The following is a 55,746-nucleotide window of genomic DNA, read 5'->3' as shown; positions in this document are numbered from 1 at the left end:
ACGTCGTCGACGTGCACGAAGTCGCGCCGCTGGCGGCCGTCCTCGAAGACGCGCGGCGCCTCGCCACGGGCGAGTGCCGACCGGAACAGCGAGGCGACCCCGGCGTACGGGGTGTTCGCGGGCATGCCCGGACCGTAGACGTTGTGGTAGCGGAGCGCGATCGCCCGACCACCGGTCGCTCGCGACCACGAGGACGCGAGGTGCTCCTGCGCCACCTTCGTCTGCGCGTAGACGTTGCGCGGGTCGAGCGCTGCCGACTCGTCGATCAGCCCAGGCAGGAGCGGCTTGCCGTCCGGTCCGATCGGGTCGAACTCCCCGGCGTCGAGGTCGGCGCGACGACGGGCCGGCGGGCGCACGGGCTCGCCGGACGCCGTCGTGTAGGCGCCTTCGCCGTAGACGACCATCGAGCTGGCGACCACGAGGCGGCCGATGCCGTGGCGGTCCATGCCGGCGAGGACGTGGGCGGTGCCGGCGTCGTTCGACGAGACGTAGTCGGGGGCGTCCTGGAAGTCGACGCCCAGTCCGACCTTGGCGGCCTGGTGGCAGACCACGTCGACCCCGTCGAGGGCGGCGTCGAGGCTGATCCGGTCGCGGACGTCGCCGTGCACGAACTCGATGCCCTGCTGCTGGTGCGCGGTGACGATCTCCGCGGGGTCGCCGTGGACGTCGTCGCGGAGGGAGTCGAGCACGCGCACCTCGTGGCCGTCGGCCAGGGCACGGCGGACGATCGCGGACCCGATGAAGCCGGCGCCGCCGGTGACGAGCAGGCGGGTCACGCGGAGGCCTCCGTGGTCGCTGCTGCGGGGCGTGCGCTCGTCATCGCGCTCGCGCTCGCCGCGGCCGGGACGAGCTCCCGGGGGGTGTAGTCGTCCGGGATCGCCGCGACGATCGAACCGATCGCACGGACGATCACCTCGTTCGCCCGGGCCAGGCGCTCCATCACCATGCCGTGGGTGACCGGTGCCTCGCCGGTTCCGGCGGTGGCCTGCGCTTCTGCCTCGGCCTCGGACGGGGCCAGGCCAGCGTCGGCGTCGGTCACGAACGAGAGGTTCACCGTCCCGATGCCGAGCTCGGCCGCGAGGGGGACCTCGGGCGTCATCGTCATGTTGATCGTGTGGCCGCCGGCCTCGCGCATCCAGATGGACTCCGCACGCGTCGAGAACCGCGGCCCCTGGATCACCACGCACGTGCCCGTCGGGCGGAACGGTACGTCGAGGCGCTCGATCGCACCGATCGCGACGCGTCGCAGCGCAGGGTCGAACGGGTCCGCGAAGGACAGGTGCTGCACGGCGTCCTCGAAGAACGTGTCCGCTCGGCCCCATGTCCGGTCGATGAGCTGGTCGGTGACGACGAACGTCCCGGGGGCGTAGTCGGGGTGCAGGCCACCGACCGCGCTGGACGACACCACGGCACGGACGCCGAGCGAGCGCAGTGCCCACAGGTTCGCCCGGTGGTTGATGCGGTGCGGCGCCACGGAGTGCTCGCGGCCGTGCCGGGTGAGGAACGCCACCCGCTTGCCGGACATGGTCCCGATGCTGATCGGGCTCGACGTGGCGCCGAACGGGGTGTCGACGTCGACCTCGTCCGCGGTGCCGGGCTCGAACAGCTCGTAGAGTCCCGAACCGCCGATCACCCCGATGCCCACACGCGTCTCGTCCACAGCTCCGGTCGTGGTCACGTCGTTCTCCACAGGTCCTCCGAATGGTCCTCGGCGCGTTCTGCGCGCTCGTTACGCTACTGGGACCGCCCTCGGTCGAACCGGGAGCGGGCACACATCTCACCTGTTCGGAGGCGCACGTGCGAACGATCGGTCAGCACCGCGACGAGATCGCCGCCCTGGTCGCGCCGGTCCTGTCCGGCAGGCGTACGTCCGTCCCGGAGGCGCGGGACGTCGACGACCTCGCCACCGGTGCCGGCAGCGGGCGGGGGTACCGCGTGCTGGCACGTGCGGTCGTCGCACCCGTGCCGCTCCCACCGTTCGACAACAGCCAGATGGACGGCTTCGCCGTCCGCGCCGCCGACGCCGGTCGTGGGCTGCGGGTGGTCGAGCCCGTCCCCGCGGGGGTCGTCCCCGCTCCGCTGGACCCCGGGACCGCGGCGCCCATCATGACCGGAGCGCGGATCCCGGACGGCGCCGACGCGGTCTTCCCGGTCGAGGCGACGGGACCCGGCTCCTTCCCGGCCGTGCTGTCCCTGACCGAGGTCACGGTGCCGGACGACCTCGCCGCGGGGACGTTCGTGCGCGGGACCGGCACGGACCTCGCGCGCGGCGGCGGACTCGCACCGGCCGGCACCGCCGTGACGCCCGCACTGCTCGGCACGCTGGCGTCCGCCGGGGTCACCGCGGTCGACCTCGTGCGGCGGCTGCGGGTGCTCGTCGTCTCCACCGGGTCGGAGCTCCGCGGCGCCGGTGACGCCACGATCGGCGACGCGAACGGCATCGCCCTGCGGGCCGCCCTCGCCCAGGTCGGGGTCGAGACGCGGGCGGTCCGCGTGCCGGACGACGTCCCCGCGTTCACGGGTGCCCTCGACGAGGCGGTGGGGGACTGGGCCGACCTCGTCCTCACCACCGGCGGGATCAGCGCCGGCGCGTACGAGGTCGTGCGGCAGGCCCTCGAACCGCGTGGCCTCGTGGTCACCCCGGTCGCCGTGCAGCCCGGCGGCCCCCAGGCGTCCGGCACGGTCGAGCTCGCGGGCCGGGACGTGCCGGTGGTCTCGTTCCCGGGCAACCCCGTCTCGGCGCTCGTCTCGTTCGAGCTGTTCCTCCGGCCGCTCCTCGCCGAAGACGCCGGCCTGCCCGACGACCGGCCGGCGCAGGAGCTCCCCGCAGCCGAGTCGGCGACCTCGCCGTCCACCAAGCACCAGGTCCGCCGCGGCCGGGTCGAGGGCGGCCGCGTGCACTTCGTGGGCGGCCCGAGCTCCCACCTGCTCGCGCACTACGCCGCGGCCACGCACCTCGTCCACGTCCCGGTCGGCACCACCACCGTCGAACCCGGCGACCCCCTGACCGTCTGGAGCCTCCGTTGACCGGTGAACCGATGCCCGACCCGACCCCGCCCGGCGGTGACCTGTCGCACGTCCGCGCCGACGGCACCGCGCACATGGTCGACGTCTCCGAGAAGGACGTCACCGCACGCTCCGCCACCGCCACGGCGACGCTCGTCACCCGTCCCGACGTGGTCGCTCGCATCCTCGACGGGTCGCTCCCCAAGGGCGAGGTGATCGGCACCGCCCGGATCGCCGCGATCATGGCCGTGAAGAAGACCTCCGACCTGGTCCCGCTCTGCCACCCACTGCCGATCGCCGGGGTCGAGGTCGACATCACCGGGGCACAGGACCGCGTCATCGTCGAGGTGTCCGTGCGCACGACCTCACGGACGGGCGTCGAGATGGAAGCCCTCACCGGCGCGAGCATCGCGGCACTGACCGTGTACGACATGGTGAAGGCCGTCGACCGCGCGGCCGTGATCACGGACGTCCGGGTGCTCGAGAAGCACGGCGGGCGCTCCGGGGACTGGAGCAACCGATGACCTCGCAGCCGACACGGGGACGAGCGGCCGTGGTGGTGGTGTCCACCCAGGCCTCCGTCGACCCGGCCCTCGACCGGACCGGCCCCGTCATCGCGGGCTGGCTCCGCGAACGCGCCTTCACCGTGACGGAGCCGATCATCGTCCCCGACGGCGGCCCGATCGCCGAGACGGTGTCGGCCGAGCTCCTGTCGGACGCCCGGGTCGTCATCACCACGGGCGGCACCGGCGTCACCCCGACCGACCGCACGCCCGAGGCGATCGCGCCGCTCATCGACCTCGAGCTGCCCGGCCTCGCCGAGGAGATCCGCCGCCGTGGGCTCGCCGGCGCCGGCCCCACCGCGCTGCTGAGCCGGGGCGTCGCGGGGATCGCCGGTGGCACCCTGATCGTCGCGCTCCCCGGCTCGCGCGGTGGTGTCGCCGACGGGCTCGCGGTCCTCGACGGCCTGCTCGACCACGTCCTCGCCCAGGTCTCGGGCGAGGGCCACGCACCGCGGAGCGCCTCGTGAACGGCCCCGCCGACGCCCCCGAGCGCGTCGTCCTCGCCGACGTCGTCGACCGGTCCATCACCGTCGACGAGGTCGCCGCCGTCGTCGCCACCGACCAGGACGGCGCGGTCGTCACCTTCGCCGGAGTCGTCCGCGACCACGACGACGGCAAGGGGGTGACCGCCCTCGAGTACGAACGGCACCCGAGCGCCGGCGAGGTCATCGCCGAGGTGGCCCGGACGATCGCCGCCGCCCACCCCGAGGTCCGCATCGCGGTGCTGCACCGCGTCGGCGCGCTCGGCATCGGGGACGTGGCGCTCGCCGCAGCCGTGTCGTCGCCGCACCGTGCCGAGGCCTTCGCTGCCTGCGGGGCCCTCGTCGACCTCGTGAAGGAGCAGGTGCCCATCTGGAAGCACCAGCGGTTCACCGACGGTTCCGACGAGTGGGTCGCCGCCCTCTGATCCAACCCTGTGGGACTCCGCAGCTGACCGTTGCCGGATCGCAACCGCGCCACGCGTTCGGGGCGTAGCGCTGGTTCCGAGCGGATCCATAGAATCCGGGACCATGAGCGTGCTGCTGTACGGGGCCGGTGTGGTCCTGCTGGTCTTCGCCTTGATCGACATCCTCACCAAGGGCGACGACCAGGTCCGTGGACTCCCGAAGTTCGCGTGGGTGCTCCTCGTGGTCCTCGTGCCCGTGGTCGGCAGCATCGTGTGGTTCGCCGTCGGGCACGACTGGGCCCCCGGTGACCGGAACCACGGACGGTACATCGAGCCGAACCGCCACGAGGACCGGTACGCCACGCTCGGTGACGCGCGCAGCGCCCACGGTGACAAGCGCGTGAGTGGCACGGAGCAGGAACTCGCCGAGCTCGAGCGCGAGATCGAGTACTGGGAGGCCCAGGCGCGCCTCAAGCGGGCGAAGGAAGCCGCGGGCGAGAGCGACGTCGCGCCGTCGAGCTGACGAGCGCGTCCGGTCGGCGTCGCACGGTCCGGCGGCCGGTGCGTGGTGCGTCGGCCGGTGCGCGGTCCGGCGGCCGGTGCGAGGAGCGTCGGCCGGTGCGTGGTCCGGCGGGCGGTGCGTCGGCCGGTGCGAGGTGCGTCGGCCGGTGCGTGGTGCGTCGGCCGGTGCGTGGTGCGTCGGCCGGTGCGTGGTGCGTCGGCCGGTGCGTGGTGCGTCGGCCGGTGCGAGGTTAACCGCTTCGTGCGGTGTTACAAGCTCGCACCGAGCGGGCAGCGCCGCACCCGGTAGACAACGCTGCACGGTGCGCATCGGGCGGTGCCGCCTTCCGAGCCGGAACGGTGCGCTCCTGGCCGCGCCGCGCGCGACGCGGGCCGGTGTGGGGGAGGTGGGGTGCGCCTCCTGGGCGTCGCACGGTGCGAGGTGCGTCGGCCGGTGCGAGGTTGACCGCTTCGTGCGGCGTTACAAGCTCGCACCGAGCGGGCAGCGCCGCACCCGCTGAGCAACCCCGCACCGTGCGCGCCCGCGCTGCACCGCCACCCCAGCACCGCCGCCCCGGCCCCACAGATCCCGCTGAGCAACCCCGCACCGTGCGCGCCCGCGCTGCACCGCCACCCCGCACCGACCACCCCGCACCATGCGTGCCCGCGCTGCCCCGCCACCCCGCACCGTGCGTGCCCGCGCTCCCTCACCGCCCCCGCACCGACCACCCCGCTGCGCCGCCTACCCTTGACGGGTGGCTCATCTCCTCGGCGCCGAGAACCTCCATCTCGAGTTCCCCACCAAGGTCGTCTTCGACAACGTCACCCTCGGCATCGACGAGGGTGACCGCATCGGCGTCGTCGGCCGGAACGGCGACGGCAAGTCGACCCTCCTCGCCCTGCTGGCCCAGCGCCTCGAGCCGGACGGCGGCCGCGTCACGCACCGCCGCGGGCTGACCGTCGGCTACCTCGACCAGCGCGACATCCTGCCGGCGGGGGAGACCGTCGGCACCGTCGTCGTCGGCGACCTGGCCGAGCACGAGTGGGCGGGCGACCCGAAGATCCGCGACATCATCGGCGGCCTCGTGTCGGACATCCCGTGGGACGTCTCGGTGGACGAGCTGAGCGGTGGGCAGCGGCGTCGCGTGGCGCTCGCGCGGCTGCTGGTCGGCGACTGGGACGTGCTGTTCCTCGACGAGCCGACGAACCACCTCGACGTCGAGGGCATCCAGTGGCTCGCGGAGCACATCAACCGCCGGTGGTCGGCGAACCAGGGCGGCATGGTGGTCGTGACGCACGACCGCTGGTTCCTCGACGCCGTGTCGACCGACACGTGGGAGGTCCACGACGGCGTCGTCGACCCCTTCGAGGGCGGCTACGCGGCGTACATCCTGCAGCGCGTCGAGCGCGACCGGCAGGCCGCCGCGAGCGAGCAGCGCCGGCAGAACCTCGCCCGCAAGGAGCTCGCGTGGCTCCGCCGCGGCGCCCCGGCCCGTACGAGCAAGCCGAAGTTCCGCATCGACGCGGCGAACGCCCTCATCGACGACGTGCCGCCGATCCGCGACACGGTCGCCCTCGCGAAGACGGCCACCGCGCGCCTCGGCAAGGACGTCGTCGACCTGCTCGACGTCAGCGTCTCGTTCGACGGCACCGAGATCCTGGACCGCATCGAGTGGCGGATCGCACCGGGGGAGCGCACCGGCATCCTCGGTCCGAACGGTGCCGGCAAGTCGACCCTGCTGAGTCTCGTGTCCGGACGGCTCCAGCCCACGAACGGCCGCGTGAAGACGGGCAAGACCGTGCAGGTCGCGGTGCTCGACCAGCAGCTCGCCGACCTCGCGCAGTTCGCCGACGACCGTGTGCGCGAGGTCGTCGCCCGCAAGAAGACGAGCTACGTCGCCGACGGCAAGGAGATGACGCCGTCCCAGCTGCTCGAACGCCTCGGCTTCACGTCGGCGCAGCTGTCGACGCCGGTCAAGGACCTGAGCGGTGGGCAGAAGCGCCGCCTGCAGCTCATGCTCATCCTGCTCGACGAGCCGAACGTGCTCATCCTCGACGAGCCCACCAACGACCTCGACACCGACATGCTCGCCGCCATGGAGGACCTGCTCGACACCTGGCCGGGCACACTGCTGGTCGTCTCCCACGACCGGTACCTGCTCGAGCGCGTCACGGACCAGCAGTACGCCGTCCTCGGCGGCCACCTGCGGCACCTGCCGGGTGGCGTCGACGAGTACATGCGACTCCGTGCAGCCGGCACCGGTGGCGGGACCGCCTCTGCGGCTGCCGCCGCGTCAGCCGGGAGGCCCGACACCGCAGGCGGGACCGGCTCGGCCGGTCCCGTGGCCGGGTCCACGGCGTCGACCGGTCCCGGCGCGTCCGCTGCGGCCGCCTCCAGCCTGTCCGGCGCAGAGCGGCGGACCGCCGAGAAGGAGATGTCGGCGCTCGACCGGAAGATCGCGAAGGTCGGGGACGACCGGAAGAAGCTGCTCGACCAGTTCGCGACGCACGACCAGGCGGACTACGCGGGCCTCGGGGAGCTCCAGGCGAAGCTGGCGGCGCACGAGGCCGAGATCGAGCAGCTCGAGGAGCGCTGGCTCGAGGTCGCGGAGCAGCTCGGGGTCTGAGACGGTCTACTCGGCCGGCTGTGCCTCCGACGGTGCACCGCCGCCGGGGTTCGCGACGACCTCCCACAGGTGGCCGTCCGGGTCCTGGAAGAAGCCGGACCACATCCCCCACGGGCGCGTGTACGGCGGCGCGAGCATCGTGGCGCCGGCGGCCCGGGCCCGGTCGAGGAACGCCTCGGCGTCGGCCTGGCTCTCGACGAAGTGCCCGATCGTCGCCGCGGGGCCGTCGGCGAGGTCGACACCCGAGTCCTTCACCATGTCGTCGCGGCCGTAGACGCTGACGATGAGCCCGTCGTCGAGGGTGAACATCGCCGTCGTGCCGCCCGCCTCGGTCTCGGTCGACGGGTACTCGGTGCCGATGATCCCGCTGCCCTCGATGCCGAGCAGTGCGCGGTAGAACGCCGCCGATCGTGCGACGTCGGCGACGGCCAGGGTGATCGCGTGCATGGGCCGGAGACTACGCCCGGTCTCGCCGCGGGGACGGCTCAGTCCCCGAGGCCCAGGATGAGCCGACGGAGCAGTCCGGCGAGCTGGTCCTGCTCGTCGTCGGAGACCCCGGCCAGGATGTCCCGCTCGGCCGTCAGCAGGTCGGCGATCGCTGCGTCCACGGCGACCCGGCCCTTCGCCGTCAACGAGACGAGGATGCCCCGGCCGTCCTTCGGGTCCGTGCGCCGGCCGACCAGCCCGCGCGCCGCGAGCCGGTCCACCCGGTTCGTCATGGTGCCGCTCGACACCAGCGTCTGCTGCAGCAGTGACTTCGGGCTCAGTTCGTACGGCTCGCCCGCCCGCCGCAGCGCCGAGAGGACGTCGAACTCCCACGGCTCCATGGCACCGGCGTCGAACGCGGCACGTCGGGCACGGTCGAGGTGCCGCGCGAGCCGGTCCACGCGGGACAGGACCTCGAGCGGACCGAAGTCCAGGTCGGCGCGCTCGCGACCCCACGCCGCGACGATGCGGTCGACCTCGTCCTCATGCGGCATCTGACCATCTTGGCGGAAGCCGGGGCTGCACGACCAGTCGCCGCGTCATGGGAGGATGGTCTGGCGCCTCCGTGCGCGTTCCGCCTTGGTGTAATGGCAGCACGACGGCCTTTGGTGCCGTTAGGTCCGGGTTCGAATCCTGGAGGCGGAGCTCGGGGGTGATCCGAGTTTTCGGCGTTCGGGTTGAGACTTTTCACGGCTGGGGAGCTCGGCGGCCCCGGAAGTCGGGTTGGGCGCCCCGGGGATGAACTGCGAGACGTCGAACGCGACTGCACCCCTAGGCCGAAGGTGCTCTGCGCCAACGGCAGAACCCCGGCCCGAAGAACGGGCAGGGGGTACCGCGGCCGGGGCGACCGTCAGGAGGTTCGATGTTCAGTTCGGAGCGAGCAGTGCTCTATGCGATGAGTCTGAGTTGCTCTATCTCCGCAAGTCGGTTGAACGGGTTTCGGCGATCGTGCTCTTCGACCGTGAGGCTGTCGAGGCCGGGCTCGAAGAGCGCGGCGCTCGAGCGGTTCATGCGGTTCATTCCCCGGAGAGCGAGGCGGGCCTTGAGCCAGTCGGTCATGCGGGAGATGTTGGCGCTCGCTGCTGCCATGGCGCCGGCCATCTCGACGATCCAGGGGCCACGCATGCGTCGCTTCATGGGAACTCCGAGCGCCTCGCGGTCCGCGTCCTTGAGACACGAATTACCGTTCTCGACGTTGTTGCGCTTGCCGAACCAGGCGCGCCACACGTCGGACTTGTACTCGTACTCCTGACCGTACTTGAGGTGGTTCTGGTTCTTGACGCCGTTCTTGTCGCTGAGAACCCCGGGGACTTTCACGGTCTTGCCTGGGATGACAACGTCGATCCAGGTGTCGGACTCTGCGTCGTAGACCTTCGGGTCGGTGAACTCCGGGTAGGAGTACTGGCGCGCGCCGGTGGCGTCGTAACCGCTACGGGGGATGAGCCGGTAGCGGGAACGCTCCTTACGGCGCTGACGGAGAAGCGCGTGAGCTTCGTCTCGAAGCTTGGAGCGCTACTCTGAGTGTTCTCATAGGATCACTGTTCAGGGGGCGGAGGGCTCCCAACAGATGATCGAGGGGGAGACAGTGTCTCGAGCGGGAAGAACTGTGGGCATGGCAGGAGTGGGGCTGCTGTCTGCTGCTGCGATGCTGGGGACGTCGGCGGTGGCGCACGCTGACGAACGGCCCACGGATGCATTGGCCGTTATCGCCTCTGTCGCGCCGGAGGTCCTCGACGCGGCCGCTGACACGTCCGAGTCCGGGAGTGAGGCTGCAACCTTCGCCGCGGGCGATGTTGAAGTCAGCGTCCCAACGGACGCTGCTGATGGAGCTGCGCTCCGCACCAGCGACCGCGAGTTGACGGTGTCGCTGCCCTTCGCGGACCAGGCAGCAGACGCGGTCGTTGCGAGTACCGGGGTGGCGACCTTCGACAATAACAACTCGTCAACCACGACTTCGGTGGTGCGGGAGGACGGCAGTTTGCAGATCCTGACCGTCATCGAAGACGCTGCAGCGCCGACCCGGTACGACTACGACTTGTCCGTGCCGGCAGGTGGAGCCATCACGGTCCGCGATGATGGCGTGGTCCTCATCACTGACGAGACGGGCGAGTTCGCCGGCACCGTTACACCCGCGTGGGCGAAGGATGCGACCGGGGAGCCGGTGGCAACCCGGTACGAGGTGCACGGGAACACGTTGACGCAGGTGGTTGAGCACGACGCGGCTACGCAGTACCCGGTGGTGGCCGATCCGTGGCTCGGGATCACCTTGTTCAAGAGCTTCAAGCGTGACACCTACCACGGGGACTACCGCTACAGCGCTTGGGTCACCGGGCCCGGCGCGATCGTTCTCAGCGGTGGCGGTGGCGTCGGAGGCTACGCGGCAGGCCAGGCTGTGTTCCGCGGTTCCGGGTGGGACGAGTGGAAGAAGAAGTGGCCCGCAATCACGAACAAGGCCACCCTGCAGCAGCAGTACAACTGCCACGTCGCTGCAAGCGTCTACGGGTTGCCGTTCACTCAGGACTACAACCTCGAACGGTACCGGGCGAACCGCGCGAACTGGGTCTCCGGCGTCGCATCGCACCGCTGCAACTGGTAGCCACCGAACATCCTTTTCGACGGGAGACTGAGCATATGAAGAAGTTCGTCATCGGATCCGCTATCGCCGCCGGTCTTGGCGTGCTGATCACCATTGGGTTCCTCATCGCAATGGGCGTCGACTACCGCATGCAGGAAAACAGTGGTATCGAGCCGGGATACACACCGGACGTCATCGTCGGCGGGTTCGAAGCTGGCCTGTGGTTGTTCGGGATCGGCCTCGCCGCCTTCATCGTCAGCAGCATCGTCGCGATCATCCAGCGTCGAAACGAGCGTGCCTCCTCATCAGCACCATCGCACTGACGGAGTGTCGCAAGCAGCACAGCGCCCCGGTCGGAAACGGCCGGGGCGCTGTCGTGTCCGCAGGCCGGCCTGTCTCGGCCAACGATCGGCTACCGAACGAGCGCTTGCGCTGGTGGGTTAGCGCTTGTCCTGATTGCGGAGGCTCCACACACCGAGATACAGCGACCAGGGCATCATCACGACCAGCGGCAGCCAGGAGCCGATCCGGCCAGTGTTGATGATCAGGTTCAGGAGCCCCAGGGCAAGCATGAGCGCGGCAGCGACCAGCTCGCCCGGCACCTCGGTGCCCACGTGGCGACGACCGCGAGCGGATCGAACGCCGAGTGGCTCCGCTCGATCGGCGCGGACGAGGTCATCGACTACCGGACGGAGGACTTCGCCGAGCGCCTGTCCGACTTCGACGTCGTGGTCGACACCGTCGGCGGGAAGAACCTCGAGCGTTCCCTCACGGTCCTCCGTCGTGGCGGCACCGCCGTCAGCATCGTCGGACCGCCCGACCCGACCTTCGCCGCGGCCGCCGGGCTGAACCCGGTGCTCCGGACGGTGATCGGCGTCATCAGCGCTGCGATCCGACGACGGGCGCGACGACTCGGAGTCGACTACTCGTTCCTCTTCATGCGCGCATCCGGTCCGCAGCTGTCGGAGATCGCCGACCTCGTCGACGCCGGCATCATCCGTCCGGTCGTGGGCCGGGTCTTCCCCTTCGCCGAGACCCCTGCGGCGGTCGAGGCAGCCCGTCGCGGTGGCACCCGCGGCAAGGTCGTCGTCTCCATCGTCGAGTGAGGATCGGAGCCGACCGTCGACCCGCCCGACACGCAGGTCACGGACCGGTCGGCGTCGGATCTCCCGGCACGTCGGAACCGCTCCATCCGGACCGGAGCTTCTCGATCTCGGGGATGACCCCGAGGAGACGGTGCTCCGTCGCGGTCCGGTCGGCGATCTCGAGGTGGACTCCGGCGTCGCCGGAGCGCCCGGTGAGGTGCAACGCGTGGGCGAGCTCGAGGTGTGCGCGAGCGAGGCCGTCGGGGAACTGCGCCGCCGTCGCCTCCTCGATCACCCCGGGCATGGTCTCGAGCGCGTACGCCGGCTGCCCGTCGCGGTTGAGGACCTTCGCGAGGAGGGCCCTCGTGTTCACGCCGGTCACGAGGACGAGGTTCGGCGGGACCGAACCGCTGCGGCGTTCGAGGAGCCCGAGGACGTCCTCGTAGTGCCGGGCCGCGCCGGCGAGGTCGCCGGTGTGCATCAGGAAGTTGGCGATCATCGCGAGCACCTGGGTGGTGCCCTCCTCGTCGCCGGCGCGCGTGAGGTGCTCCATGGCGCGGCTCGCCTCGCGCAGCGCGGCGTCGTGGTCGAGGAGGCGTCCGTGCGCCCAGGCGAGGTAGAACGACGCCCATCCCCGTTCCTTGTCGTCGTCGGTCCGGTCCGCCGCGGCGACGGCGCGTCGGGCGTCGCGCAGGGCGGCGTCGAACTCGCCCTGGGTGAGGTGGAGCCACGCGGCGTAGCCCCGGTGCACGGCGACGTCCCGGTCGGTACCGGATCGCTCGGCGGCGTCGGCCGACGTGAGGAACAGGATCCGCCAGAGGTCCCACGCGGGCCAGGTGTCGGAGAACCAGTGCAGGGCTTCGGCGACGTCGAGCACGAGCCGGTCCTCGCCGAGCGCGAAGGCCTGGGTCGCCGCGCTCGCCCACTGCGGGCCCTCGATGCGCAACCACGTTCGAGCCTGTTCGGCGGAGTCGAAGTGGCGTCCGGGGGCGGCGGGATCCGGCTCGCGGTCGGGTTCGAACCACAGTCCGGCGTTCTGCGCGGTGGCGAGCACCCAGTGCCGGAGCGCCCGCCGCTGCCGTGCGGTGGCCGGCTCGTCGCGTCGCGAGAGTGCCGCGGCGAACAGCCGGACGAGGTCGTGGAGCTGGTAGCGGTTCCCGCCGCGGGCCTCGACCAGTCCGAGGTCGGTGAGCTCGTCGAGGCGCTCGGCGGTCTCGTCGACGTCGGCGGCCTCGTCGACGTCGGCGGACGCTGCCGCTGCGGCGAGGTCCGCGTCGAACGTGGCGCCGTCGATGAGCGCGAGGCTGCGGAACAGGTGCTGTGACGCGGCATCGGTGTGGCCGTAGGAGAGCGTCAGGGCCGGCTCGACGGCGAGGTCGCCGGCGACCAGCGCGCGGAGGGGATCGCGCCGCGCGGTCATCGTGTCGAGGAAGTCCCGGACGGTCGAGCGGGGCTGCGCGGCGACGCGGTTCGCGGCGATCCGGAGCGCCAACGGGAGGTCACCGCACGCGCTGGCGAGGGCATCCGCATCGGCGTCGGTGCGTTGCGACGCGGGCACGATCCGACCGATCAGCTGCACGCTCTCGGCGCGGTCGAGCGGTTCGAGGGTGACACGGTGCACGTTCACGAGGCCGGCGAGGCTGCGGCGGGACGTGACGACGACCACGGTGTTCGTCGCGGCGAGCACGGGACGGACCTGCTCCTCGTTCGCAGCGTTGTCCAGGACCACGGCGATCCGCTCCCGAGCCGTGATGCGTCGCCACTCGGTGATGGCCGCGTCGAGTGTCGCGATGTCGCGGATCTCCGACGTCTGCGCAATGAGCGACTGGAGCACGTCGAGGGGCGACAGGGGGAGCGAGTGCATGCCGTTCAGGTCGACGAAGGCGCGCTTGCCGGTGTCGTACCCGTGCCGGCTCAGCGCCTCGAGGGCGAGGGTCGTCTTGCCGACACCGGCGGGCCCGCAGATGACGAGGATCGGCGCAGCGAGGTCAGTGGCGGGACGACCGAGGAACTCGGCGACAGCTCGCATCACGTCGGGTCGACCGGTGAAGTCCGTCACCAGTGCGGGCGCGAGCATCGCGGAGCGGAGCGAGCCGTCAGCCGCGATGCGCGGCGCGCGCGCCAGACGGAGCATCGCCTGCTGCTCGTGTTCGGGGAGCCCGAGCGCGTCGATGAGGGCGGTGAGGGTCCGTCGTTGTGGCGCCGCGCTGATGCCACGCTCGATGTTGCTGATGGTCCGGTCGCTGATCCCGGACGCGTGCGCGAGCGCTTCGAGCGTGAGGCCCGCCGTGAGTCGGTGGCGTCGGAACCGCACACCGAGCGGGTCAGTCATCGGGATCTGTGTCGACGCGGGGTTTCTTCATGCTTTCTTCCTGGTGTCGGGTCCCCGGGTTGCCGTTCCATGAGGTGCAACACCATGGTGCCTGACCGTCCGATCAGAAGCGAGCGGACCGCACCATCGGGGAGGGGACCACACCATGCCATCGCCCACCATCATCCTCGTGCACGGCGCCTTCGCCGACGCCGCCAGCTGGGCCCCGGTCACCCGGGAGCTCCTCGACCGCGGCCACACCGTCATCGTGCCGCCGGTCTACAACCGCAGCCTCGCCGATGACGCCGCCTCCATCCGCGCCGTCGCCGAGGCGGTCGACGGTCCCGTGGTCCTCGCCGGGCACTCCTACGGCGGGGCGGTCGTCACGGTGGCGGGTGCCGCCGAGAACGTCGTCGGACTCGTCTTCGTCGCCGGGTACGTCCTCGAGGAGGGCGAGAGCCTCGGACAGCTGCAGGGCGGCTTCCCGGATTCCGACCTCGCCGCGAACCTCGTGTACACGCCCTACCCGATCGCCGGGGCGGACGACGGCACCGACGTGTCCGTGAAGATCGACGCGTTCCCGCCGGTCTTCGCCGAGGGCGTCGATCCGGGAACCGCGGCGGTCCTCGCGGTGTCGCAGCGCCCGCTGAGCGGTGCGGCGTTCGGCGAACCGGCATCGGTCGCCGCCTGGAAGACCACGCCGGGGTGGGGCATCGTCTCGGCGGACGACCACACGATCAACCCCGACGTCGAACGGTTCGGCTACGAGCGCGCCGGCCTCCGCGGCGTCGTCGAGCTGCCCGCTCCGCACCTGGTGATGCACACCCACCCGGCGGACGTCGCCGACGTCATCGAGACCGCCGTCCGCGAGACCGCCGGCGAACGCGACTGACGACCGAGCACCCACACACCACCACGATCGAACACAGGGAGACGACCATGGGATACGTGACCACCGACGACGGTGCAGAGATCTACTTCAAGGACTGGGGGGACCCCGACGCGCAGCCGATCGTGTTCCACCACGGCTGGCCGCTGTCCTCGGACGACTGGGACGCGCAGATGCTGTACTTCCTGGCCGAGGGCTACCGCGTCATCGCCAGCGACCGTCGGGGCCATGGCCGCTCGTCGCAGATCGGGACCGGGCACGACATGGACCACTACGCGAGCGACGTCTCCGCCGTGGTCGAACACCTCGACCTGCACGACGCGATCCACATCGGCCACTCCACCGGCGGTGGTCAGGTCGCCCGCTACGTCGCCCGGTACGGCCAGCCGCAGGGCCGGGTCGCCAAGGCCGTCCTCGTCGCGGCGGTGCCGCCGCTCATGGTCAAGACCGAGGCAAACCCCGACGGCACCGACATCTCGGTCTTCGACGGGTTCCGCGAGGCGCTCGCCGCCAACCGTGCCGAGTTCTTCCAGGCCGTCGCCTCCGGTCCGTTCTACGGCTTCAACCGCGACGGCGTCACGCCGTCCGAGCCGGTGATCGCCAACTGGTGGCGTCAGGGCATGACGGGCAGCGCCCTCGCGCACCTCGAGGGCATCAAGGCCTTCTCGGAGACCGACCAGACCGAGGACCTGCGCGCCATCACCGTTCCCGTCCTCGTCCTGCAGGGCGACGACGACCAGGTCGTGCCGTACGAAGACGCCTCGCTCAAGCAGGCGGAGCTCCTCAGCGACGCGACGCTCAAGATCTACGAGGGGTACCCGCACGGCATGCTGACGACCCACGCCGACGTCGTCAACCCGGACATCCTCGCGTTCCTCCGGAGCTGAGCCCACCGACGCTGCGGACGCAGCGTACGGGACGCCAGGCGCGGTGCGGGTGAGCCGATCGGCTCACCCGCAGCGCGCCTCCCGTCCCAGACGCGGCGACGGGGCGCACCGGCGACTACGTTCGGGCAGGTGAACGACGAGCGACGCAGGGAACTGGGCGACAGCGACGCCCCGGTCGAGGACGAGATCCACGAGTCGTTCACCGCGATCGTCGAGGAGGGTGCCGAGCGGCTCCAGCGCACCACACGGGTGGTGCTCACGACGGGCTTCGCCGGCGGCCTCGAGATCGGGCTTGGTGTCATGGGCTACCTCGCGGTGCTGCACGAGACCGACAGCCACCTGCTCGCCGGTCTCGCGTTCAGCGTCGGACTCATCGCCCTCTACCTCGCGCACAGCGAGCTCTTCACCGAGAACTTCCTGCTGCCCATCACGGCGTTGATCGCTCGCGAGGGCACGGTCGGACAGCTGGTCCGGCTGTGGGTCGGCACCCTGCTCAGCAACCTCGCCGGTGGGTGGCTGTTCATGTGGCTCGTCGTCCAGGCGTTCCCGCAGTGGCACACGGTGCTCGAGGAGTCCGCCCGGCACTACGTCGACGCGCCGTTCGGCCTGCAGACCGCCGTGCTCGCGGTGATCGGCGGCAGCACGATCACCCTCGTGACACGGATGCAGCAGGGGACGGACTCCGATCCGGCCAAGATCGTCGCCGCCGTCGTCGGTGGCTTCCTGCTCTCGGGGCTGCAGCTCTTCCACTCGATCCTCGACTCGCTGCTCGTGTTCGGGGCGATCCAGGCCGGGTCGTCCATCACGTACGGTCAGTGGCTCGCGTGGTTCGGGTACACGCTCCTGTTCAACGTGATCGGCGGCGTGGTCCTGGTGACCGCGCTGCGGCTCGTGCGCACGGCGGACCTCCTGCAGCGTCGACGTCACGACGGCACCGGCACCGGCACCGCGAGCTGACAGCGGGATCGCACGCCGAGCCGTCAGGACGACGGTTCGGCCGCACGCCGAGCCGTCAGGACGACGGTTCGGCGGCCCGTGGGATCGGCAGGGCGATCTCGACGTCCGGGTCGCCCTCGCGCGCGGCTCGGATCATGGAGTTGGCCGTCGCGGCGAGCGGGACCGCGAAGAACCCGCCGGCGATCCCGCCGACCGTGGTGCCGGCGATCACGGCGACGAGCACCGCGAGCGGGTGGACCGCGACGACCGAGCCGGTCAGGAACGGGTGCAGGACCTGCCCTTCGAGCTGCTGCACCAGGACGACGATGCCGAGCATCACCAGGGCGACGACCCAGCCCTTGAAGAGCAGCGCGAGCAGGACCGCCACCGCTCCGGCCGCGAACGCCCCGACCACCGGGATGAACGCGCCGACGAACACGACGACGCCGATCGGTCCGGCGAGCGGCACGCCCAGGAGGAACGCGCCGAGGGCGATCCCGATCGCATCGGTCGCGGCGATGACGACCTGCACCCGGATGAAGTGCGTGAGCGTCGTCCAACCGGCCTCGCTCGCCACGTGCAGACGGTGCTGTGCTCGCCGCGGGAACAGCGACACGATCCAGTCCCACATGTGCCGGCCACCGGTGAGGGCGAAGATCGTGACGAACGTCACGATGAACAGGCCCTCACCGAGGTGCAACAGGGTGGCGCCGGCGACCGCGATGCCCTGCTGCAGTTCGGCGCTGTGCTGCTCGATGAACGTCCTCGCGTCGGTCGAGATCGTGTCGAGGTCGACCGACGGCAGTCCGAACGGCGGGTGCCGCAGCAGGTCCTGGACCGTACCGATCAGCGCGACGCTCCGCCGCTCGAGGTCGGGCAGTTGCTCGTTGACCCGCCACACGACGAGGAAGACCAGGAACGCGATCCCGGCGACGAGGGTCAGCAACGCGGCCGTGATCGCGAGCCACTTCGGGACGCCGTGCCGTTGCAGGAGCGCACTGAAGGGGACCAGCAGTGCCGCGACGACGAGCCCGATGAGCAGCGGGACGACGACGTTGGCGAGCGTGAACGCGACGTACCCGGCGAGTCCGATGGCGGCCGCGATGACGAGGAGCCGACCGGCGAAGACCGCCCCGGCGCGGAGGCCGGACGACGTCGGGCCGTCGGTGGTGGAGGGTGTGGTCATGCGCGGTCTCTCGCTCGGGGGTCGTGGGCAGTGCCATGATCCGCCGGGGCTGCTGGACGCGGTCCAACCCGATCAGCGCCGGTCGCCCGTGCGCCCTCGGCTCGGCAGCCGTCGCGGGACGAGTGCGATGTTCCCGAACCGCCCCGGGTCCTGGAACGCCTCCTGCGCGGCGACGATGTCGTCCAGTGGGAACGTCGCGGCGAGCAGTGGCCGGATCTCGTCGTGCTCGACGGCGGAGACGACCTGTGGGAACACGCCGTCGTCCCAGGTCGTCGTGCCGATCAGCCGGAGGTCGTCGAGGTACAGCCTCCGCAGATCGAGCTCGACCACGGGGCCGGCGATCGCACCGGAGGTGACGTAGGTGCCGCCGGGGACGAGCCGGCCGAGGACGTCGCCGAACCCGGGGCCCGCGACGTTGTCGACCGCGACGTCGACCCGCTCGCCGTCCATCGCCTCGGCGAGGTCGACGTTCCGGTCGATCACCTCGGTGACGCCGAGCGCACGCAGCCGGTCGTGCTTCGCCGGGCTCGCGACCGCGATGACCCGCGCACCCCGACGGAGCGCCAGCTGGACCGCGGCGGAGCCGACACCGCCGGAGGCTCCGGTCACCAGGACCCGTGTCCCCGCGCCGACGCCGCTCCGTTCGAGCATGTTCTCGGCGGTGCCGGAGGAACACGGGATCGTGGCGAGCTCGGCGTCCGACCACCCGGATGTCACGGGGAACACCTCGCTGACGGGCACCGCCACGTACTCGGCGAAGGCGCCGTCGCGGTCGGAACCCAGCCATCGAACCACCCCGTCCGTCAGGCCGGTCATGCAGGACCGGACGAGGACCCGTTGCCCGAGCAGCTGCTCGGATCCGGCCGACCCCGCTTCGACCACGGTGCCGCAGCAGTCGGCGCCCTGGATCAGCGGGAACGGCGAGGGTCCGGCGTAGCCACCGGACCCTCCGTCCGCGAGCGGTGCCGCGCTGCCGGTGCCGTCGCGGACCGAGGAGCTGTACCAGCCGATCCGGGTGTTGATGTCGGTGTTGTTCACACCGGCGGCGGCCACGCGGACCAGGACGTCGCCCGGTCCGACGGCCGGCACGGGAACGCGTCGATGCTCGAGCCGTTCGACGCCGCCGATCCCCGTGGTGACCACCGCCGTCATCATCCGGGTGTGCGTTGCGTCCGTCATCAGGCCGGTCCGAGCCGGGTGTCGTAGCGGACGAAGACCACGGTTCGTCCGTCGACCTCGCCCGTGTACTCGCCGACGTGCCCCGCCACACGTCCTCGCAGGTCCGTCGCCGACGCGCTGTGGAGCGCTGCGGAGGCCCTCGCGGTCACGTCCGCCGAGGACGCGCCCGCCAGTGCGGGGACGTCGGACCCGACGGGGAGACGGACGAGCGCTGCCGCGTACGACCCGTCCCGGGACGCCGAGGACCGGATGCGGACCGTCCCGTCGGGGAAGTGCACGCCGGTGCGCTGTTCGACCGTCGACAGTGGGGTGGCCCGGCAGAGGCCGATCCGTGCGCATTCACCGAGCGGACCCGGCCGGTTGGCGTGCCACGTGATCGCGGCGACTCCGGAGGCGACGACCGCGAACAGCAGCGCGACGAGTGCGACCAGCGCCAAGAGCTGCGTCGGAGCGGAGAGGGTGCGGCCGGTCGCACGCGTGGACGGGAGCGCCGCGATGCCCGGACGTGGTCGGTGCACCGCCGCGTCGAGCCGCGGCCCGACCGCGTCGGTGGCACGGACCGGGTCGGGTGCCGCCGGCGGGTGCTCCCCGTCGAACGGGGTCACGGTGAGGGACGGGTCGTCGCGGAACCGCCCGGAGACGACGGCACGGGCGCGAGCTTCCATCTCGGTCACCGCTTCGAGATCGAGCCGGTCGGATCCCTGTCTGATGCGGAAGGTCGGCATCCCTCCAGCCTGCCCGGTCCCCGGGCGGCACGGGCGCCCGTCGGCCGGACCGTTGCGCGATCGGAATGCCGCGCCGTCCGCGGAGACGGACGGGAGGCGCGGTGCCAGCCGGTACCGCGCCTCCAGTCCGCCTGTGGTCGCGTCAGCGACCGCCCGTCGCGTCCTCGTCCTCGCGCGCGGTCGCGACGTCGAGTCGGGGATCGAGCGCCGGATCCGGGGAGACCGCCTCGGTGTGGATCGGCGGGTCCGGCTCGAGCGCGACGTCCGGACGGGCCTGGCGATCGGACCGCCCGCGTTCATCCGACGAGCGAGCGGGTCGCAGCCGGTGGCGCAGCGCCTGCCACGGTCGGCCGATCCCGGTGTGGACGCCGCGGTCGGCGGGGCCGTCGACCTCGAGGCCGTAGTACTCGCCCACGCGTTCGAGCAGGAGCGCCCGTTCGGCGCGGTCGTACGCGCGTCGTTCGCGGGTGAAGGCGATGACCGTGGACCAGCAGGTGAGCAGGAGGACGATGCTGAACGGCAGCGCCGTGGTGATCGCGGCCGTCTTCAGGGCGTTGAGCCCTCCGGTCAGCAGCAGGGCGACGGCGAGCAGTGCCGAGACGCCGGCGAAGAAGACCCGGAGCCAGTTCTTCGGCTCGATGTCACCGCCGGACGCGATCATCGCCATCACGAGCGAACCCGAGTCCGACGAGGTCACGAAGAAGACGCCGATGAGCAGGATCGCGCCGAAGGTCAGGACGGTGCCTGCAGGCAGGTCGCTGAGCAGGGTGAAGAGCGACCCCTCGACGTCGACCGACCCGTCGGCCCCGATCAGACCGCCGCCGTTCATCTGCCGGTGGATGGCCGCGCCACCGAGCACGGCGAACCACAGCATCGTCAGCGCGGTCGGGACGAGCAGGACACCGAAGACGAACTGCCGCACGGTGCGGCCCTTCGAGATGCGGGCGATGAAGATGCCCACGAACGGCGCCCAGGACATCCACCAGCCCCAGTAGAACGTGGTCCAGGCCGCCTGCCACGCCTCACCGGCAGCGCCCTGCTGCGCGCTCACCGTGAACGAGAGCCCGACGAGGTCCTGCAGGTACGCGCCGATCGACTGGACGAAGTCGCGCAGGAGGTACTGCGTCGGCCCCACGATGAGGATGAAGAGCAGCAGCGCCGCCGCGAGCAGGAGGTTGAAGTTCGACAGGATCTTCATCCCCTTCGTCACGCCCGTGACGAGGGAGACGATCGTCAGGGCGGTGATCACTGCGATGATGGCGAGCTGGCTGATGGTGCTGCTCTCGGCGATCCCGGCGCTCTCGAGTCCGGCACCGATCTGGATCACGCCGAGCCCGAGCGACGTCGCGACGCCGAACAGGGTGCCGACCAGAGCGATGACGTCGATGAGGTTGCCCCATCCGCCCTTCACCCGTGCGCCGAGGAGCGGTTCGAGGGCCCACCGGATCGACACGGGGCGGCCACGGCGGTGGATCGCGTACGCGAGGGCGAGGCCCAGGACGACGTAGATCGCCCACGCGTGCAGGCCCCAGTGCAGGAAGGTCTGGGTCATGGCCTGCTGGGCGAGGGACGCCTCGTCGCCGGTGACGCCCGGGCGCGGGTCCGCGAAGTGGCTGAGCGGTTCGGACACCCCGTAGAACACGAGGCCGATGCCCATGCCGGCGGCGAACAGCAGCGCGAACCAGGAGCCGGTCGAGAACTCGGGTTCGTCCTGGTCCTTGCCGAGCTTGATGTCGCCGAACCGGCTGAAGCCGACGAAGACCGAGAAACCGACGAAGAACGCGGCGATGAGCACGTAGTACCAGCTGAAGTTCCGGACGATGCCGTCCTGCAGGGCCGAGAACGCCGCTTCGGCCGACGACGGGGCGATGAGCGTCCACGCGACGAAGGCGAGCACGATGACGGCGGCAGGCCAGAACACCCAGGTCTTGAGTCGTGGGGTCGTCGTGGGTGGGTCGGTCGTTGCCATGCACCCATCGTGCCCGCGGACGAGCCTGTACGACCGCTCAGTCCCAGATCATCCGCGCACCGGGCGGAGCGCGTCCGCGTGCGGATGCCCGACCTCGGGACGCCGGACCGGCACCGCACGGGGACCCGCCGACGATCGCCGGACCGCCCGGACGACCGGCACGATCCGGAACCCGCCGAGCGCGAGGGTCCGGAGCGCCTTGCCGGTCCGGACGACCAACCCCCTGAGGTCGCGGACCGGTCCGCCGGACACGCTCATCACGAGGGACCGGTCGAGCACCACCCGCCAGGCCGGATCGAACTGGACGGACAGGTCGACGTCGTCGTGCACCCGGGGGTCCGTGCGGTGCACGCGCGACCGCACCGCGAGCCACGCGACCCGCCGCATGACCATGTTCGAACCGAAGAGCGGCGGCTGCCAGAGCGCCGCGCCCATCAGGGCGAAGTACGCGCGCATGTACGCGATGCGCCAGAACGCGCGCTCCAGCCGGCCGAGCCCGCGGAACTCGCCCGGCCCCGTGACGGCGACGACCAGGTCGTCGTCGAAGTGCCGGAGTGCTCGCTCGAGCCAGTCGGGGTCCGGGCGGGAGTCCGCGTCGAGCCGGGCGACCAGGGTCCCCGTCGCCTGGTCGTACCCCCGCGCAGCCGCGGCGGCGATCGCCCGGACGGGTTCGTGCAGCACGAGCGCGCCCGACCGGGTGGCGACGGCCACGCTGTCGTCGGCGCTGCCGTTGTCGACGACGATCACCTCGTCGGGTGCCCGGGTCTGCCGAGCCAGCGCCTCCAGGCACGAGCGGAGCTCGTCCGCGTCGTCGAGACACGGCACGACGACGGAGACGGTGTCCGGAGGGGGCATGGGACCAGCCAACCAGGGCGTGCTCCGCCCGCTCCCGGGCTCCGTGGTCGCGACGCGAGTGCGGAGCGACGGCCGTGACGGGACGGACTGGAGGGACGGTGCGGGTCCGCACCGCGCCTCCCGTGGGTCGTCGGCACCGTCCGCGAGAGGATGGGCGGGTGCGCACCGCGACCAGCCTGCTCGACGCCCTCGTCCGACACGTCGACGCCTCGGGCTTCGCCGCCCACGGTCTGCACGTCCTGGTCGGCGACGACACCGCCGAGCACCACTGGACGCCCGACGTCCGGCGCGAGGTGCACTCGGTCGCGAAGGGGATCGCGGTCCTCGCCACGGGGATCGCCGCCGACGACGGGCTGGTCGACGTCGACGCGCCCGTGTCGGTCTCGCTCCCCGACGTCCGGTACGGCCCGGGGACGGACGCGGTCACCCTGCGCCACCTGCTGACCATGACGAGCGGCGTCGACATGCCGTGGTCGTCGACCGAGCTGCACGACTGGCCGGACCTCGCGCTGGAGTTCCTCGGGCGACCGTCACGCGGTCGCGTGTTCCAGTACGCGAACGCCAGCACCTACACGGCGATGCGGGTGCTCGAGACGCACGTCGGCGACGTCGGCACGTTCGTGTCCCGTCGCCTGTTCGACCCGCTCGGCATCCACGACGTCTCTTGGGCCCGCTGTGCGAACGGCCACGTCGCCGGGGGCGAGGGGCTCGCGATGCGCACCGGTGAGCTCGCTCGGATCGGGCGGCTCGTCCGCGACCGCGGCGAACACGACGGCCGTCTGGTCGTGGGTGCCCGCTGGTGCGACGCGATGCACACCGACTGGGTCGAGCGCGACGGCACGGGGCCGGGCTACGAGCGGTACGCGATGGCGGGGTGGGACGGCCCCGGGCGGCTCTGGCGGCTGCACGGCGCGTACGGGCAGATGCTGCTCTTCGACGGGGACACGGTGGTGACCGTCACGGCCGACGACCACCTCGGCGCGGACGCGTTCGCCGGGGCGGTCGCGGACGAGCTGGAGCGTCAGGGGCCGACCGGCACCTGACGGCCGGGCGTCAGCGCCGACGTCGCGTGGACAGCAGCCCGCCGAACACCAGCACCACCGCCACGCAGAAGACGATCAGTCCCGCGGGGTCGAAGCCGTCGAAGTTCATCGTTCCTCCCGATGTGTCGCCCCGACACTACGACCGCGTCGCTCGACGCGTGCGGTGACCCGGGTCCGTCCGCATTCCGGGTCGCACAGGGTCGTCCGGTCTGCGCATCCGGTCCCGCCGGCGTGCGCATGTGCGCGCGCTGCGAGCGCCCGGGCCGCGCTGGTGCGATGATGATCCGCGGCCGTCGCCCCGACGGTGAGGACGCCGTCGCCGGACGGCGAGGAGACGGAAGTGACGAGCGTGACCGAGACCCGCTCTCAGACCCCGACGACCGAGACCACCGACGACGCCGGAACGCACGGCCCAGCGAAGGGCATCGCCGCCCTCGCCCTGGCCGCGCTCGGTGTCGTCTTCGGCGACATCGGCACGAGCCCGCTGTACGCGTTGCGCACCGTGTTCACGATCGACGGCGGCATCGTGCAGGCGAACCAGGAGGACGTCTACGGGGTGATCTCGATGATGTTCTGGAGCATCACGGTCATCGTGTCGATCAAGTACGTCCTCGTGCTCATGCGCGCCGACAACAACGGCGAGGGCGGGGTCATGGCGCTCGCCGCGCTGGCCCGGCGGCTGTACGCCAAGCGGCGCGGGGGAGCGACGATCTTCCTCGTCATCGGGATCGTCGGCGTCTCGCTCTTCTACGGTGACTCGGTCATCACCCCGGCCGTGTCCGTGCTCTCCGCCGTCGAGGGCCTGCAGACGGCGGCCCCCTCGGTGGAACACCTCATCGTGCCGATCGCCGCGGTCATCCTCGTGCTGCTGTTCGCGGTGCAGCGGTTCGGCACCGGCAAGGTCGGCAACCTGTTCGGCCCGGTCATGCTGCTCTGGTTCGTCGTCATCGCCGCTGCCGGCGTCCCGCACATCCTGGCGCACCCGGGTGTCCTGCAGGGCCTCTCGCCCACCTGGGCCATCGCCTTCCTCATCGCCCACCCGTACATCACGTTCGTCGCGATGGGTGCGGTCGTGCTCGTGATCACCGGAGCCGAGGCCCTCTACGCCGACATGGGCCACTTCGGTCGGAAGCCGATCATGCGGGCCTGGTTCTTCGTCGTGTTCCCGGCGCTCGTGCTGAACTACCTCGGCCAGGCGTCGCTCGTGCTGAACCAGCCGGGGGCGGCGAAGGACCCGTTCTTCCTGCTGTTCCCGAGCGCGCTGCAGATCCCCGTCGTGATCCTCGCGACGATGGCGACCGTCATCGCCAGCCAGGCCGTCATCTCCGGGGCGTTCTCGCTGAGCCGCCAGGCCGTGCAGCTCGGCCTCCTGCCGCCCCTGACCATCCGCCAGACCTCACGGCAGGAGGGCGGGCAGATCTACCTGCCGGCCGTCAACCTCCTGCTGTTCATCGGGGTGCTGGCCGTGATGCTCGCGTTCCGGTCCTCGGCGAGCCTCGCCACCGCCTACGGGGTGTCCGTCACCGGTGCGCTCGTCGTCGACACGCTCCTGCTGCTCCTCGTGGTGAAGCCGCTCTGGCAGTGGAAGACGTGGAAGCTCGTCGTCGCCGCGATCGCCTTCGGCGGACTCGAGCTGACGTTCCTCGCCGGCAACCTGTCGAAGATCCTGCACGGCGGGTGGGTCCCGCTCCTCATCGCCCTCGCGGTGATCACGCTGATGACCACCTGGCGCCGCGGTCGGCAGCTCGTGCAGGAGGAGCGCAAGGAGCGCGAGGGGTCCCTCGCCGACTTCATCGAGAAGATCAACACGAAGGGCATCCCGCGCGTGCGGGGCGTCGCGATCTTCCCGCACCCGAACAAGGAGACGACCCCGCTCGCGCTCCGGGCGAACGTCGAGCACAACCACGTCGTGCACCGGACCGTGGTCATCGTGTCCGTCATCACCGCGAACGTGCCCCACGTCCCGCACGCCAAGGCCTTCTTCCGCGACGACCTCGGGTACGAGGACGACGGCATCGACCACATCACGATCAAGTTCGGGTTCTCGGACGACCAGGACCTGCCGAAGGCACTGCACGCCGCGTGCCTGGCCGAGGTGCTCGAGATCGATCCGGACGAGATCGCGAACGCGTCGTACTTCATCTCGCGGGGTGCCCTGCGACCGATGCCGGGGAACCGCGGGATGGTGAGCTGGCGGAAGAAGCTCTTCGTCGGGCTGGCGCACAACGCGGCCGACCCGGCTGCCCGCTTCGGCCTGCCGGCGGAACGCACCGTGACGATGGGCAGCGACGTCGAGATCTGACGACCGTCGCGCGTGACCGGTCGACGGACGGGAGGCGCGGGGCCCGCTGGCCCCGCGCCTCCCGTTCGTGTGTCCGGCGTGGTCCCGTGCCCCCTGCTCGGGGGATCCGAGCAGGGGTAGACGGGTACGTCGGGTACAGCGAATCTGGGTGCCGGGGCATCCAGACCGGGAATCGGCTAACCGCCGGACGCTGACGCCCGATACTCCAACGCACAAGCACCTCGGCCATCGCACCACACGCCCGTCCCACACAGGAGGCAGTTCGCATGCGGTCCCCGTCAGTCGTCGTCGCCGCGCTCTCGATCGCTCTCGTCGCGGCCACCAGCCTCGCCGCCGGAGCTCCGGCCGGCGCAGCAGCGCTCCCCGCCTCGTCCAGGGCGACCGCCACCGTGCCCGACGGCCGGGCGATCCCGAAGACGAACGTCGTGTCGAACGGCCGGACGTGGAAGCAGACCTTCCGCACCGGCTTCGACAGCTACGTCCCGGTCGGGAAGTTCGCGTCGAAGTACCCGAAGATCGGTCTCTACGACGGGTTCAAGGACACCACCGGCAAGGGGAAGTACGCACCGTCGAAGGTCCTGAGCGTCAAGGACGGGGTGCTCGACTTCGCCCTCCACACCGAGAAGGGCCAGCCCCTCGTCGCGGCGATCATGCCCGACGGGTACGCGCCCCACACGACCGGCCGGGTGTCCATCCGGTACAAGACGACGAAGACGCAGGGCTACAAGTTCTCCACGATCCTCTGGCCGTCGAGCGACGACTGGAACGAGGGCGAGATCGACTGGCCGGAGGCCGACCTCGGTGCCCGGCCCCGCCCGGCGTCGGCGGTCCCCGGCAGCTGGTCGCCCCTCGGCATGCGGTTCGAGCCGGGCAAGGAGGCCTTCGCCCCGACGGACAGCACGGGGTGGCACGTGGCCACGACCGAGTGGGACAAGGGCATCGTGCGGTTCTACTGGGACGGCAAGCTCGTCTCCTCGACCACGAAGGCGGTGCCGAAGACGGCCTTCCGCGTGACGCTGCAGGCGGAGACGACGACGAACGGCGGGAAGATCCCGGCCAGCGCGGTCGGGCACGTCAGCATCGACTGGGTCGCCATCTGGAACTGAGCCGGTCGGGGACCGCGTGCTCGGTGCGCGCGGCCCCGCAGCCGGCGCTCGGTGCGCGCGGCCCCGCAGCCGGCGCTCAGTGCGCGCGGCCCCGCAGCCGGCCGATGCCGAGGACGACGGCGACGACGACCAGGCCGAGCAGGAGTCCGACCACCGCCGACGCCGCGGTGTCCACGATCCACGTGACGACCGGCCCGGCCGCCTCGATGCCGTGCTCGATCGTGTGCAGCAGGTCGTACGGCGCGTGCCAGGACGTCTCCGCGAGGTTCGCGATCACGAGGTGCCCGCCCACCCAGAGCATCGCGACCGTGCCGACCACGCCGATCACGCGGAACACCGTCGGCATCGCCCGCACGATCCGCGCGCCGGCCCGGCGGGTCCGGCGGACCGAGTGCTTCATCATCTGCAGACCGATGTCGTCGATCTTCACGAGCAGGGCCACCGCGCCGTAGACGGCCCCGGTCATGACGAGCCCGATGACGATGAGCGCGCCGAGCGTCGGCCAGAGCCCGAGGTCCGGGTCGAGCCCGGCGAGGGCGATGAGCATGATCTCGGTGCTGAGGATGAGGTCCGTGCGGATCGCCCCGAAGACGAGCTTGGGTTCCGCGACGGTCTCGTCCGACCCGGCTTCGTGGTGGGCGCCGAACCACTCGGTGACCTTCTCGGCCCCCTCGAAGCACAGGTAGGTGCCACCGAGCAGCAGCAGCCACGGGAGCACCCCCGGGGCGAACGCCGTGAGCAGCAGGGCCAGCGGGATGATGATGACGAACTTGTTGAAGAGGCTGCCGAGTGCGATCCGTCCCACGACCGGCAGTTCGCGGGCGGGGGACAGCCCCTGCACGTACTGCGGCGTCACGGCGGCGTCGTCGATCACGACACCAGCGGTCTTGGCGCTGGCCTTGAGGGCCGCGGAGAGCACGTCGTCGACGATGGCGAGCAGACCGACTGACATGCGCTCAGACTAGGGCCTCGGCGCGTCCCGTCGGCGCAGGGTCTGCGAGGGCGACTCCCCGGAGTACCCCGAGAACCGCCCGAGGTGGTCGACCCCCGCGATCGACTGATTCCCGTGCGCGGACCGCGGCGGTCGTGGACGGGGCCAGGAGACGCGGTGCGGGCCTCGCCGACCCGGTTGCGGAGCCGACCCGGTTGCGGAGCCGACGCGGTTGCGGGGCCGAGGCGACCTCAGTCGAGACAGAACTCGTTGCCCTCGACGTCCTGCATGACGATGCACGACTCGTTGACCTCGTCGGCGAGCATGCGACGGAACTGCGTGGCGCCGAGCGCGACGAGTCGGTCGCTCTCAGCGTCGAGGGCGGCGAGCCGGTCGGCGCCGACGAGGCCGGTGCCGACCCGGACGTCGAGGTGCACGCGGTTCTTCACCGTCTTGCCCTCCGGCACGCGCTGGAAGAACAGTCGCGGGCCGACGCCGGTCGGGTCCACGCACGCGAACGCCGAGCCGCGGTGCTCCGGGGGCAGTGCGCTGTCGAAGGCGTCCCACGAGTCGAAGCCGGTCGGCGGTGGCGGCACCACGTACCCGAGGACCTCGCACCAGAAGCGCGCCACGCGCTCGGGATCTGCGCAGTCGAACGTCACCTGCACCTGCCGCACCGTCGCCGTCATGGCGCCACTGTACGTCCCGGGCGCCACCACGCGCCGGGCGGCCACCGCCGTCGGGAGGTGCGCCGCGCCTCCTGGGTCAGAGGGTGGAACCCTCGAGCCGCACCCGGTCGCCGCGGTAGCGGTCGAAGACGGTCTGGACCGGTACGCCGTCGAGGTCGTGGTAGGTGACCTCGCGCACGATGAGGGGCGCTCCCACCTCGGTGCCGAGCATCTTCGCCGTGTGCGCGTCGGCGGCCTCGCTGCCGATGGTGACGAGCACCTCGCCGCGCGACGCGTCGAAGAAGTCGCGGAGCACCGTCGTCATGTTGATCGGCCCGGACAGACTCTCGGGGGAGTGCGTGTAGCGCACGGAGAAGTAGGCGGCGCGGAGCCCGATCACGTCGTCGTCGGTGACGAGCAGGTTCTCGATCATCCGGACGTGGTCCTCGTCGATGCGGAGCCGTTCGCGCACGAGCGGGAAGCTCGGCACGATCCGGTCCTCGAAGCGTTCGACGTAGACGTGCTCGCTGTCGGCGTCGATGTCGGTGAGCGGAACGACCACCCCGCGGTGCGTGACCTTCGTCCCGACTCGTGGCCGACGCTCCAGGAACCCGGTGTCCCGGAGCTGCGCGAGCGCGGCGCGGACGGACCCGCGACTGGTGTCGAACAGGGTGACGAGGTCCTCTTCGGCGAGGGGAGCGTCGGGTGCGATGTGCCCCTCGCGGATCGACGCGGTGATGAGGTCGCGGACCCGTCTCGCCGAGATCTGTCGGCCGCGTGAGGACCCGCCCTTCGCGCGCGGGTGGTCGGACAGCGCGTCGCTCATCGTGACTCCGATCGTCGCAGGATCTTACCGCCACGATGCGGCTCGGGTGCAGTGAGTATACGACGCTCGTCGCGCAGGGCAACGGGTACCTCCGAACCGCGCGAACGGCGTGAACGGACAGGTGATCGGCCTCTCAACTGGGCTTTCCTCTCGGCTCTGGTCGCTTAATGATCCAGTTACACCCGGAGCGGTCGTCGGAAACGAACGATCGCGAGCATTGCTGACCACCACCCGATGCGACGGAAGGCCGGCACATGACCGTGAGAGAGCCCGACATCGTCGACGATGCGACCCGTGCGGAGGCCGAGCGTCTCGCCGCCCTCGACACCTCGTTGACGACGAGGCGACGAAGCGTCCGGGAGCGCCTCTGGTTCCTGCGCCCGGCCGGACTGACCGTCGCCAACGTCCTGGTGTTCGTCCTCGTCTCGTTCTTCCTCGTGCAGCTCATCCCCGGTGACCCGGTGGTGTCGGCCACCGGCGGACGCCTGTCCGGCGCCGAGCTCGAGCAGGCGCGGGAGTCCTACGGGCTGACCGGCTCGTGGATCCAGCAGCTCGGCACCTACCTGACGCAGCTCGCCCACCTCGACTTCGGCACGTCGATCGCCACCGGCCGACCGGTCGCGCAGGACCTCGCGACCCGGGTCCCGGCGACGCTCGAGCTCGTGTTCTGGGGTCTGCTCCTCGCCTCGGCGGTGTCGCTCGTGACCGCGCACTTCATCGTCACGCACCGCCGCAACCGCTTCGCGAAGCTGCTCACCGCCTACGCCCGGTCGGCGGGCGCGCTCCCCGAGTACGTCATCGGCATCGCGTTCCTCTTCGTCTTCTACGCCGAGCTGCACTGGGCCCCGGCGCCGAGCGGTCGCCTCGACCCGCTGCTCATCGCGCCGCCCACCGTCACGAACTTCCCGATGGTGGACGCGCTCATCGCCGGGGACCCGGCAGCCTTCGCGTCGTACGCGCAGCACCTGGTGCTGCCCGTCGTCGTGATGGTCGTCGCGCACTCGCCGCTGCTCATCAAGATGCTCATCGTCAACCTGGACCAGGCGATCGACGACCCCGCCACCCGGTTCCGCGTGGCGTCCGGAGCGTCCCGACGGACGGTCCTCGCGAGCATCTACCGCCGGGCGCTCCCGTCGGCGGTCGCCACGCTCGGCATGCTGTTCGGCCTGTTCCTCGGCGGCGCGGTCGTCCTCGAGTCGCTCTTCGGTCTCGGCGGACTCGGGCAGTACGCCGTGGACGCGGTGAACGCCTCCGACGTCTTCGCGCTGCGGTCGTTCCTCCTCGTCACGGCGGCGATGTGCCTCGTCATCTACCTCGTCACGGACATCGTCACGATGCTCCTCGACTCGAGGCGGCGCGTCGGCGTCGCTGGGAAGGACGCCTGATGGCGCTCGACACCCCCACCGCGCTGCCCGAGCCGGCGACCACCGGAGCGGGGAGCACCCGCGGGGCGCAGGACGGTCGCGTCGGTCGACCGGCCGGGCGCACCGGCTTCGTCCTGCGGCTCGTCCCCTTCGCCGTGCTCGTCGTGCTCGCGGTCGTCGGGCCGTACCTGGTGAACCACCCGGCCACGTCGGTGGTCGGCGGACAGTCGGAGGCCCCGTCGGGGGAGTTCTGGTTCGGCACGGACGCGAACGGCCTCGACGTCTACTCCCGGGTGATGACCGCGTTCCGCCTCGACATCGTGATCGCGATCTGCATCACGGTCATCGCCACCGTCGTCGCCATCGTGATCGGGCTCGTCTCGGGCATGTACCAGGGCGACCGCACCGTGCTCGGGTTCGTGGCGCGACTGCTGGGCCGCGCCGTCGACCTCGTGCAGTCGATCCCCGTGATGATCGCCGGACTCGTGATCGTGTCGTTCTTCGGACGCAACGCCGTGGTGATCACGCTCGCCCTCGCGATCGTCCTCATCCCGTTCCAAGCGCGGCTGATGCGCACCGAGGTCCTCCGCATGCGGTCGGACGGCTACGTCGACGCCGCCCGGATGTCCGGCGAGTCCGAACTGCGCCTGCTCCTGCGCCACGTGCTGCCGAACTCCGCCCGGACGACGATCGAGAACACCTCGACGATCTTCGGGATGGCGATCATCTTCTGCGCCGCCCTCGGCTTCCTCGGCGTCGGCATCCCGACACCGACCGCGGAGTGGGGCACCATGCTCGCCGCCGGTGCCCCGGACGCCGCGGTGGGGCGGTGGTGGCCGGTGCTCTTCCCGGCAGCCGCCCTCGGCCTCTCCGTCTGGTCCGCCTCGGTCCTGGTCGCGGCCTTCGTCGGCCGGTCGCGGGTCTGACGGCGACCACCCGCCCCACGCGCCCCCCTCCTCTCCACCCACCCCGTCCCTCCCGTCCCATCCCCTTCCCCAGGAGACCCCTGCCCATGCTGAACATGAAACGCACCATCGCCGCCGCCGCGATCGCGGTCGTCGGCGCCCTCGGTCTCGCGGCCTGCAGTGCCGGCGGGAACGCCGCCTCCAGCGCCTTCGTCATCGTCACCGCGGCCCAGCCGCAGAGCTTCTCGTACGAGACCAGCGCCACGGGGTACGAGGCCGCCGAGTTCTTCAAGAACACCGGCGCCTCGCTCATCCGCAACGAGTACGTCGACGGCACCGGCGGTCAGGCCGAGCACGAGGACTACAACAAGTTCGCCCCGGTCCTCGCGAAGAGCTACGACGTCTCGGACGACGGCCGCACCTACACGTTCCACCTCGACACGGACGCGAAGTCGACGGCCGGCAACGCACTCACCGCCGACGACGTGATCTGGAGCATCCAGCGCAAGTTCGCCGTCGAGACGAGCATCGTGCCCTTCATCAGCGCCCCGTTCATCACGAAGCCGGACCAGTTCGCGAAGGTCGACGACGAGACCGTCACCCTCACGCTCGACAAGGCGAGCTACGGCTACACGGCGCTGTCCCTGCTCGCGAACGTCGGCTACAACATCTACGACGCGAAGGTGCTCAAGGAGCACACCACCTCGAGCGACCCCTGGGCCGTGAAGTGGTCGGGTACCCACCCCAACTTCGGCTTCGGTGCGTACAAGGTGGACACCTACACGCCCGGTGAGCAGACGATCTACACCGCGAACGCCGGGTACGCCGAGGGCAAGCCGAAGATCGCCCGGATCGTGCAGCGGGTGGTCGCGGACGCCGGGCAGCGCGCCAACCTGGTGAAGTCCGGCGACGCGCAGATCGCCGCCCAGCTCCGTCCGGCCGACCAGGTCGAGCTCAAGGACGCCGACGCCGCGCAGGTGTTCGACGTGCCGACGAACGCGTACGTGTACATGCCCCTCCTCACCACGAAGAGCACGTTCAAGGACGTCGCCGTCCGCCGCGCACTCGCCGCGGCGATCCCCTACGACAAGATCAACGAGAACGTCTACCACGGTCGGGCCGACTCCATCTCGAGCATCCTCTCCGACGCCGACCCGGGCTTCGACGGCAGTGGGCTCACGGCCAACGAGACCGACACGGCCGAGGCGAAGAAGATCCTGTCGGACGCCGGGTACACCGAGCCGGTGAAGTTCACCCTCACCGTGAACAACTCCGTCCCGGACCTGCAGGAGACCGCCGTCCAGATCCAGACCGCGGTGAAGGACGCCGGCTTCGACATGACCATCGACACGGTCAACTCGTCGACCTTCCAGGCCGGACTCGCCGCGAAGACGTTCGAGGCATCCCTCGGTCGCGACTACGCGGTCGTGCAGTCGCCGCCCTACGTCCTGTCGCTCTTCTACACGCCGGGCTCCGCCATCAACTGGCCGGACTTCGACAACGCCGATCTCAACGAGGCCATCGCGGACGGCAACGCCGCGGGCGACCCGACCGGGGCCGACGCGGGCAAGTACTGGAACGCCGCGCAGAAGGTCCTGCAGGACCAGATGCCGACGATCTACATCAACTACGTGCAGCCGCTCAACGCCTTCGCGAAGGGCGTCGACGGGTACGTGTTCCGCTCCGACAACGTCATCGACTACTCGCAGCTGCGGCTCGCCTCGAGCTGAGCGAGGACAGGGAGACACCATGAACGACCAGTCGGCCCCGGTCCTGAAGGTCACGGACCTCAACGTCACCTACGGCACGAACCACGCCGTCCGCCACGCCGACCTCGTGGTCCGGCGCGGGGAACGCGTCGCCGTCGTGGGGGAGTCGGGCTCCGGCAAGACGAGCCTCGGCAATGCCATCGCCGGGTTCCTCGACGCCGGGACCACCGAGGTCGAGACCCTCGAACTCGACGGCAGCTCGATCGAGCGGACCGGGCCGGGCGGTCGGATCCCGGTCCGGACCCCCGGGCTGTCGATGATCTTCCAGGACGCGATGTCGTCCCTCGACCCGGTGTGGACGATCGGCAGCCAGCTGGTCGCCGTGCTCCGGGCCACCGAGCGGGTGTCGAAGCGACGCGCCACCGCCGATGCCCTCGAACGGCTCCGTGCCGTGGGCATCACCGACCCCGAGCGCGTCATGGGCGCGAAGCCGCACGAACTCTCCGGAGGCATGCGGCAGCGCGTGATGATGGCCATCGCACTCGCCTCGAAACCCGCACTCCTCATCGCCGACGAACCCACGAGCGCGCTCGACGCATCGCTCGCCGTCGGTGCGATGCAGCTCATGGTCGACCTCGCCGAGCAGGAGGGGACGGCGGTGCTCGTGATCACGCACGACATCGAGCTCTGCCGGCGCTTCACCGACTTCGTCGTCGTCATGTACCAGGGCGAGATCGTGGAACAGCTGCCGTCCTCGCGACTCGACGAGGCGACCCACCCGTACACCCGTGGACTGCTGGAGTGCGTGCCGACCCTGGCGTCCGCACGGCTCGACGAACTGCCGACGCTCGAGTCGGTCCGCGCCCGACTGGAAGGAACGGCGGCATGACCGGCATCCGCATCGAGGCCACCGGGGTCGCCCGGCGCTACGGCCGCAAGACCGCCGTCCGGGACGTCTCGTTCGTCCTCGGCGCGAGCCAGCGCGTCGGCATCGTGGGGGAGTCCGGCTCGGGCAAGTCCACGATGGCGAAGATCGTCACCGGACTCGAGCGGGCCTCCGCCGGCACGATCTCGGTGGACGACCGGGACCTCCGCTCGATCATGTCGACGCGTGCCGGTCGGCTCGAGTACCGACGACGGGTGCAGCTCGTCGCCCAGGACACCACCTCGACGTTCGACCCTCGACACCGCATCCGCGAGTCACTCCGGACGCCGGCGCAGATCCTCGGCGGGCACGACGCCGCCGGTGCGGACGCCGCGATCGGCGAGATCACCACGGAGCTCGGCATCGACCCGAGCTGGGTCGACCGGTACCCGTCCGAACTCTCCGGCGGCCAGCGGCAGCGCATGTCGATCGCCCGGGCGCTGGTCGTCCGACCCGACCTGCTCGTGTGCGACGAGGCCGTCTCGGCACTCGACGTCTCGGTGCAGGGCGTCGTCCTCAACCTGCTCAAGCGCTACTCGGACGACCACGGCGCCGGCCTGATGTTCGTGTCGCACGGGCTGCCGGCGACCGCGTTCATCACGGGCGAGCTCGTCGTCATGAACCAGGGCGAGGTGGTCGAGTCCGGCCGCACGCTCGAAGTCCTCGAACACCCCAAGCACCCGTACACGCAGAAGCTCGTCGACGCCCACCTGGCCGTCGAGGAGCCCGTGGCGTAGTCCCTCCCGGACTCGCCCGCCCTCCCAACGAAAGGCTCCACATGTTCCACCTCGGATGGTTCCTCGGCAACGGCTTCGGCATCCAGGCCTGGTCCGACACGAACGGCGACGGTCCCTGGACCGGCACGAACGTGACCGACTGGATGAAGCCCGACATCTACATCGACCTCGCGAAGAACCTCGAGCGCGGCGGCTTCGACTACATCCTCATCGAGGACACCGCGATGGTCGAGGACTCGTACCGCGGCACCGCCGACACCTCGCTGCGGCGCGGGTTCATGGCGCCGAAGAACGACCCCATGCCGCTCGTCCCGCTCATGACGCAGGCCACGAAGCACATCGGCATCGTCCCGACCTTCTCGACGATCCAGTACCCGCCGTACCTCGCCGCACGCCTCGGCACGACGCTCGACCACCTCACCGAGGGGCGCATCGGCATGAACGTCGTGACGAGCGTCACCGACCGGGTCGCCCAGAACTACGGCTACGAGCAGCACCTCGACCACGACGAGCGCTACCGGATGGCGATCGAGTGGGCCGACGTCGTCAAGGCCCTGCAGGGGTCCTGGGAACCGGGGGCCGTGGTCGCCGACCCGGTCGCAGGCATCTACGCCGACCACACGAAGGTGCACCCGATCGACCACCGCGGCGAGTTCTTCCGCTCGCGCGGGCCGCTCAACACGATCCCGGGGCCGCAGGGCGTCGTCCCGATCTGCTCGGCCGGAGGGTCGGAGATGGGACGGCAGCTCGCCGCGCTCCACGACGACACGATGATCGCCCTGTCGAAGACGCCCGAGAGCGCGAAGGCGTACCGCGACGACATGCGCGCCCGGGTCGCCGCCGCCGGCCGGAACCCGGACGACGTGAAGTTCCTGTTCATCGTCACGCCGACCATCGCCGCCACCGACGCCGAGGCGCAGGCCGCATCGGAGGCCGCCCGGCTCGCGATGTCGTCGGACAAGGCGATCGAGTACAACCTCTGGAACATGTCGTACACGTCCGGTGGTCGCATCGACTTCGGCGCGATCGACCCGGACACCCGGGTCGAGGACATCGACATCTCGAAGCAGAACGGCGAGTACACGTCGATCGAGAAGCTCTTCGAGGGGCAGCAGGGCCGCACGCTGCGCGAGGTCGTCGCCTCGTCGCACCAGGTGAACGACCTCGGGTTCGTCGGCTCGCCGGACACCGTCGCGGCGAAGATGGGCGAGTTCATGGAGCACGTTGGCGGCGACGGCTTCCTCGTCTACATGCCGACGACCCGCCTCAACATGGCGATGGTGGCCGACGGCCTCTCCCCGGCCCTGCGCCGCCGGGGGCTCATCCGCGACGAGTACACCGGCACGACGCTCCGCGAGAACCTGCGGGCGTTCTGATGCCGGGCGCCCCGGCGCTGTTCGAGGCGATCGAGCTGCGCGGCACCCGGTTCCGCAACCGGCTCTGGGTGCCCGCGCTGACGATGTTCACGGTGGAGGCGCGGGACGGCATGCCGACCCCGTTCCACCACGTGCACCTCGGCGGGCTCGCGCTCGGCGGCGCCGGGGCGATCGTGGCGGAGTGCACCGCTGTCACCCCGGAGGGCCGGGTCACGCCGTACGACCTCGGGCTCTGGGACGACGCGCAGCGCGACGCCTGGCGCCCCACCACCGCGTTCGTCCGCGACCAGGGCGTCCGCATCGGCATCCAGCTGAGCCACGGCGGTCGCAAGTCGTCCACCGGGCGGAGCTGGGACCGGGTCCGCGGCACCGTGCCCGTGGCGGACGGCGGATGGCCCGTCGTGGGACCGTCCACCGTGCCGTACACCGGGTACGCCGCTCCACGGGAACTCAGCACCGACGAGGTCCGCGAGATCCACCGGGCGTTCGTCGCGGCCGGCTTCCGGGCGCGCGACGCGGGGTTCGAGTTCGTCGAGCTGCACGCCGCGCACGGGTTCCTGCTGCACCAGTTCCTCTCCCCGCTCGCCAACACGCGCGACGACGAGTACGGCGGCTCGCTCCACGGACGGGCCCGCCTCCTGCTCGACGTCGTCCGCGACCTGCGCGCCGCCCTCGGCGACGGGTTCCCGATCCTGGTGCGCTTCTCGGCGACCGACTGGGTCCCCGGGGGCTGGACCGAGCAGGACACGGCGACCACGGCCTCCTGGGCGGTGGCGGCCGGAGCGGACCTGTTCGACGTGTCCACCGGCGGGATGGTCCCGGACGCCGAGATCCCGGTGTTCCCGGGCTACCAGGTCGGGCACGCGGAACGGCTGCGGGCCGCCACCGGTGCGCCGGTCGGCGCGGTGGGGCTGGTCACCACCGCCGACCAGGCCGAGGCGGTCGTCGCCGAGGGCCGGGCTGATGTCGTGTTCGTCGGCCGCGAGTTCCTGCGCGACCCGCGCTTCGGACTCCGCGCCGCCGCCGAGCTCGGCGCCTCCATCGACTACCACCCGCTGCCGTACCACCGGGCGCAGCACCGTCCGGCACCACACCACCTCCCACGGAAGGCACACCCATGTTCCACCTCGGTTGGTTCCTCGGCTACGGCTTCGGCGTCTACGGCTGGAACGGGCAGTGGTCCGGCAACGTCCGCCACGACGTCGCCAACCCGCAGCTCTTCGTCGACGCCGCCACCTCGCTCGAGCGGGCCGGGTTCGACTTCATGATGCTCGAGGACTCGTCCGTCCTCCCCGACGTGTTCGGCTCCTCGTTCGAGCACGCGCTGCGCTCCGCGATCGTGCGGCACGACCCCATGCCGCTGGTCCCGCTGCTCGCCGCCGCGACGAAGCACCTCGGCATCATCGCGACCGCCGCGACGCCCTTCTACCCGCCGTTCCTCGCAGCCCGGCTGATGTCCACGCTCGACCACCTGACGCACGGCCGTGTCGGCATCAACCTCGTCACGGCCTCACCCCACGCGGCCGCGCAGAACTACGGCTACGACCAGCACTTCGAGCACGACGAGCGGTACGCGATGGCCGACGAGTGGATCGACGCGGTCCGGGCGCTCTGGGACACGTGGGACGCCGACGCCCTCGTGCTCGACGAGGCGACCGGCGTCTTCGCCGACCACACGAAGGTGCGGTACGCCGACTTCGCGGGGAAGTACTACCGCACCCGTGGGCCGCTCAACACGGTCGCCAGCCCCCAGGGACACCCGGTGGTCTGCCAGGCCGGCGGCTCCCCGGCTGGCCGCGACCTCGGCGCGCGCAACGCCGACACGCTCATCGCCTCGGCACCGGGCGTCGACGCCATGCGCGAGTACGTGGACGACATGCACCGACGGATGGTCGGGTTCGGCCGCGAGGAGACGGACGCGAAGATCCTGTTCCTCGTCGAGCCCGTGCTCGCCGACACCGACGACGAGGCCGAGGCGAAGCAGGCCCGCCAGCTCGCCGCCACCCGGGAGAACATCGACGCGCAGCTGGCGAACCTGTCCTACACGTCCGGGTTCGACTTCGCGCAGTTCGACCTCGACGAACCGCTGCCGGCGGACCTCAAGGGCACGAGCAACGGACACCAGAGCGTCATCGAGGCGTTCCTGGCGAAGGCCGACGGCAAGACGCTCCGCGAGGCCCTCCCCGCGCAGCGCGACACCACGGGATCGGTTCGGCTCGTCGGCAGCCCCGAGACGGTCGCGGACCAGATGGAGGAAGCGATCGCCGCCTCGGGCGCCGACGGCTTCCTGATCGGACTCCCGGTGACCCGGAAGAACCTCACCGAGGTCTGCGACGGACTCGCGCCGGTGCTCCGGCGTCGGGGTCTCATCAGGGACGGCTACGAGCACGAGACGTTCCGCGAGAACCTGCTCGCGTTCTGACACGCGAGTTGCCGGGAGGCGCGGCTCGACTCCGCCCCTGACCTGCGGTTTCCGTGCGGTCGCCACCAGGGCTGCTCGCGCAATGAACGGTAACGGCGCCTTCACGACGGGGTAACCGCCACGGCGTTGGATGAGATCCGAGAGAGAGGAGCGGTCGCCATGATCACCACCGTCGTCGCCGGCAACCCCAAGCCCGGCTCGCACACGCTCGAGGCCGCGACGATCGTCGCCGAACGACTGACCGGGTCCGCGCCGGACCACGTCGTCGACGTCATCGCCCTCGGCCCGGGGATCCTCGGCTGGGGCGACCCCGGCGTGCAGGCCGCGGTCGCGACCGTCGCCGCGTCCGACCTCGTCGTGGTCGCCTCGCCCACGTTCAAGGCCACCTACACGGGCGTCCTGAAGCTCTTCCTCGACCAGTTCGCGACGGCCGACGGACTCGCCGGGGTCACCGCCGTCCCGCTCATGCTCGGCGCCGGTCCCGCGCACCACCTGGCCCCCGAGGTGTTCCTCAAGCCCGTGCTCGTCGAGCTCGGCGCCACCGTGCCCGTGCAGGGCCTGTACCTCAACGACAAGCACTACACCGACGAGTCGTCGACCGAGGGCTGGCTCGCCCGCTGGCGGGACGTCGTCCTCGCCACCGCATCCGCACCGACCAAGGAAGGCACCAGCGCATGATCAAGCCCTACACCGCCGAGTCCGCGGACCCGACGCTCCTCCGGCAGGCGTTCTCCGGGTTCCCCTGCGGCGTCGCCGCCCTCTCCGCGATCGTCGACGAGGCCCCGACCGTGCTCGTCGCGTCGTCGTTCACCGTCGGCGTCTCGCAGGACCCACCCCTCGTGATGTTCGCCGTGCAGCACTCGTCGTCCACGTGGCCGGCGCTCGCCGGAGCGGACTCCATCGGCGTCTCGGTGCTCGGCGAACGGCACGAGAACGTCACGCGGCAGCTCGCCTCACGCGACAAGTCCGTGCGCTTCGTCGGTGTCGACACGACGGTGTCCGACACGGGCGCGGTGTTCCTCGAGGGAGCGCCGATCTGGATGGAGTGCTCGGTGGAGCACACGTACCCGGCGGGCGACCACGACATCGTCGTGCTCCGCGTGAACGGCCTGATGTCCGACTTCGCGCACAGCCCCCTGGTCTGGCACCGGTCGTCGTTCGCGAAGCTGAGCGCCTGACCGACGGCGTCCGTATGCTCGCCGCATGGCTGACTTCACCGCTGACCAGGCCGCCGTCGTGCGGATCGAACGTGCCGAGGAAGGCCGCTGGGACCTCACGGTGATCAGCGACTCGGGCGTCCGCATGGGACACGGCGAGTACCTCTTCGACGAGGCGGACGACGACGCGGCGGGGGAGCAGGCAGCGGCCCTCGACTTCGTCCGCGGCTACGGCTTCCGCTTCGAGCCGGACGCCGTGGTCGCGGACGGGCCGGACGCCTACTGGGCACCACTGCTCGCGCTCGACGAGCGGTAGCACTCCGCTCAGAGGCTCGCGACGAGCTCCTCCACCCGCGCACGGATCGCGTCGCGGATCGGACGGACGCGCTCGAGCGGCTGCCCGGCCGGGTCGTCGAGCGCCCAGTCCTCGTACCGCTTCCCGGGGAACACCGGGCAGGCGTCGCCGCAGCCCATCGTGATGACGACGTCGGACTCCCGGACGGTGTCGGTCTCGAGCACGGCGGGCACGGCCGAGGCGATGTCGATGCCCTCCTCCGCCATGGCCGCGACGGCGACGGCGTTGACCTGGTCCGCGGGTTCGCTGCCGGCCGAGAACACCCGGACCCGGTCACCCGCCAGGTGCTGCAGGTACCCGGCGGCCATCTGGGACCGGCCGGCGTTGTGCACGCACACGAACAGGACGGTGGGGAGACCGCTCACGCGAGCGCTCCCGCCTCGAAGCCGATGAGCCACGTGACGCCGAACGCGTCGCGCACCGTGCCGTCCCAGTCGCCCCACGGTCGTTCCTGCAGCGGGTCGATGACGGCGCCGTCCGAGGCGAGGTCGTCGAACCAGCCGCGGAGCACGTCGGGTTCGGCAGCGCCGAGCAACGAGAACAGCAGCCCGGTCGCCGAGAACGCGTCCTCGCCGGCCGGGGCGTCGGCGGCGAAGAGCGTGATGCCGCCGCCGGTGAGCTGCCCGTGCGCGACGGCGTCGGCGGGGCCGTCCTCCCGCGAGAAGTCGGCGAAGGTGGCGATGCGCAACTCGCCGCCGAAGACGTCCTGCCAGCGCCCCAGCGCCTGCAGCGCGGTGCCGTCGAACTGGAAGTAGGGCGAGGGCCCGTTCACGTTCATGCTCGGACCCTACCGCTCGTGCCGTCGTGAGTGGGGCTCGAGAGCCGGCCGATCGACGGACGGGAGGCGCGGGGGGGGGCCCCCCCCGCGCCTCCCGTCCGACACGGGACCGCTCCGTCAGCCGAACAGCCCGAGTGCTTCGTCGACGACGTCCTCGGGGCGACCCGCGCCGTCGGTCGCCCACCAGGTGAGGGCGGCGCTCGCCGCCGCCGCGAGGGCGTGTGCCCGGACCCGGGTCGCGAGGTCGTCGACCGACCCGCCGTCCCGCTCGGCCACGAACCGTTCGATCACGCCCGTGAGGGCGCTGACCGCGGCCTCGCCACCGCGCTCGAGCGAGGGGTTCGCCCGGATCACCCGCAGGCGGTGCCGGGTGACCTCGACGGCGTCGTCCGGGAACGTGGCTCCCACCCGGTACGCGGCGCGGAGGGCGACCCACGCGGACTCCGATGCCGGCCGTGCGGCGAGTGCGTCGGTGAACCGGACCGCGAACTCGTCGAGGCCGCCCCACACGAGCGCGGCCTTGCTCGGGAAGAGCCGGAAGAGGGACCGACGGCTGACCCCGGCGACGGCCGCGACGTCGTCCATCGACACGTCGTCGAACCCCCGCTCGTCGAAGAGCCGCAGGGCCACGAGCGAGACCGCGTCCGGGTCGATGGTCCGAGGACGTCCGGTGGGCCGGTCCGTCGTGGAGGGCATGGATTCCTTTCGGCACTGAGTGCTACAACTGTGGTGGCGCAGCGAGCGCCTCGCAGTGAGGAGACGACATGACCGACACCACCGCCGGACGGTTCACCGGCAGGACCATCATCGTCACCGGGGCGGGTTCCGGCATCGGACGCGCCACGGCGACGCGCATCGCGAACGAGGGCGGGCGGGTGATCGGCACCGACGTCGTCGCCGAGCGGCTCGACGCACTCCGCACCGAACTCGACGGCCTCGATCTCGAGACCGTCGTCGGTGACGTCACCGCACCCGAGACGATCGCCGCGCTCCTCGCAGCCGCCGGGGACCAGGTCGACGGGCTCGCGAACGTCGCCGGCATCATGGACGCGTTCCTCCCGCCGAGCGAGGTCGACGACGCCACCTGGGACCGCGTGTTCAGCGTGAACGTGACCGGGCCGATGCGCCTGACCCGCGCGGTCCTGCCGCTGATGATCGCCGCCGGACGCGGCGTCGTCGTGAACGTGGCGTCCGAGGCGGCGCTCCGGGCGTCGGCCGCGGGTGCTGCGTACACGGCGTCGAAGCACGCGATCGCCGGGTTCACGAAGAGCGTCGCCTTCTTCCACGGACCGCAGGGCATCCGTGCCAACGCCGTCGCGCCCGGTGCGGTCGCGACGAACATCGAGGCACCGATGCGCAGCGAGTACGCGGCCGGGCGGGTGGGCCCGATCATGCAGACGACGATCCCGCCGGTGGCGCAGCCCGAGCAGCTCGCGGCGGCGATCACGTGGCTGCTCAGCGACGACTCGGCCAACGTGAACGGTGCGGTGCTGCCGAGCGACGGCGGGTGGTCGGTGGTCTGAGCGGCCGCCTACACTGCCGACATGACCGAGGTCCCCGACGCCCGCTCCGACTGGGGCCGGTTCGCCCCCGACTCCGTCGAGCGGCGGATGCTCGACGACACCGGGACCGCACTCGGGCTCGTCCTCCGTCCCCGCACCGTCGTGCTCGACCGTGCCCGGGTCGAGGTCGAGGGCATCGACGCCGACGACCGCGTCGTCGTCCAGCTCGTCGCGAACCAGGGTGCCTACAAGCCCGCTTGGCGCAACAAGGTGATGGCCGACCTGTTCAAGCTGCTCTGGCTGCGGCAGTCCGTCCCCGGGGTCGAGCGGGCCGTCCTCGTCGTCGCCGAGCCGGCTGCACGGGCGCTCGCCGGGTGGGTCTCGGTGGCCGCCGAGGACCTCGGCGTCGAGGTGCTCGTCTGGGACGGGCACGCGGCGGCACCGGCGCGGCGTTGACACCGCGCGACCGTTCACACGTTCGCAACACATGTGGCCCGACTCCGTAACACGAGCGTCCTAGCCTCGTCACCAGCAGCGGATTTCCGCGTCGCAGACGAACCCGAGCTCGCGACGCACGCTCTCCGCCATACGAGATCGAGCCTGCGTGCTCGCCGACGGTATGGAGGAACGGATGACCACAGCAGCGGTCCGGGTGGACGCGGTGCGCAAGGTGTACGGCGGTGGCCCGAGCGCCATGGTCGCCCTCGACGACGTCGACCTGACGATCGAACCCGGCAGGTTCGTCTCGCTCATCGGCCCGAGCGGATGCGGCAAGTCGACCCTGCTGCGCCTCGTCGCCGGCCTCGAGCCCGCCGACCGCGGCGCCGTGCAGGTGCACGGCGTCACCCCGGCACAGGCGTGCGCGGCGAAGCTGATCGGCCTGGTGCCCCAGACGCCGGCGCTGCTGCCCTGGCTCACCGTGCTGCAGAACGTCTCCCTCGCCGGTCGGGTCAACCCCGGTGCCGGGCGTCGGCGCGCCGCCATCGAGGACCTCGAGGAGCGCGGAGCCGACGGCGGCCCGGACATGCGGCAGCTGCTCCGGATGGCCGGGCTCGGCGAGGCGATGGACAAGCTGCCCGCACAGCTCTCCGGGGGCATGCAGCAGCGTGCGGCGATCGTCCGGGCCTTCGGCCTGCGCCCCGACGTGCTGCTCATGGACGAGCCCTTCTCAGCCCTCGACGAGTTCACGCGCGAGTCGCTGCAGGACCAGCTGCTCGACCTCTGGGACGAGCTGCGGACGACCGTGCTCTTCGTCACGCACTCGGTCTCCGAGGCGGTCCGGATGTCGGACACGGTGGTCGTCATGGCGCCCCGGCCCGGACGGATCGTCGACGTGATCGACATCGACCTGCCGCGACCGCGGAACCAGCGGTTGTTCGAGGAACGCCGGTTCCACGAGTACGAGGACCTCGTGCGGACGCGCCTGCACAGCGCGTGGCACGCGACGGACGCGGCGTGAGGGAGACGACACGATGACCACCACCAGCACGACCTCCACCGCCTCCGCCACGTCGACCACTGCCGAGTCCGAGGCCGCGCTCGTCCGCCGCCCGCTGCCCGGCTGGATCCGCCCGACCGTCTGGGCGCCCCTCGTCGTCATGCTCGCCGTGCTCGCCGCGCTGTGGCAGATCGGCGCGGTGACGATGCCGTACCTGCTCCCGCCGCTGCCCGCGGTGGGGGAGACCCTCGCCACGCAGCTGCCCTACTACCTGCAGAACGCCGGGATCACCCTCGTCGAGTCGCTCGTCGGCCTCGGCATCGGGTTCGTGGCCGCGTTCGTGCTCGCCGTGCTGACGAGCGAGCTGCCGATCGTCCGTCGCGCCGTCATGCCGATCGCGATCGTCCTCAACGTGACGCCGCTCGTCGCGATCGCCCCGGCCCTCGTGGTGGCGTTCGGGTTCGGTCCGCTGCCGAAGCTCGTGATCACGGCACTCATCTGCTTCTTCCCGATCCTCATCAACACCGCCACCGGGCTGCGGTCCGTCCCGCAGCCCGTGCTGCAGGTGTACCGGACCATCGACGCGTCCCGCATCGAGATGCTCGTGCACCTGCGGATCCCGAACGCCCTGCCGTTCGTGTTCGCCGCGCTCCGGATCGTGTTCCCGCTGTCGATCATCGGCGCAGTCGTCGCCGAGCTGTCGGCCTCGGGGTCGACCGGCGGCCTCGGCACCGTGATCAGCACGGCGTCGTCGATGAACCAGCTCGACGTGGTCTACGCAGCGATCGCGATCCTCGCGGTGATGGGCGTCGCCCTGCTCGGCGTCATCTCGCTCGTCGAGCGACGCGTCCTGCGCTGGCACCGCACCGCGAACGACTGACGGCGACCGCCGACCCGCCCCGCCACCGCACCGCCCGGCCACCGCACGCCGCCCCGCGGCCAGCAGCACCACCTGCCGGCGCGAGCCTGCCCACGCGACGCCGGCCGCGCCTCCAGGACGACCCCAGCCGCCCCCTGACCCGCACCCATCCCGCCCCGCCCCCGCCCCGCCCTGCACCACCCATCCCTTCCCACAGGAGTGACCATGCAGCACCGCACCCGCCCGCACCGCACCCGTCCGCACCGCACCACGGCCGCCCTCGCGGCCCTCGCCGCCACCGCCGCGGTGGCACTCACCCTCACCGGCTGCAGCACCGGCTCGAGCGCCGGCACCGGCTCGTCCGAGGGCAGCGCCATCTCCGCCGAACGGTGCAAGGAGAACAAGGCCGCCGGCCCGATCACCTACCTGTCCGGCTACCAGTACCAGTCCTCGGCGTCGATCCTCGAGTACATCGCCGCGGACCAGCTCGGCTACTTCAAGGACCTCTGCCTCGACGTCACCCTGAAGCCCGGCTCCGGCGACACCGCTCAGAACACCAAGCTCCTGGCGAGCGGCCAGGCGACGGTGTCGGCCGTCGCAGAGCAGGACCTCATCCAGGCCCGGGCGAACGGCATCGACATCACCGGGATCTCGTCGTACTCGAACGCGGGCCTCGACATCCTGATGACGAACAAGGACATCACGAAGCTCCCGCAGCTCGACGGCAAGGTCGTCGGCCACAAGGGCTACGTCCCCGCGTCCGTCCGGGCGATGATGGAGAAGGCCGGGGTGGAGTGGGATTCGCTCACCCTCGTGAAGGAGGGCTACGACCCCTCGGTCCTGCCGCGCAAGCAGAACGGTCTCGAGGCCCTCACCGGCTTCGTGTCGAACGAGCCGAACCTGCTCAAGGCCGCCGGTGACGACGTCACCGTGTGGCAGCCCGTCGACTACGGCATCCCCTCGTCGATCGGCGCCATGGCCGTGAACCCCGCGTTCGCGAAGGCCCACCCGACCGCCGTCGAGGACGTCCTGCGCGCAGCCCTGCACGCGTACGACTTCTGCTCGTCGAGCACGGCGAAGACGAAGCAGTGCGTCGGGTACGCCGCGAAGCTCTCCGGCGCGACCTACGACGAGGCGCAGAACGCGAAGATCTGGACGACCGAGACGAAGGTCATCGCGGACAACCCGACGCCGGGCCAGCCGCTCGGGGGCATCGACCCGGAGAACGTGTCGAAGCTCGTCGACATGCTGCACCAGTTCGACATCGTGAAGAGCTCGGTGACCGCGGACGACGCGAAGCGCTGGTTCACGAACGAGTACATCGACGCGATCACGAAGGACGGCGAGACCGTCTGGCCCGCACCGTGACCCGGGCGGGTCGCGCGGACGCGCGACCCACCCGGCACGACGTGACACGCACCGAGCAACGACCAGAGAGGCGGCGCACCATGCCCGCGAAGGAGTACGGGATCTTCCTCCCGATCGGCAACGGCGGGTGGATGCTCTCCACCACGGCACCCCACCCCGAGGCGACCTACGCCTGGAACAAGCGCGCAGCCCTGCACGCCGAGGCGATCGGTCTCGACTTCGTCATGTCGATGGCGAAGTGGCGCGGCTTCGGCGGGAGCACCGACCACTGGGGGCGCTCCCTCGAGTCGATGACGATGATGGCCGGGATCGCCGAGGCGACCGAGCGCGTGAAGGTCTGGGCGACCATGCACGCGAACGTCCACAACCCGGCGGTCGCGGCGAAGATGTACACGACGCTGCAGGACCTCTCCGGGGGCCGGGCGGGCATGAACATCGTCAACGGGGCCTACGCGGCGGAGTTCGAGCAGTTCGGGATCTGGGACGCGGCCCTCAGCCACGCCGACCGCTACCGGATGACCGAGCTCTGGACCGAGGCGGTCACCCGCCTCTGGACCGAGGACAGCGTCACGATGCACACGCCCTACTTCGACCTCGACGCCTGCGAGTCCCGCCCCCATCCGGCCAGCAGACCGACGATCATCAGTGCTGGCAAGTCCGAGGCGGCTCGGGCGTTCCAGGCGAAGTACGCCGACGGTGCGTTCCTCGCCGCGGACAGCCTCGACGAGATGCGCGACCTGTCCCGCGACGTCCACGACCGCGCCGCCGCCGAGGGACGGCAGTGCCGGACCTACTCGATGCTCACCGTGGTGCAGGACGACACCGACGCCGCCGCCCAGCGGAAGGTGCGCGAATGGGGCGCCGGCGTCGACCGCGAGGCGCTGGCCTCGATGCGGGCGTCGTGGGGCGTCCCCGCCGAGCAGGCCCGTGCGTGGGCGGACGGCGCCGCGGGCGAGGACGCGTTCCAGACCGCGTACGTCGCCGGTTCCGCCGAGACCGTCACGGAGCACATCGAGTACATCGTCGACCGGGGTGAGCTCGACGGCCTCATGCTGATCTTCCCCGAGTACGACCAGGACATGGTGCGCTTCGGCGAGACCGTCCTGCCCGCACTCCGCGAGCACGACGCGGCGGTCGTCCGGTGACCGGCGGGACCGGCGGGCTCGACCCGAGGCTCGCCCTGCTGTCGGACGGAGCGTCCGGCCCGGCGGCTGGCCGCTCACCGGCGCTGGTCGTCGTCGACGTGCAGCGCGACTTCGGTGAACCCGCTCGCATCGCCGGGTACGGCCTCGACGAACGAGCCTCCGCCGCCGTCGGGGCTGCGATCACCCGGATCGGCGAGCTCGTCGAGGCAGCACGGGCGGCGGGCGTCCCCGTCGTCTGGGTGGAGCTCGGCAGCGACCCGTCCGTCCCCTGGCACAGCAGCACGTGGTTGCGTGGTGGTCCGCTCGACGGGCCGATGCCGGAGGACGAGCCCTGCCGGATCGGCACCGCCGGCGCCGAGTGGTACCGCACGGCGCCGGCACCCGGCGAGACCCGCGTCGTCAAGCGCGGCTACAGCGGGTTCCTCGGCACCGACCTGGAGGCGCGGCTCACCACCGCGGGGATCGGCTGGCTGACGGTCGTGGGACTCACGTCCGAGTGCTGCGTCTTCGCGACGGCGCAGGACGCGATGCAGCTCGGCTGGCCCGTCGTGGTGCCGTCGGACGCCACCGCCGCCTACGACATCGACGTGCACGACGCCGCGCTCACGATGATCGAGCTCAACGTCGGTGTCGTCACGGACGCTGCCGAGACCACCGCGCTGTGGCAGGCATGGGCAGCGGCGAAGGTGGGTGCCCCGTGAGCGGCATGCACATCGCCTACGACCTGTCGTTCACCCACACCGAGGGGCGCTGGGCCGCGCCGGGCAGCTGGGTCGGCCAGGACTTCCCCGACGTCCGGATGTACATGGAGGTCGCACGGACCGCCGAGCGCGCCGGCGTCGACATGCTCTTCTTCGGCGACGGTTCCGGCGTCCCGAGCACCTGGCGCGGCAGCATCGACCCCGCGGTCGAGTGGGGGATCCAGTGGCCTCGACAGGACATGTCGCCGGTCATCGCGGCGATGTCGACGGTGACCGAGCACATCGGGTTCGGGCTGACCTACTCGTCGACGTTCACGCACCCGTTCGCCACCGCCAGGCTGCTGAACTCGCTCGACCACGTCACCGGGGGCCGGATGGCGTTCAACGTCGTCGCCTCGTCGCGGGGCGCGGACGCCGCGAACTACGGCTCCGACCACCTGGTCGACCACGACCTCCGGTACGAGCGGATGGAGGAGTTCATCGGCGTCTGCCGCGCGCTCTGGGACTCCGTCGCGCCGGACGCGATCGTCCGTGACCGGGCGACCGGCCGGTTCGCCGACCCGTCGAAGGTGCACCCCATCGACCACGACGGCCGGTTCTTCAAGGTGCGCGGGCCGCTCGCCAGCGTCCCGAGTCCGCAGCGTCACCCGGTCGTCGTGCAGGCCGGCAACTCACCGCGGGGCATCGCCGCGAGCGCGTCGTTCGCCGACCTCGTGTTCGGGTTCGGGGCGAGCGTCGCCGGGCAGCTGCGCCACCGGAACGCCCTCGACGCCGCACTCGAGGACGCCGGCCGGGACCCCGCCGGGGTCGGGATCCTCTGGGCGACCCAGGTGATCGTCGGCGCGACGCTCGCGGAGGCCCAGGCCCGACGGGACTCGCTCCTGTCGTTCTGGAACCGCGAGGCGGTCGGCACGTTCATCTCGCACAACGCCGGGTACGACTTCTCGACGCTGCCCGCGTCCTTCCGGCTCGGGGACCTGCGCGACGAGATCGTCGCCGCCCAGGCGAGCCCGGCCGGTCTCGTCGGCAGCCTGGTCGCCGAGTTCGGTGAGGCCCACACGATGGACCGCGACGACTTCTTCGAGCACGGGTGGCGCGCCGCGACCGGCCTCGACCACATGCTCGTCGGCGACGCCGCGGGGGTGGCCGACGCGCTCCAGGAGAACTTCGCCGCCACCGGTGGGCGGGGCGGCTACATGCTGTCCAGCCCGCTCGGGATGCCGTCCGGGTTCGCCGACCTCAGCGAACTGCTGGTGCCGGAGCTCCGCTGCCGAGGCGCCCTCGCGCCGCGGTACCCGGGGGCCACGCTCCGCGAGAACCTGGCGGTGTGAGGTGACCCCCGCCCGTCGGTGGCTCGCGCTCGGCGGGCTCTGCCTCGGCTTCTTCATGCTGCTGCTCGACAGCACGATCGTGTCCGTCGCCCTGCCCGACCTCGGGCGCGACCTCGGTGCCGGCGCGTCGACGTCGGTGTGGGTGAACAGCGCCTACCTCTTCGCGTTCGCGGTCCCGCTGCTCGTCGCCGGGCGGCTCGGGGACCGGTTCGGGCACCGGCGCGTGTACCTCGTCGGGCTCGCGGTCTTCACGATCGCCTCGGTCGGGTGCGCGGTGGCGCCCGGGATCGGTGCCCTCGTCGCCTGGCGTGCGGTGCAGGGCCTCGGCGCCGCGCTCCTCACCCCGCAGTGCCTGACCGTGATCCGGTCGCTCTTCGACCCGCCGCGACTCGCCGTCGCGCTCGCCGTCTGGAGCGCCGGCGGCGGGGCGGCGACGGTCGCCGGGCCGATCGTGGGTGGGCTGCTCGTCGAGGCCTGGGGCTGGCCGTCGGTGTTCCTCGTGAACGTGCCCGTCGGGATCGTGACCGCGATCGCGGTCCTCCGCTTCGTCCCGGTGTCCCGGCGCACCGCAGTACCACTGCCCCTGTTCGCCGTCGTCGGCGTGACCGTGGGGGTCCTCGGCGTGGTCGTCGGCGTGCAGGGCACGGACGCCGGGCTGCTCGCCGACCCGCTCACCCGTGGCGGTGCCATCCTGCTCGGCGCGGCGGTGGTGGCGGCCGTCCTGGTCGGGCAACGACGTGCGGGCGACCGTGCCCTCGTGCCGCTCGCCCTCTTCCGCGACCGCGGGTTCGTCACCGGGTCGTGGGGCGCCACGGCCGCGTCGTTCTGCGTCGGGTCCGCTCCGATCCCGCTCATGCTCGACCTGCAGCAGACCCGCGGGCTGAGTGCCGGAGCGGCGGCGCTCGTGCTCGTGCCGATGGGGATCGCGTGCCTGGCGTCGGCGCCGATCGTCGGCCGCACGACCAACACCGCCGGCCCCCGGGCGACCGCGACGGTCGGCGCCGTCCTGCTCGTCGTGTCGGTGGCACTGACCGCGGTGCTCGTCGGTGCAGCGGCACCACTCTGGACGATCGCCGCGGCCTTCACCGGGTTCGGGATCGCGAACGCGTTCGTCTGGTCGCCGTTCTCCCTCGCCGCGGTCCTCGGAGCGGGCCCCGCGACGGTCGGGGCGGCCTCGAGCGTCTTCAACACCGTGAAGCAGCTCGGTGCCGTGCTCGGCAGCACCGCTACCGCCGTGATGCTCGCCACGGCGGGTGACGCGGTCGCGCTCGGTGCGCTCGCGCTCGTGGCCTGCGGCGCCGTGGTCGCCGCGCGTGCGCTGTCCGGCCGTCCGGGGGCCCCGGTCGTGCTCACCGGCGAGATCGTCCACGGCGCCGGGGTCGGGCACGACCTGGGGTTCCCCACCGCGAACCTCCGGCCCGAGCGTGGCGCTGCTGCTGCTGTCCCCGTCGACGGGGTCTACGTCGGGTGGCTCGCTGCTCCCGTCGGCGCTCCGGCACGGCATGCGCTCGTGTCGATCGGCAGCAACAGCACCTTCCCCGACCGACCGCGCACGGTCGAGATCCACGTGCTCGACTTCGACGGCGACCTGTACGGCTCGGTCGTTGAGCTCACCGTCGGACGACGCATCCGACGCCAGCGCACGTTCCGCGGGCCGGACGCGCTCGTCGCCGCGATGCGGTCCGACGAACGCCGTGCGCGCGCCGTGCTCGCTCGTTCCTGACCGTTCGTTCCCCGAGGAGGACCCATCGTGCACGACCGCTTCATCGAGGACCCGCTGGACATCCGCGAGGCCATCGCCGAGGTGCCCTCCGTCGTGGCCGCGATCGCCGCGTGCGTCGACGGGGTGCCCGTGGTCATGGTGGCGACGTCCTTCACGGTCGGTGTCTCCCACGACCCGCCGCTCGCCACGATCGCCGTGCAGCACTCGTCGACGACGTGGCCGGATCTCGCCGCAGCGCCGACGCTCGGCATCTCGGTGCTCGGCGACGGGCACGGGCCGCACACGGTGCAGTTGGCGTCGCGGGACCGTGCCCGTCGTCTGCGCGGCCTCGAGTACGCCACCGCGGACTCCGGCGCGGTCCTCCTCGACGGTGCGCACTCGTGGTTCGAGTGCTCGGTCGAGGGGGTCCACCGTGCGGGCGACCACGACATCGTCGTGCTCCGCATCCTGCGAGTCGCGCGGGATGCTGCACGGTCGGCGCTCGTCTGGCACCGGCCAGCGCGTTCGAGGGGAACAGTTGAGCTGCGACCGTAGCGAGGGGCGCCTCGTGCGCCCCGTGTCACACGAACGGGGAGCAGAGGTCGTGCGCACTCCTGCCCTACGGTAGGCGGGCCGGATCGATGCGTCCGTATCTGTCGCGGCGCGCGCCCGGCGGGGACAAGGCATGCGCACGACCCGAGGCCACCGCTCTGCCGCGGTGCTGGTGACCGCCCTCGTCCTCGCGCTCGTCGGGGCGCTCCTGCCGAGCAGCGCGCAGGCAGCGCCGACGACCGGCAACGACGTGCTGCGCGGCGTGCGGTACACCGCCTACGGTCACTCGTTCGGGCAGGTGCATCCCGGTTCCGGCGCAGTGCCGAGCAGGATGTACCCGGCGATGGTCCGTGACGGCCTCGGCGCGGACCCGGCACTCTGGTCGAACCAGACGATCAGCGGGGCGTCGACGGCGCAGATCCTCGCCCGTGCGCGCTCGACCTGGAACCGCGGCGACTACGGGGTCGTCTCGTACCTCGGGAACCAGAACGACGTCGGCCGGCACGTCCCCGAGACCACGTTCAGGGCGAACGTCCGAGGGTTCATCGACTGGGTTCGTGGCACCGGGCCGTTCCCACCCACGATCGTCATCGTGCTCGACACCCCGTCGACGACGAAGGGCTACGCGCGGTACCCGTCACCACCGACCGACGCTGACGTCGCCCGGTACAACCGGTCCCTGCGCAGCGTCGTCTCGGAGTACCCGAAGGACGGATCGGTCATCATCGCCGATGCGTCCACCGGATGGGACAAAGCGACGATGCTCGGGCCGGACGGCCAGCACCCGAACGACCTCGGACTGGCGCACATCACCGAGGCGATCACCTCGGCACTGAGCGCCGTGCGACCGCGCGAGGGGCAGAACGTCCTCACGCCGGCACCGTCGGTCAGCTACGACTCGTTCAACCGGCATCCGGGAAGGCAACCAGAACCCGGAAGTGGCGATCACCCGGTACGTCGTCGAGGGCACGTTCGATGCGTACTCCTGGCAGACCGTCGCCCGGAAGGCGCAGCTCATCAACCAGGTCATGCGCGGCCGACTCGACTCCCGCGAGATCGACGACGTCGGCGACACCGCACTCACCGCCAACGAAGCCAAAGCCCTCGCCTCCGGCAATCCGCTCCTGCTCGAAAAGGCCGACGCCGACATGGCCCTCCAGAAGCTCCGCCGCCGCGAGACCGCCCACCACCGCGCCCAAGCAGCCCTCCGCCACACCCTCGACGCCGGCACCACCCGCACCCAGACCCTCGAACGCGACCTGGCCCTCCTCGAGGCAGCCCCGGAACGCACCGAAGACATCGCGGGGGACCGGTTCCAGATCACGATCGGTGACCGCGTCTACGACTCCCGGCCCGACGCCGCCGACGCGATCGCCAAATGGGCACAGCAGAACGGCGTCCAGTACTTCTCACCCCTCAGCTCCAGACCGCTCACCCTCGGCCGCGTCGGTGGCCACGAGATCTCCGTGCACGCCGCGTACTCCCTCGACGCCGCCCGCCGCGTGGAACTCGTCCTCGCCCTCCGCGACGTCCCACGGACCGCCGCGCACGTCACCCAGGATGACCTGCACCGGGGGAGCATCGGCGTCGTGCGGCAGCTCGAGAACAAGACCCACTCAATCCCGCGCACTCTGCAGAACGTCACCGCCGAGTTCGACGAGCAGCGCCAGGAACACGCGGCGATCGAGCACCGCATCGGGCAGCCATCCCCGCACACCGCTCTGCTCCGCGACGCGCAGGCCCGCGTCGACGACATCGACGAGCGGCTGCACGCCCGGGCGGAGAAGCCGGCGTCACCATTCCGGCGGACCACACAGCCGACATCTGGGCCGCGCACGCCGTCGTCGACGTACGAACCGTCATACCGGACGGCAACCGCGACGGCAGCACCGGAACCGAACTGGACGACGTAAACCGGCCGGCAGTGGGGCCGTTGAAGATCCGCCGCACACAACATAACTCTGCCAGGAATTTCGTCTAGCAGAAAAACAGAACGGCCCGGCTCACAGAAAGCGTGAGACGGGCCGTTCTTTCTACTTCGTTTAGAAAACTGTCGTGATGGCAGACGATACGTGGTCCCACAACTGGAACGTCGTAAGCATCGTCGTCAACACGAGAGAGATAAACGAAATAACTACCGTGGAACTTTTACGCGCTGGCGTAACGTTTTCATCCACGGTAGACTCGATACGAACACGGACAACGCGATGGACGCGCATCCGCATGGACATGGCGAAGCGCCTGGCCATGGAGACCTCTCCGCTGACGGTGAGCGGCCAAGTTCGACCGTCAGCTGGTTGTGCAGGACAGACCGCCCCAGCATTGCTGGGGCGGTTCTGTATCCGGGGCCTTCCCGAACGCTAACTACTCTACCGTGGATTCCCGACTAACTGTGAGGGTCCGTGTTGATCCGTGCATTCCGCGGATGGGGCCAAGCGCATTGCTTGCTATTTTCGCGGTCACTGCGCAGTGCTGGAGGCCTGGACCTCTACTCGCAGCAGGTCGGCCGCGAGCATGTACACCCAGGAAACGCAGGACTCAACCTCGGCCTGAGAGAGATTCGCGTGGACACCCTTGCTTGCCAGGTCGTCGAGCGACTTCAGTCGCGTGCCCAACGTCACCAGATTCGAGGCGAGTAGGTCGGCATGTGTTGAGCGCCCCTTCCGCTCGTGCACCCACGTCGTGAGCCGGTTCCGGTAGTGGTCATCGTCCATCGAGCGGGTCACCCCGTCGACGCCCGTCACGGGGGGTCCCGGCGGGTAAAGGGCATCTGCCAGGGCCTTGATCGCCCGCCGGCACGATGTCGCGGCCTGACTGGCGGCCTCACTCTCGTTCTCGCTGGAACGGCTCTCGGCGGCCCGGAGCGCTTCGAGGGCCTTCGGTGCGCGTCTTGCGAGCTCCGTCTCCACGAACTCGCGTCCACGTGCAACGGAGTCGGGCACCACCTCGCCGGCGAGGATCTGCGCCTCTGCGTCGAGGACGTAGGTGTAGGCGGCGTCCTTCACGCGCTCGAGGACCCCGCGGCGTTCTGTGAGGGGCATCGACAGTGTCGACCGAGCCTTCTGGCGTTCGATGAACGCCAGGCCGGTGTCGAGGGGGGTCATCCCGGCGGGGATCTCGTCGTCGTGGATTGCTTCCATGGAAGTGAGCACTGACTCGAGCTCCGCGACCGACTGGCTGAGAACGGCCTTCTGCCCGTCGATCGTCACGGTCCGACGCACGGAGATGGCCTTCCCCGCCACCTCCCACCGTCGCTTGGCCTCAACCTCGCCGATTTGGGCCGACAGGCGTGCGAGCAGTTCGCGATTGCGAGGCTGGCTGGAGTCGTCGATGCCCTGCACCTCCATCCGGAGCCAGAATTCCGCGAGGACGTCCTGGCGGAGGATCGCGACGCGAAGGGCGGCACGGGTAATGACGCTCGCTGGAGCGTTCGTAGCAACCGCCGAGAGGGTGTCGTCGATCGCATGCGCGATCCGGTCGGAGGGAGCTTCCATGACGTGAGATTACTGAAGGAGAACCGACAGCAGCGTGTTTACGGAGCGGCGCTAAGGACGGAGCTTCCGACGGACGTACTCGAAGGTGCCCGCTCCATAGGTCGCGGCCTCATAGAACGTGCCGGGCTCGAGGAAGCCTGCACCGGCCTGCAACACGACGTACGAAAGGCCCACGGTGAACGCGAGGATGATCGCGATGTCGACGTTGTGGCGTCGGGCGAAGTCTTCGAGTCCGAGCACGGCAACCTGGTCATGGACACCAGGCGCTGACGTGGTTGTCGCCTCGGCAGCCGCGTCGACGGCCCGATCGATCTCATCCCGATCCTCGCGCGGCAGGTCGTCCAGCGCGGCCGACAGTCTATGAGCTCTCCGCGAGATGGCGGC

Annotated in this window: 56 protein-coding genes, 1 tRNA gene and 3 pseudogenes (2 of these 60 cut by a window edge); 40 read left to right on the top strand and 20 right to left on the bottom strand. The window is 71.1% G+C overall.

Annotation, left to right across the window (positions count from 1 at the left end; genetic code table 11):
• Both ACNQOV_RS05355 and ACNQOV_RS05350 read right to left on the bottom strand, forming a co-directional pair.
• Positions 1-776, bottom strand: the 5' portion of a protein-coding gene (locus tag ACNQOV_RS05355) for an NAD-dependent epimerase/dehydratase family protein (RefSeq protein ID WP_416393678.1). 295 nt of this gene lie to the left of the window's left edge; only the first 776 of its 1,071 coding nucleotides appear in the window; it begins with the start codon at positions 774-776; its stop codon lies beyond the left edge, outside the window.
• Positions 773-1,678, bottom strand: a complete 906-nt coding sequence (locus ACNQOV_RS05350) for an MTAP family purine nucleoside phosphorylase (protein ID WP_261974985.1) — start codon at positions 1,676-1,678, stop codon at positions 773-775. The genes ACNQOV_RS05355 and ACNQOV_RS05350 overlap by 4 nt, the downstream gene beginning before the upstream one ends.
• Positions 1,679-1,797: 119 nt before the next feature.
• Between ACNQOV_RS05350 and ACNQOV_RS05345 the strand changes: the two genes are divergently transcribed.
• The 7 genes and pseudogenes from ACNQOV_RS05345 to ACNQOV_RS05315 all read left to right on the top strand — a co-directional run bounded on the left by ACNQOV_RS05345 (position 1,798) and on the right by ACNQOV_RS05315 (position 7,583).
• Positions 1,798-3,027, top strand: coding sequence for a molybdopterin molybdotransferase MoeA (locus ACNQOV_RS05345; RefSeq protein ID WP_416393677.1), 1,230 nt, complete (start codon positions 1,798-1,800; stop codon positions 3,025-3,027).
• Positions 3,028-3,038: 11 nt separating this feature from the next.
• On the top strand, positions 3,039-3,530 hold the full coding sequence (gene moaC, locus ACNQOV_RS05340) for a cyclic pyranopterin monophosphate synthase MoaC (RefSeq protein WP_416393675.1): 492 nt from the start codon (positions 3,039-3,041) through the stop codon (positions 3,528-3,530).
• Positions 3,527-4,036, top strand: coding sequence for a MogA/MoaB family molybdenum cofactor biosynthesis protein (locus ACNQOV_RS05335; RefSeq protein WP_416393674.1), 510 nt, complete (start codon positions 3,527-3,529; stop codon positions 4,034-4,036). Before moaC ends, ACNQOV_RS05335 begins: the two co-directional genes overlap by 4 nt.
• A complete protein-coding gene (locus ACNQOV_RS05330; RefSeq protein ID WP_402264935.1) occupies positions 4,033-4,476 on the top strand; it encodes a molybdenum cofactor biosynthesis protein MoaE in 444 nt (147 codons plus the stop codon). The genes ACNQOV_RS05335 and ACNQOV_RS05330 overlap by 4 nt, the downstream gene beginning before the upstream one ends.
• A gap of 103 nt (positions 4,477-4,579) precedes the next feature.
• Entirely contained in the window at positions 4,580-4,978 is a 399-nt protein-coding gene (locus ACNQOV_RS05325; RefSeq protein WP_022908106.1) for a PLDc N-terminal domain-containing protein, read from the top strand.
• 733 nt (positions 4,979-5,711) lie between these two features.
• A pseudogene (locus ACNQOV_RS05320) lies at positions 5,712-6,180 on the top strand (ATP-binding cassette domain-containing protein); the annotation flags it as partial.
• 56 nt (positions 6,181-6,236) lie between these two features.
• Complete coding sequence (locus ACNQOV_RS05315) at positions 6,237-7,583, top strand: ABC-F family ATP-binding cassette domain-containing protein (RefSeq protein ID WP_416393704.1); 1,347 nt, start codon at positions 6,237-6,239, stop codon at positions 7,581-7,583.
• Between the two features lie 6 nt (positions 7,584-7,589).
• Here ACNQOV_RS05315 and ACNQOV_RS05310 read toward each other — a convergent pair whose 3' ends face one another.
• Positions 7,590-8,030: a VOC family protein gene (locus ACNQOV_RS05310; protein WP_022908104.1), complete on the bottom strand. Its 441-nt coding sequence runs from the start codon at positions 8,028-8,030 to the stop codon at positions 7,590-7,592.
• 38 nt (positions 8,031-8,068) lie between these two features.
• The gene (locus ACNQOV_RS05305) at positions 8,069-8,563 is read right to left on the bottom strand and encodes a MarR family winged helix-turn-helix transcriptional regulator (protein WP_416393673.1); all 495 of its coding nucleotides are present in this window, start codon (positions 8,561-8,563) and stop codon (positions 8,069-8,071) included.
• 79 nt (positions 8,564-8,642) lie between these two features.
• Between ACNQOV_RS05305 and ACNQOV_RS05300 the strand changes: the two genes are divergently transcribed.
• Positions 8,643-8,714: transfer RNA gene (locus ACNQOV_RS05300), tRNA-Gln, on the top strand.
• Between the two features lie 243 nt (positions 8,715-8,957).
• Here ACNQOV_RS05300 and ACNQOV_RS05295 read toward each other — a convergent pair.
• Complete coding sequence (locus ACNQOV_RS05295) at positions 8,958-9,386, bottom strand: hypothetical protein (RefSeq protein ID WP_416393672.1); 429 nt, start codon at positions 9,384-9,386, stop codon at positions 8,958-8,960.
• 295 nt (positions 9,387-9,681) lie between these two features.
• Between ACNQOV_RS05295 and ACNQOV_RS05290 the strand changes: the two genes are divergently transcribed.
• Together ACNQOV_RS05290 and ACNQOV_RS05285 are read left to right on the top strand one after the other, a co-directional pair.
• Positions 9,682-10,665 (top strand): hypothetical protein, encoded by a 984-nt coding sequence (locus ACNQOV_RS05290; protein WP_416393671.1) that lies wholly within the window; start codon positions 9,682-9,684, stop codon positions 10,663-10,665.
• Between the two features lie 35 nt (positions 10,666-10,700).
• The gene (locus tag ACNQOV_RS05285; protein WP_416393670.1) at positions 10,701-10,967 is read left to right on the top strand and encodes a hypothetical protein; all 267 of its coding nucleotides are present in this window, start codon (positions 10,701-10,703) and stop codon (positions 10,965-10,967) included.
• 117 nt (positions 10,968-11,084) lie between these two features.
• On the opposite strand, the gene ACNQOV_RS05280 is transcribed toward ACNQOV_RS05285, so the two are convergent.
• A complete protein-coding gene (locus ACNQOV_RS05280) occupies positions 11,085-11,258 on the bottom strand; it encodes a hypothetical protein (protein ID WP_416393668.1) in 174 nt (57 codons plus the stop codon).
• Between ACNQOV_RS05280 and ACNQOV_RS05275 the strand changes: the two genes are divergently transcribed.
• The gene (locus tag ACNQOV_RS05275; protein ID WP_416393667.1) at positions 11,259-11,750 is read left to right on the top strand and encodes a zinc-binding dehydrogenase; all 492 of its coding nucleotides are present in this window, start codon (positions 11,259-11,261) and stop codon (positions 11,748-11,750) included.
• Positions 11,751-11,787: 37 nt separating this feature from the next.
• On the opposite strand, the gene ACNQOV_RS05270 is transcribed toward ACNQOV_RS05275, so the two are convergent.
• Positions 11,788-14,061: a helix-turn-helix domain-containing protein gene (locus ACNQOV_RS05270; RefSeq protein ID WP_416393665.1), complete on the bottom strand. Its 2,274-nt coding sequence runs from the start codon at positions 14,059-14,061 to the stop codon at positions 11,788-11,790.
• Between the two features lie 145 nt (positions 14,062-14,206).
• Between ACNQOV_RS05270 and ACNQOV_RS05265 the strand changes: the two genes are divergently transcribed.
• From ACNQOV_RS05265 to ACNQOV_RS05255, 3 genes are all read left to right on the top strand, one after another.
• Positions 14,207-14,932 (top strand): alpha/beta fold hydrolase, encoded by a 726-nt coding sequence (locus ACNQOV_RS05265; protein WP_402264919.1) that lies wholly within the window; start codon positions 14,207-14,209, stop codon positions 14,930-14,932.
• A 47-nt stretch (positions 14,933-14,979) separates the two neighbouring features.
• A complete protein-coding gene (locus ACNQOV_RS05260; protein ID WP_031263055.1) occupies positions 14,980-15,816 on the top strand; it encodes an alpha/beta fold hydrolase in 837 nt (278 codons plus the stop codon).
• Between the two features lie 129 nt (positions 15,817-15,945).
• Entirely contained in the window at positions 15,946-16,773 is an 828-nt protein-coding gene (locus tag ACNQOV_RS05255; RefSeq protein ID WP_416393663.1) for a formate/nitrite transporter family protein, read from the top strand.
• A 55-nt stretch (positions 16,774-16,828) separates the two neighbouring features.
• Here the strand turns inward: ACNQOV_RS05255 and ACNQOV_RS05250 are convergent, their stop codons facing one another.
• The 5 genes from ACNQOV_RS05250 to ACNQOV_RS05230 form a co-directional block, all read right to left on the bottom strand.
• Entirely contained in the window at positions 16,829-17,938 is a 1,110-nt protein-coding gene (locus ACNQOV_RS05250; RefSeq protein ID WP_416393662.1) for an AI-2E family transporter, read from the bottom strand.
• A 72-nt stretch (positions 17,939-18,010) separates the two neighbouring features.
• Positions 18,011-19,117, bottom strand: coding sequence for a zinc-binding dehydrogenase (locus ACNQOV_RS05245; RefSeq protein ID WP_416393661.1), 1,107 nt, complete (start codon positions 19,115-19,117; stop codon positions 18,011-18,013).
• Positions 19,117-19,842 (bottom strand): hypothetical protein, encoded by a 726-nt coding sequence (locus ACNQOV_RS05240; RefSeq protein ID WP_416393660.1) that lies wholly within the window; start codon positions 19,840-19,842, stop codon positions 19,117-19,119. The genes ACNQOV_RS05245 and ACNQOV_RS05240 overlap by 1 nt, the downstream gene beginning before the upstream one ends.
• A 142-nt stretch (positions 19,843-19,984) precedes the next feature.
• Complete coding sequence (locus ACNQOV_RS05235; RefSeq protein WP_416393658.1) at positions 19,985-21,811, bottom strand: BCCT family transporter; 1,827 nt, start codon at positions 21,809-21,811, stop codon at positions 19,985-19,987.
• 48 nt (positions 21,812-21,859) lie between these two features.
• Positions 21,860-22,666, bottom strand: a complete 807-nt coding sequence (locus ACNQOV_RS05230) for a glycosyltransferase family 2 protein (RefSeq protein WP_416393656.1) — start codon at positions 22,664-22,666, stop codon at positions 21,860-21,862.
• Between the two features lie 158 nt (positions 22,667-22,824).
• On the opposite strand from ACNQOV_RS05230, the gene ACNQOV_RS05225 reads away from it, so the two are divergent.
• The 3 genes from ACNQOV_RS05225 (at position 22,825) to ACNQOV_RS05215 (ending at position 27,117) form a co-directional block, all read left to right on the top strand.
• Positions 22,825-23,709, top strand: a complete 885-nt coding sequence (locus ACNQOV_RS05225; RefSeq protein ID WP_416393655.1) for a serine hydrolase domain-containing protein — start codon at positions 22,825-22,827, stop codon at positions 23,707-23,709.
• Between the two features lie 340 nt (positions 23,710-24,049).
• On the top strand, positions 24,050-26,011 hold the full coding sequence (locus tag ACNQOV_RS05220) for a potassium transporter Kup (protein ID WP_022908089.1): 1,962 nt from the start codon (positions 24,050-24,052) through the stop codon (positions 26,009-26,011).
• A 266-nt stretch (positions 26,012-26,277) separates the two neighbouring features.
• Positions 26,278-27,117 carry a glycoside hydrolase family 16 protein gene (locus ACNQOV_RS05215; RefSeq protein WP_402264891.1) on the top strand — a complete coding sequence of 280 codons (840 nt, stop codon included), beginning with the start codon at positions 26,278-26,280 and terminating at the stop codon, positions 27,115-27,117.
• Between the two features lie 76 nt (positions 27,118-27,193).
• Here ACNQOV_RS05215 and ACNQOV_RS05210 read toward each other — a convergent pair whose 3' ends face one another.
• The 3 genes from ACNQOV_RS05210 to ACNQOV_RS05200 form a co-directional block, all read right to left on the bottom strand.
• Complete coding sequence (locus ACNQOV_RS05210) at positions 27,194-28,069, bottom strand: DUF808 domain-containing protein (protein ID WP_416393654.1); 876 nt, start codon at positions 28,067-28,069, stop codon at positions 27,194-27,196.
• A gap of 230 nt (positions 28,070-28,299) precedes the next feature.
• Entirely contained in the window at positions 28,300-28,737 is a 438-nt protein-coding gene (locus ACNQOV_RS05205) for a VOC family protein (protein ID WP_416393653.1), read from the bottom strand.
• A 76-nt stretch (positions 28,738-28,813) separates the two neighbouring features.
• Positions 28,814-29,542 carry a GntR family transcriptional regulator gene (locus tag ACNQOV_RS05200; RefSeq protein WP_416393652.1) on the bottom strand — a complete coding sequence of 243 codons (729 nt, stop codon included), beginning with the start codon at positions 29,540-29,542 and terminating at the stop codon, positions 28,814-28,816.
• A 254-nt stretch (positions 29,543-29,796) separates the two neighbouring features.
• Between ACNQOV_RS05200 and ACNQOV_RS05195 the strand changes: the two genes are divergently transcribed.
• From ACNQOV_RS05195 to ACNQOV_RS05145, 11 genes and pseudogenes are all read left to right on the top strand, one after another.
• Positions 29,797-30,927, top strand: coding sequence for an ABC transporter permease (locus ACNQOV_RS05195; RefSeq protein WP_416393651.1), 1,131 nt, complete (start codon positions 29,797-29,799; stop codon positions 30,925-30,927).
• Positions 30,927-31,832, top strand: a complete 906-nt coding sequence (locus tag ACNQOV_RS05190) for an ABC transporter permease (protein ID WP_416393650.1) — start codon at positions 30,927-30,929, stop codon at positions 31,830-31,832. Before ACNQOV_RS05195 ends, ACNQOV_RS05190 begins: the two co-directional genes overlap by 1 nt.
• Before the next feature lie 95 nt (positions 31,833-31,927).
• Complete coding sequence (locus ACNQOV_RS05185; RefSeq protein WP_416393649.1) at positions 31,928-33,541, top strand: ABC transporter substrate-binding protein; 1,614 nt, start codon at positions 31,928-31,930, stop codon at positions 33,539-33,541.
• A 19-nt stretch (positions 33,542-33,560) separates the two neighbouring features.
• Positions 33,561-34,409, top strand: coding sequence for an ABC transporter ATP-binding protein (locus ACNQOV_RS05180; protein ID WP_022907947.1), 849 nt, complete (start codon positions 33,561-33,563; stop codon positions 34,407-34,409).
• Positions 34,406-35,182 (top strand): ABC transporter ATP-binding protein, encoded by a 777-nt coding sequence (locus ACNQOV_RS05175; protein WP_416393648.1) that lies wholly within the window; start codon positions 34,406-34,408, stop codon positions 35,180-35,182. The genes ACNQOV_RS05180 and ACNQOV_RS05175 overlap by 4 nt, the downstream gene beginning before the upstream one ends.
• Before the next feature lie 41 nt (positions 35,183-35,223).
• Positions 35,224-36,558: an NtaA/DmoA family FMN-dependent monooxygenase gene (locus ACNQOV_RS05170; protein ID WP_416393646.1), complete on the top strand. Its 1,335-nt coding sequence runs from the start codon at positions 35,224-35,226 to the stop codon at positions 36,556-36,558.
• Complete coding sequence (locus ACNQOV_RS05165) at positions 36,558-37,826, top strand: NADH:flavin oxidoreductase/NADH oxidase (protein ID WP_416393645.1); 1,269 nt, start codon at positions 36,558-36,560, stop codon at positions 37,824-37,826. Before ACNQOV_RS05170 ends, ACNQOV_RS05165 begins: the two co-directional genes overlap by 1 nt.
• Positions 37,805-38,980, top strand: a pseudogene (locus ACNQOV_RS05160) (NtaA/DmoA family FMN-dependent monooxygenase); the annotation flags it as partial. The gene ACNQOV_RS05165 and the pseudogene ACNQOV_RS05160, both read left to right, overlap by 22 nt.
• 159 nt (positions 38,981-39,139) lie before the next feature.
• Positions 39,140-39,658 carry an NADPH-dependent FMN reductase gene (locus ACNQOV_RS05155; RefSeq protein ID WP_022907952.1) on the top strand — a complete coding sequence of 173 codons (519 nt, stop codon included), beginning with the start codon at positions 39,140-39,142 and terminating at the stop codon, positions 39,656-39,658.
• Positions 39,655-40,158, top strand: a complete 504-nt coding sequence (locus ACNQOV_RS05150; RefSeq protein ID WP_416393644.1) for a flavin reductase family protein — start codon at positions 39,655-39,657, stop codon at positions 40,156-40,158. The genes ACNQOV_RS05155 and ACNQOV_RS05150 overlap by 4 nt, the downstream gene beginning before the upstream one ends.
• Positions 40,159-40,183: 25 nt before the next feature.
• Positions 40,184-40,453, top strand: a complete 270-nt coding sequence (locus ACNQOV_RS05145) for a hypothetical protein (RefSeq protein WP_022907953.1) — start codon at positions 40,184-40,186, stop codon at positions 40,451-40,453.
• 8 nt (positions 40,454-40,461) lie between these two features.
• Here the strand turns inward: ACNQOV_RS05145 and ACNQOV_RS05140 are convergent, their stop codons facing one another.
• From ACNQOV_RS05140 to ACNQOV_RS05130, 3 genes are all read right to left on the bottom strand, one after another.
• Complete coding sequence (locus ACNQOV_RS05140; RefSeq protein WP_402264879.1) at positions 40,462-40,857, bottom strand: arsenate reductase ArsC; 396 nt, start codon at positions 40,855-40,857, stop codon at positions 40,462-40,464.
• Complete coding sequence (locus tag ACNQOV_RS05135; RefSeq protein ID WP_416393643.1) at positions 40,854-41,270, bottom strand: VOC family protein; 417 nt, start codon at positions 41,268-41,270, stop codon at positions 40,854-40,856. The genes ACNQOV_RS05140 and ACNQOV_RS05135 overlap by 4 nt, the downstream gene beginning before the upstream one ends.
• A gap of 117 nt (positions 41,271-41,387) precedes the next feature.
• Positions 41,388-41,966 carry a TetR family transcriptional regulator gene (locus ACNQOV_RS05130; protein ID WP_022907957.1) on the bottom strand — a complete coding sequence of 193 codons (579 nt, stop codon included), beginning with the start codon at positions 41,964-41,966 and terminating at the stop codon, positions 41,388-41,390.
• Between the two features lie 68 nt (positions 41,967-42,034).
• On the opposite strand from ACNQOV_RS05130, the gene ACNQOV_RS05125 reads away from it, so the two are divergent.
• The 12 genes and pseudogenes from ACNQOV_RS05125 (at position 42,035) to ACNQOV_RS05070 (ending at position 53,781) form a co-directional block, all read left to right on the top strand.
• Positions 42,035-42,793 (top strand): SDR family NAD(P)-dependent oxidoreductase, encoded by a 759-nt coding sequence (locus tag ACNQOV_RS05125; RefSeq protein WP_416393642.1) that lies wholly within the window; start codon positions 42,035-42,037, stop codon positions 42,791-42,793.
• A 21-nt stretch (positions 42,794-42,814) separates the two neighbouring features.
• Positions 42,815-43,228, top strand: coding sequence for a hypothetical protein (locus ACNQOV_RS05120; protein WP_022907959.1), 414 nt, complete (start codon positions 42,815-42,817; stop codon positions 43,226-43,228).
• A 175-nt stretch (positions 43,229-43,403) separates the two neighbouring features.
• Positions 43,404-44,231: an ABC transporter ATP-binding protein gene (locus ACNQOV_RS05115; protein WP_031262996.1), complete on the top strand. Its 828-nt coding sequence runs from the start codon at positions 43,404-43,406 to the stop codon at positions 44,229-44,231.
• Positions 44,232-44,244: 13 nt separating this feature from the next.
• On the top strand, positions 44,245-45,090 hold the full coding sequence (locus tag ACNQOV_RS05110) for an ABC transporter permease (RefSeq protein ID WP_402264867.1): 846 nt from the start codon (positions 44,245-44,247) through the stop codon (positions 45,088-45,090).
• Positions 45,091-45,294: 204 nt separating this feature from the next.
• Entirely contained in the window at positions 45,295-46,437 is a 1,143-nt protein-coding gene (locus tag ACNQOV_RS05105; protein WP_416393641.1) for an ABC transporter substrate-binding protein, read from the top strand.
• An 80-nt stretch (positions 46,438-46,517) separates the two neighbouring features.
• Positions 46,518-47,582 carry an LLM class flavin-dependent oxidoreductase gene (locus tag ACNQOV_RS05100; protein ID WP_416393640.1) on the top strand — a complete coding sequence of 355 codons (1,065 nt, stop codon included), beginning with the start codon at positions 46,518-46,520 and terminating at the stop codon, positions 47,580-47,582.
• Positions 47,579-48,283, top strand: coding sequence for a cysteine hydrolase family protein (locus tag ACNQOV_RS05095; RefSeq protein ID WP_416393639.1), 705 nt, complete (start codon positions 47,579-47,581; stop codon positions 48,281-48,283). The genes ACNQOV_RS05100 and ACNQOV_RS05095 overlap by 4 nt, the downstream gene beginning before the upstream one ends.
• A 5-nt stretch (positions 48,284-48,288) precedes the next feature.
• Complete coding sequence (locus ACNQOV_RS05090; RefSeq protein WP_416393702.1) at positions 48,289-49,614, top strand: NtaA/DmoA family FMN-dependent monooxygenase; 1,326 nt, start codon at positions 48,289-48,291, stop codon at positions 49,612-49,614.
• A 1-nt stretch (position 49,615) separates the two neighbouring features.
• A complete protein-coding gene (locus ACNQOV_RS05085) occupies positions 49,616-51,337 on the top strand; it encodes an MFS transporter (RefSeq protein WP_416393637.1) in 1,722 nt (573 codons plus the stop codon).
• A gap of 27 nt (positions 51,338-51,364) precedes the next feature.
• A complete protein-coding gene (locus ACNQOV_RS05080; RefSeq protein ID WP_416393636.1) occupies positions 51,365-51,871 on the top strand; it encodes a flavin reductase family protein in 507 nt (168 codons plus the stop codon).
• Positions 51,872-52,001: 130 nt separating this feature from the next.
• A pseudogene (locus ACNQOV_RS05075) lies at positions 52,002-52,655 on the top strand (SGNH/GDSL hydrolase family protein); the annotation flags it as partial.
• Between the two features lie 151 nt (positions 52,656-52,806).
• On the top strand, positions 52,807-53,781 hold the full coding sequence (locus ACNQOV_RS05070; RefSeq protein ID WP_416393635.1) for a hypothetical protein: 975 nt from the start codon (positions 52,807-52,809) through the stop codon (positions 53,779-53,781).
• Positions 53,782-54,327: 546 nt separating this feature from the next.
• On the opposite strand, the gene ACNQOV_RS05065 is transcribed toward ACNQOV_RS05070, so the two are convergent.
• Together ACNQOV_RS05065 and ACNQOV_RS05060 are read right to left on the bottom strand one after the other, a co-directional pair.
• The gene (locus tag ACNQOV_RS05065; RefSeq protein WP_416393634.1) at positions 54,328-55,362 is read right to left on the bottom strand and encodes a hypothetical protein; all 1,035 of its coding nucleotides are present in this window, start codon (positions 55,360-55,362) and stop codon (positions 54,328-54,330) included.
• Positions 55,363-55,413: 51 nt separating this feature from the next.
• A protein-coding gene (locus ACNQOV_RS05060; RefSeq protein ID WP_416393633.1) for a hypothetical protein crosses the window boundary here: on the bottom strand, positions 55,414-55,746 show its 3' end. Its footprint extends 615 nt past the window's final position; the window shows 333 of its 948 coding nt (coding positions 616-948); its start codon lies off the right edge, out of view — the gene reads right to left on this strand; its stop codon occupies positions 55,414-55,416.

The organism is Curtobacterium sp. LFS084, from assembly GCF_047977705.1.
Taxonomy (GTDB): domain Bacteria; phylum Actinomycetota; class Actinomycetes; order Actinomycetales; family Microbacteriaceae; genus Curtobacterium.
This window is presented reverse-complemented; position numbering and strand designations above follow the sequence as displayed.

Coding starts and splice junctions, on each gene's coding strand:
- moaC (WP_416393675.1), top strand. CDS start 3,039: ATGCCCGACCCGACCCCGCCCGGCGGTGACCTGTCGCACGTCCGCGCC.
- ACNQOV_RS05335 (WP_416393674.1), top strand. CDS start 3,527: ATGACCTCGCAGCCGACACGGGGACGAGCGGCCGTGGTGGTGGTGTCC.
- ACNQOV_RS05325 (WP_022908106.1), top strand. CDS start 4,580: ATGAGCGTGCTGCTGTACGGGGCCGGTGTGGTCCTGCTGGTCTTCGCC.
- ACNQOV_RS05315 (WP_416393704.1), top strand. CDS start 6,237: ATGGTGGTCGTGACGCACGACCGCTGGTTCCTCGACGCCGTGTCGACC.
- ACNQOV_RS05310 (WP_022908104.1), bottom strand. CDS start 8,030: ATGCACGCGATCACCCTGGCCGTCGCCGACGTCGCACGATCGGCGGCG.
- ACNQOV_RS05305 (WP_416393673.1), bottom strand. CDS start 8,563: ATGCCGCATGAGGACGAGGTCGACCGCATCGTCGCGGCGTGGGGTCGC.
- ACNQOV_RS05290 (WP_416393671.1), top strand. CDS start 9,682: ATGGCAGGAGTGGGGCTGCTGTCTGCTGCTGCGATGCTGGGGACGTCG.
- ACNQOV_RS05285 (WP_416393670.1), top strand. CDS start 10,701: ATGAAGAAGTTCGTCATCGGATCCGCTATCGCCGCCGGTCTTGGCGTG.
- ACNQOV_RS05270 (WP_416393665.1), bottom strand. CDS start 14,061: ATGACTGACCCGCTCGGTGTGCGGTTCCGACGCCACCGACTCACGGCG.
- ACNQOV_RS05265 (WP_402264919.1), top strand. CDS start 14,207: ATGCCATCGCCCACCATCATCCTCGTGCACGGCGCCTTCGCCGACGCC.
- ACNQOV_RS05260 (WP_031263055.1), top strand. CDS start 14,980: ATGGGATACGTGACCACCGACGACGGTGCAGAGATCTACTTCAAGGAC.
- ACNQOV_RS05250 (WP_416393662.1), bottom strand. CDS start 17,938: ATGACCACACCCTCCACCACCGACGGCCCGACGTCGTCCGGCCTCCGC.
- ACNQOV_RS05245 (WP_416393661.1), bottom strand. CDS start 19,117: ATGACGGACGCAACGCACACCCGGATGATGACGGCGGTGGTCACCACG.
- ACNQOV_RS05240 (WP_416393660.1), bottom strand. CDS start 19,842: ATGCCGACCTTCCGCATCAGACAGGGATCCGACCGGCTCGATCTCGAA.
- ACNQOV_RS05235 (WP_416393658.1), bottom strand. CDS start 21,811: ATGGCAACGACCGACCCACCCACGACGACCCCACGACTCAAGACCTGG.
- ACNQOV_RS05230 (WP_416393656.1), bottom strand. CDS start 22,666: ATGCCCCCTCCGGACACCGTCTCCGTCGTCGTGCCGTGTCTCGACGAC.
- ACNQOV_RS05215 (WP_402264891.1), top strand. CDS start 26,278: ATGCGGTCCCCGTCAGTCGTCGTCGCCGCGCTCTCGATCGCTCTCGTC.
- ACNQOV_RS05210 (WP_416393654.1), bottom strand. CDS start 28,069: ATGTCAGTCGGTCTGCTCGCCATCGTCGACGACGTGCTCTCCGCGGCC.
- ACNQOV_RS05205 (WP_416393653.1), bottom strand. CDS start 28,737: ATGACGGCGACGGTGCGGCAGGTGCAGGTGACGTTCGACTGCGCAGAT.
- ACNQOV_RS05200 (WP_416393652.1), bottom strand. CDS start 29,542: ATGAGCGACGCGCTGTCCGACCACCCGCGCGCGAAGGGCGGGTCCTCA.
- ACNQOV_RS05195 (WP_416393651.1), top strand. CDS start 29,797: ATGACCGTGAGAGAGCCCGACATCGTCGACGATGCGACCCGTGCGGAG.
- ACNQOV_RS05190 (WP_416393650.1), top strand. CDS start 30,927: ATGGCGCTCGACACCCCCACCGCGCTGCCCGAGCCGGCGACCACCGGA.
- ACNQOV_RS05185 (WP_416393649.1), top strand. CDS start 31,928: ATGAAACGCACCATCGCCGCCGCCGCGATCGCGGTCGTCGGCGCCCTC.
- ACNQOV_RS05180 (WP_022907947.1), top strand. CDS start 33,561: ATGAACGACCAGTCGGCCCCGGTCCTGAAGGTCACGGACCTCAACGTC.
- ACNQOV_RS05175 (WP_416393648.1), top strand. CDS start 34,406: ATGACCGGCATCCGCATCGAGGCCACCGGGGTCGCCCGGCGCTACGGC.
- ACNQOV_RS05170 (WP_416393646.1), top strand. CDS start 35,224: ATGTTCCACCTCGGATGGTTCCTCGGCAACGGCTTCGGCATCCAGGCC.
- ACNQOV_RS05165 (WP_416393645.1), top strand. CDS start 36,558: ATGCCGGGCGCCCCGGCGCTGTTCGAGGCGATCGAGCTGCGCGGCACC.
- ACNQOV_RS05155 (WP_022907952.1), top strand. CDS start 39,140: ATGATCACCACCGTCGTCGCCGGCAACCCCAAGCCCGGCTCGCACACG.
- ACNQOV_RS05150 (WP_416393644.1), top strand. CDS start 39,655: ATGATCAAGCCCTACACCGCCGAGTCCGCGGACCCGACGCTCCTCCGG.
- ACNQOV_RS05145 (WP_022907953.1), top strand. CDS start 40,184: ATGGCTGACTTCACCGCTGACCAGGCCGCCGTCGTGCGGATCGAACGT.
- ACNQOV_RS05135 (WP_416393643.1), bottom strand. CDS start 41,270: ATGAACGTGAACGGGCCCTCGCCCTACTTCCAGTTCGACGGCACCGCG.
- ACNQOV_RS05130 (WP_022907957.1), bottom strand. CDS start 41,966: ATGCCCTCCACGACGGACCGGCCCACCGGACGTCCTCGGACCATCGAC.
- ACNQOV_RS05125 (WP_416393642.1), top strand. CDS start 42,035: ATGACCGACACCACCGCCGGACGGTTCACCGGCAGGACCATCATCGTC.
- ACNQOV_RS05120 (WP_022907959.1), top strand. CDS start 42,815: ATGACCGAGGTCCCCGACGCCCGCTCCGACTGGGGCCGGTTCGCCCCC.
- ACNQOV_RS05115 (WP_031262996.1), top strand. CDS start 43,404: ATGACCACAGCAGCGGTCCGGGTGGACGCGGTGCGCAAGGTGTACGGC.
- ACNQOV_RS05110 (WP_402264867.1), top strand. CDS start 44,245: ATGACCACCACCAGCACGACCTCCACCGCCTCCGCCACGTCGACCACT.
- ACNQOV_RS05105 (WP_416393641.1), top strand. CDS start 45,295: ATGCAGCACCGCACCCGCCCGCACCGCACCCGTCCGCACCGCACCACG.
- ACNQOV_RS05100 (WP_416393640.1), top strand. CDS start 46,518: ATGCCCGCGAAGGAGTACGGGATCTTCCTCCCGATCGGCAACGGCGGG.
- ACNQOV_RS05090 (WP_416393702.1), top strand. CDS start 48,289: ATGCACATCGCCTACGACCTGTCGTTCACCCACACCGAGGGGCGCTGG.
- ACNQOV_RS05065 (WP_416393634.1), bottom strand. CDS start 55,362: ATGGAAGCTCCCTCCGACCGGATCGCGCATGCGATCGACGACACCCTC.